Raw genomic sequence first — 57,671 nt, forward strand, 5'->3', positions numbered from 1 at the left:
GTACACGTACGAAAGGTTTGTTTTCATAATATTTGCGATACAAATCCACGATCTCCCGATCACTGTGTTCCCCAACGAGGCTTGCATACATCGTACTCATGATTCCACGTGTCATTGGCACTAGCTGTGTTGTAAAGGTAACCGTAACAGGCGTTCCTGTTATATCACCAAGCACTTGCTCGATCTCAGGAATATGTTGGTGTCTGTTGAGTTTATAGGCTTTGAAATTCTCATTCATCTCTGCATAATGGTTTGTCAGACTTGTTCCTCGTCCCGCTCCGGAAACACCTGATTTGGCATCAATAATAATAGTAGAAGGATCAATCCAGCCTGCCTCTACTGCAGGAATCAATCCGAGAAGAGTAGCCGTTGGATAACAGCCCGGGTTGGATATAAAATTCTGTCCCTTCACTTCTTCGCCATACACCTCAGCCATGCCATATACCGCTTGTTCCAGCAAATCCGCTGGAGGCGCCGGATGTTTGTACCACTCTTCGTACACCGCTCCATCCTTGAGTCTGAAATCGCCAGACAGATCAATGACCTTAAGCCCTGCTGCCAGCAGGCTTGGTACGAGCTTCGCACTTACGCCAGACGGGGTCGCTGTGAATACCAGATCTGCACGAATCGCAATTTCAGCCGCATCTACACCGTCGAGTGGCCTGCGAATCACGTCCGTCAAATGCGGGAATCCATCTGCAATGGACTCACCACTGCTCGATGATGAGATCACTGATGTGATCTCAACCAACGGATGGTTCTGGAAAAATCGAATCAGCTCCACCCCGCCGTAGCCGGTGGAACCGACGATTGCTACTTTTAATTTGTTATTCACTCTCGCTCCCCCAATCTCGATGTATGCGCTACTTGTGCTATGCCCTGGCCCTAATGAGGCCTGAACACAGCAATTCCGTCGCTTATATGCATATTTGTGTATTATTATACGACTCTGGTTATATAAATACAACACTCTATCATCAATTTCACATGGATTTCCTCCCAATCCGAACATATCTTTTTTTCTCATCCGGGACGAATAGATATACTTCTGTTAAAATACGTATTAGTAGGAAACATTACAATCAGGGTCTCATTCATAACTAACCTGCTAATCAAGGACATATGAATAGATTCATGATGGTCATTATGAGACGTGGGGGACTATAGTGCATATCGAATCCATTTTACTTATTGTGCTCCTGGGCCTGAATATTATTTTTGCGGCAGCAGTCGTCTTCTTTGAACGAAAGGATGCCAGCGCTTCCTGGGCTTGGCTGCTCGTCTTGAACTTTATTCCGGTCTTCGGGTTTTTACTTTATCTTTTAACCGGTCAGAACCTGACCCGATACCGGCTTTTCCAATGGAAAGAACGTAAGAAGCTCGGGCTGGAGGAACGTATTGAAGCTCAGCTCACGCAGTTGCACGATAACCGCACCCCTTTCCGCAACCAAGCAACCGAGAGTAGTCAGGACATGATTTATATGAACCTGAAGCAGAACGGCGCTCTGCTGACAGAGGACAATGCGGTTGAGATCATTACGGACGGAACAGACAAGTTCCAGCGACTCTTGGACGACATCGAAGCGGCTAAGGATCACGTGCACGTGCAATATTACATTTATAGAGGCGACCGTCTGGGTAAAAGAATCCGGGATGCACTTATCCGCAAAGCGCGGGAAGGCATTAAAGTCCGTTTACTGTATGACGCGCTCGGATCGCGGCGGGTATCAAAACGCTTTTTCAAAGAATTGCGCGAAGCAGGCGGTTTGGTTGAAGTCTTTTTCCCCTCCAAATTCAGTCTGATCAACTTACGTATGAACTACCGGAACCACCGGAAGATTGTCATCATCGATGGTAACCTTGGATACACGGGCGGGTTCAATGTTGGAGATGAGTATCTCGGCTTAAACTCGAAGTTCGGTTATTGGCGGGACACACATCTGCGTATTCAGGGAAATGCCGTTCATGCGCTGCAGACCCGTTTCCTTCTGGATTGGAATGAAGCGTCCAAACAACACGACACACCTTATGTTCCGGCGCATTTCCCTCATATCGAGGGTACAGGAAAGATTGCCATGCAGATTGTCTCCAGTGGACCGGATGCAGAGACTGAGCATATTAAGAACAGTTATCTCAAGATGATTAACGGGGCCAAACAATCGATTCTGATTCAAACGCCTTATTTTATCCCGGATGCCAGTGTATTCGAAGCTATTCGTCTCGCGTGTCTGTCCGGCATTGATGTTCGTATTATGATTCCAAATAAGCCCGACCATGCTTTCGTATATTGGGCTACGTTATCTTATATCGGTGAGTTGCTGAAGGTTGGCGCCAAAGTATTTATATATGATAATGGCTTCATTCACGCCAAGACTCTTATCATTGACAGTTTGGTTGCATCCGTGGGAACCGCCAATATTGACTACCGCAGTTTCCGGTTGAACTTTGAGGTTAATGCTTTTATGTATGATGAAACAATTGCCACAGCACTCGTACAAACCTTTGAGCACGACTTGCACGTATCTCGGGAGATGACGCTCGATGAATACCAAAAACGCAGTCTGATCATTCGCTTCAAAGAAGCCATTTCACGTCTGCTATCTCCCATTCTGTAGTGGTGGCACTCCGATGACCGAATCGGCTCCGTTCTCCTGCAGATGGTTGGTTGAACTTTTAATAAAAGAAAAGCAGGTACATCCCTCTCCGTCATCTCAGAGAAGGATGTACCTGCTTTTTTTTGAAATTCAAAACTAATGTGCCTATATGGCTCACTCGCTATATTTTACACCCGTTCACACATGTTCTCCCCGTTTAAAGCCTTCACCGAGCACTTCGTGCGCGTTACTGATAATGACAAAAGCTCCAGGGTCCACAGACCGAATCAACGCTTTGAGTCTCGGCACCTCATTTTGCCCAACCACGACCATCAGTACCGTTCGTTGATCATCGGTGTAACCACCTTTGGCTTCCAGCTTCGTTAATCCGCGATCCAAATCATCCAGAATCACTTTGCTAATCGCTTCCGTCTGGTTGGAGATAATATATGCCACCTTGGAGAAGCCCAGCCCCATCTCAACGGCATCGATCACTTTACCGGTAACATACAACCCAATCAGCGCATAGAGGGACTGCTCCAATGACAATACAAAAGCAGCCATGATAATAACGGTAGCATCCATAATAACAACACAGAGGGAGTAACTCAGGCCACTGTACTTCTGCACGATCCTGGCGAGAATGCTCATGCCACCTGTTGATCCTCTACCCCGGTATACAATTCCGATCCCGAGACCAACGCCTATTCCACCATACAGTGAACCAAGGAGTGGATTCGTTGTTGGAATTGCCCAATCCTTTGTAAGATAGACTAACAGTGGCAGGACAATACTGCCCAAGACTGAACGAATACCATACTGCTTACCAATAAGCAGAAAACCCGCGATCAGAAGTGGGATGTTAATCGCCCATTGGGTATATGCCGGCTCCCAATTAAGCCATTCCTTGCCCAGAATTGATAACCCGGACACCCCACCCGAAGCGATCTGATTCGGTAATAAAAATAAATTAAAGGCCACTGCAATTAAAAACGAACCTAAGATGATAGATACCGTGTCCACGACGTTTCTCCATGGACCATTGAGTGGAATGAGGCTAGTTATCCTCTTTTTGCGATTATTGTGAAGTTGTGATCGTTGTTGCATGTTCTCGTGCTCTCCTTTGTTGTGACTGATCAGTTGTTCGCTCATTTTTTCTATCCTATAAAATTATTCAAAAAAAGCTCCTGTACACACCAGCATACGCCTACACGTATGGGTCCATACAGGAACTTAGTTTAATCGGTTTCTACTTTAATCTGGCTACGCAAATAACCATCGATGAATGCATCGAGGTCGCCGTCCATTACTGCCCCTGTATTTCCAGTCTCTACGCTTGTACGGTGATCCTTTACCATACTATAGGGATGGAACACATAGGAGCGAATCTGGCTACCCCATGAAATATCCGACTGATCTCCTCGGATTTCATCCAGCTGTTGTTTTTGCTCTTCAATTTTACGCTCATACAATTTCGAACGAAGCATCGTCATCGCTCGCTCACGGTTCTTAATCTGTGAACGTTCATTCTGACACGTTACAACCACACCTGTTGGTAAGTGAGTAATCCGTACAGCAGAGTCGGTGGTATTGATATGCTGTCCACCCGCGCCACTTGCCCGGTACGTATCGATCTTGAGATCCTCTGTACGGATGTCCAATTCAATCGTATCATCAATCTCCGGTACCACATCACAGGATACGAAGGACGTATGTCTACGGCCCGATGAGTCAAAAGGAGAGATCCGCACCAGTCGGTGTACACCCTTCTCAGCTTTCAGATAACCATAAGCGTTATGTCCCTTGATCGACAACGTAACACTCTTGATCCCCGCCTCATCACCTGGCAGATAATCCAGCACCTCAACCTTGAATCCACGCTTCTCGGACCAACGAGTGTACATCCGGAGCAGCATCTGTCCCCAATCTTGGGACTCGGTACCACCCGCACCCGGGTGAAGCTCCAGAATCGCATTCATCTTGTCGTACGGCTGATTCAGGAGCAGTTGAAGTTCGAAGTCTGCGACCTTATTGACGATCGCTGTAATACTGTTACCAATCTCGGTAGCGAGGTCTTCATCGCCTTCTTCGTCCGCCAGCTCGATCATCATCACCGCATCATCATAGTCCTGCTGAAGTCTGGTGTATTGATCCACAGATCCCTTCACCGCATTTAGCTCAGCGATTACGGATTGTGCCTTGTCACTATCGTCCCAGAAATCTGGAGCAGACATCTTCACTTCGAAGTTGCCGATCATCTCTTGCTTCAGATCTAAGTCAAAGAGACCCCCTAAGGTTTGTTAGTTTCTTACCTATTTCACGCAGGTCATGCTTCACGTTTGGATCGATCATGTGCAATTCCTCTTTTCATTAAGATAAGCTCCCCGCATCCAGGGCATTCCTCCAGACCAAGCATCAGATGCGCCAACCTGGTGTTGAGATCACTGATATATCAGTATATCTCTTTCCCGTGATCATGGTCATATGATTATAACTATGCACCATTAATCAGTTTTGCATCCTTCACTTCATCCTATGGAATACCCGGCTGCGAGGAGCCGTTCATGTCATGCTATATAAGTTCACCTAGTTCATGTTACACCTGTTACTCCGATTACAGCAGCATCTTCCGATTGCTCTTATCCCCAGATTTTCTTGATTCCCTCTTACAAGGGAAAAATCCGGGGATAAAGGCGAACGCTCCGCTTCTTCAGATTGCTTCTGCACTCTCCGTTATGGTGTAAAATCGAGGTTCAACTTATTACACTAAAGTGTATAAAAAAACCATCGCTCTACTCTTGACCGTGACAGTGTTTGAACTTCTTGCCACTACCGCATGGGCATGGATCGTTACGTCCGATTTGGTCAGAAACCTTCACTGGACGTTTCTCAGCAGGCTCACCGCTTGTCGAGATCTGACTTTCCTCAACAACCGCTTGACGCTCCTGATTGCTCTCGATCTGTGCTCTCATAACGTAAGTCGCTACTTCTTCCTGAATCGAAGCGATCATCTGATGGAACATCTCGAAGCCTTCGAACTGGTACTCACGCAGTGGATCTGTACCGCCGTAGGCGCGAAGGTGGATACCTTGACGCAATTGATCCATTGCATCAATATGATCCATCCACTTGCTGTCTACTGCACGGAGCACAACCACTTTCTCGAACTCACGAACCATCTCTTCGCCAATTCGCTCTTCACGTGCATTGTACTTGTTCTGAACTTTCGTAAACAGGTATTCGATAATCTCTTCTGCTTCCTTGCCCCACAGGTCATCTTTCGTTACTGAACCATCATCCAGCAATTTGCTGTTCATGTAATCGGCAACTTCCTGCAGCTCCCAGTTTTCCGGAATATCGTCGCCACAATGTGCTTCAACGATACGTTCAATGGAAGGTTTGATCATATCCATAACTATCTGTTTGATGTTTTCGGACTCCAGTACCTCGCGGCGCTGTTTATATATAATTTCACGTTGTTGGTTCATTACATCATCATATTGGAGAACGACTTTACGCACGTCAAAGTTATTACCTTCAACACGCTTCTGCGCTGATTCTACTGCACGGGTAATCATCCGGCTCTCGATCGGTTGGTCTTCTTCAAAACCAAGACGCTCCATCATGTTCAGTACATTGTCTGCACCGAAACGTCTCATCAATTCATCACCCAGTGACAGGTAGAATTGTGTAGAACCCGGGTCACCTTGGCGTCCCGCACGACCACGCAGCTGATTATCAATCCGGCGTGATTCGTGACGCTCTGTACCGATGATATGAAGGCCACCTACTTCAGCTACACCTTCACCCAAGATTATATCCGTACCCCGTCCAGCCATGTTGGTTGCAATCGTTACTGCACCCGCTTGTCCAGCTCCTGTGATGATCTCTGCTTCTTCCGCGTGGTACTTGGCGTTCAGTACCTGGTGTTTGACACCACGGCGCTTAAGCATGTCAGACAGACGTTCAGAGTTCTCGATGGACACTGTACCTACCAGAATCGGTTGATTCTTGCTGTGACGTTCCACGATTTCTTCTACAACTGCTTTGAACTTGCCATCGATGCTCTTGTACACAACATCTGCCATGTCGTCCCGTTTGTTTGGACGGTTGGTTGGAATTTGCAGTACTTCGAGACCGTAGATTTTTTTAAACTCTTCTTCCTCGGTTTTCGCTGTACCCGTCATCCCCGCAAGTTTACGGTACATCCGGAAATAGTTCTGGAAGGTAATCGTAGCAAGCGTCATGCTCTCGTTTTGTACTTCAATGCCTTCTTTGGCTTCAATCGCCTGGTGCAATCCATCACTGTAACGACGTCCAGACATCAGACGACCTGTGAATTCATCGACGATCATGACTTCCTCATCACTGACAACATAATCCACGTCACGACGCATGATTACGTTGGCTTTCAAGCCCTGTACGATGTGATGGTTGAGAGTAACGTTGGCATGATCATACAAGTTCTCGATACCAAATGCTTTCTCTGCTTTTGCCACGCCCGCCTCAGTCAACGCTACGGATTTCACCTTAATGTCTACCGTAAAGTCTTCTTCTGGAACCAGACGTTTCACAAAACGATCTGCTGCGTAGTACATGTCCGTCGACTTCTGAGCTTGTCCAGAGATAATGAGTGGCGTACGCGCCTCATCGACCAGGATGGAGTCCACTTCATCAATGATACAGAAGAACAATGGACGTTGTACCATTTGCTCTTTGTAGAGCACCATGTTGTCACGCAGATAGTCAAAACCAAACTCGTTGTTCGTTCCGTACGTAATATCACATGCATATGCATGTTGTTTCAAAGCATGGTCCATACCGCTCAGGTTAACCCCTACCGTCATGCCCATGAATTCATAGATTTGTCCCATTTCCTGGCTATCCCGCTGTGCCAAATAGTCATTGACCGTGACCACGTGTACACCTTTGGACATCAACGCGTTCAGATATACTGGAAGTGTTCCTACCAGCGTTTTACCTTCACCCGTTTTCATCTCGGAAATACGGCCTTCATGCAGAGCGATACCGCCCAGCATCTGTACATCGTAGTGGCGTTTGCCCAATACACGGCGTGAAGCCTCACGTACGGTTGCAAATGCCTCTGGAAGAAGTTCATCTGTCGTTTCTCCCTTTTCAATACGAGCACGGTATTCGTCCGTTTTGCCTTTCAGTTGTTCATCAGACAACGCCTGAAGTTGTGGTTCCAGTTTATTGATCACATCGACCGTCTTCATCAGACGTTTAACATCACGTTCGTTCATGTCGCCGAAGATCTTTTTGACAAGTCCTAGCATGGTATACCCCTTTCGTGCAAAACAGAATAGACCCCCTGTTGCCGCCATGCGACACCATCGGATGGATGTTGCTCCACTTGCCCGGGGGTGACAAACAATATAAAAAGTAATATGGATGAATCAACTCCAGGCTTGCCAAGGGTTCCTCATGAAGCTGATTCGGTGTTCAAACGGATCCGGTTATTAGAAAACTAGCCGAAGCCCGAGCCTTGCGAATCATGTTCATGGTGCTGTGCCTGTCATTGATTATGATTAGCGATCATTCGTTGACAATTCCTCATCAGGACAATGATTCTCTTTGCATAAATTGTAACAGTTTGTAAGGGCCGCCGCAACACGCCACGGCACACTTCTTTGAACTTCTGAGACATATCAAATCGAGTTTTAGTGCAAAAAATCACAGTCGTTAGCGGAAGCCTTCGATTGTCATGTTTCGTTTTGCAGGATAGACGGTGCTACCAACGAATTTTGATGGTAAATTTGGATGGAAATCTCAATATCTAGTTCTCGAATGCATGTGTACGAATATTTTCGTAATCATGCGAATCTGGTGGTAAAGTTGTACAGATTGTGATTCTTCTTATTATCTATTAGACGCAGCAGCATAGGGAATAGTTTCACCATTTTATTTCCAAAGGTCATTTCCCAGCCCCTTTACGCACAAAAGAGCCCCATCCCCTGAGGGATGGAAGCTCTTGTTAAGTCTAATCCAGGAAACTACAGTTCCTGGATTCATTATTATTAGATATTCATATGCAAGTCCGATCCGATGATCTTGTACGTTAAGATTAACCTTGTTCGATCAATCCGTACTTACCATCGTTCCGTTTGTAAACAACACTTACTTCTTCACTGTCAATGTTGGAGAATACGAAGAAATTGTGACCAACCATGTTCATTTGGAGGATTGCCTCTTCCACGTCCATTGGTTTCAACATAAAGCGTTTCGTCCGTACGACTTCCAAATCATCGTCATCCGTGTCCGCATCCAGTTCAGCTGTAGCTACAGTACCTGTTGGATCTTCAACGAAGAGTGTTTTCAGGCTGCCTTCCTGGCGGAACTTACGGTTAATTTTTGTTTTGTGTTTGCGGATCTGACGTTCCAGCTTGTCCACCACAGAGTCAATGGATGCGTACATATCGTCGCTCTCATCCTCAGCGCGGAGCACAATGCCTTTCAAAGGGATCGTCACCTCTACCGTATGCAAACCTCTCGTCGTGCTCAATGTGACAGCACCGTCAGAGTTAAGGGGTGCATCGAAATACTTCTCGAGTCTACTCAACTTTTTGTCGACATAATCCTTCAAAGCATCAGTAACCTCGATTTGTTGACCTCGAATACTTAAATTCATAGGGCACTCCTCCTTTTTCCTTTGCCACTTCATTATAACACGAATGTAAGCGCCATGTAAAAACTCCCGGTGACCGAATAATGACATCTGTTCAAGCCACATCTGCCAACGTAGGCATAACGCCATATTTCGCGATATTTCATCATATTCAGCCATAATCGTATATTTGCATGGAATGTCTTATTAGGCGCTTGATGATGTATTTAACCGTTTTTGAGCTTGCTCAATCTATTATGTAAAATGAACTTCAATCTATCTCTTGAAACTACCAGATTTATAAGAATATCGATTCTCAACTGATCCTCAAATCTCGAATCTATTAGAACAAAAAAAGACCCCGGAAAGTACCGGAGTCTGATGCTAGCGATAATTCAATTTGGTAACCATCTAACCATATATGTAGGTCGGATTGTCCGGATGATTATAATTTGATTACGTTAGCTGCTTGCGGTCCACGTGCGCCTTCGACGATGTCGAATTCTACGGATTGACCTTCTTCCAAAGTTTTGAATCCTTCGGTTTGAATTGCGGAGAAATGTACGAATACGTCGCCGCCATCTTCAGTCTCAATGAAACCGTAACCTTTTTCTGCGTTGAACCATTTTACTTTACCTTGCATGCACTAACATTCCCTTCGTCATCAAATGAAGTGAAGCTTTCGGCCTTAACCTCTGCCCACAATTCAGATAATACCATCCAAAGTTATCCATTGTCAATTGGAAACGTAAATGTTTTCTTGGAATTTTTTGTAGATTAATTGGGGATTGTGTTGAAAGGTGGTATATCTTGAATATATCAGGAAATTGGCCGGTTGATAAGTCTATTTATGATGTATTAATGATAGCACGAAAAACCCCGCACTGAGTATTTGCCAGTACGGGGTTTCGTTATAATTATTGGATACATTTGTACTACTTTCGTTTGTCCATAAGGTAGCTTTCAGAAGCATATTTTGATTCATATACTGTACGCTGCGTTTTGGCCGTATTTCGTTGGAGCAACCATTCCTGCGCTTCATTTTTAAGTGAGGACATACGTTTCTCAATCATCGTATCATATGCCAAAACTTGCTTCAGCGCTTCTTTTTGCAGATCACTCATCTCTTGAACGTCCAAAACAGCATGCAATTGCTGCACTATAAGTTGGCGCTCTTCAACAAATTGTTCTACATGATCAGAATCTTGAGTTTCTAAATCTTTGATAAAATTCTGCGTAAGCTCAGATAGTTGACTGAGAACATTGTTTATCAAAGTCTTGTTGCTACTACTCATTGAGCTGAAGCTCCCATTGCTTGTTTGCTTGCTACAACCCAAGTCTCACGCAGTTCTTGAAAATACCCCAAAGCTTCTTCCCCATGCTTTATATCTTTTTTAATATTGGCTTGAATCAACAAATGGTTCATGTACTCGTACAGCGAGAACAAATCTTTAGAGACAGGATAAGATAAATTCAACGTAGACATTAGCTCGCTAACAATCGTTTGAGCTTTACCGAGGTTCACATTCGCTTTAGAATAATCCTTAGTTTTAATTCCTTCCAAGCCCATTTTCGTAAATCGAATTGCACCATCATACAACATAATAACCAGTTGCCCTGGAGTAGATGTTTGAACTGAAGACTGCTTATACTTGTCATAAGGAGATGTAATCATGCCAAACTATTCCCCCTTTTATTTTTATTGAAAATAACTTGATAAACTAGAGGACTGTGACTGGAATTGACTCATAGCTTTTTCCATTGCGGCAAACTGTTTGTAATATCGAGTCTCCCAAACAGTCATTTTTCTATCCAAGTCCGAAATCCTCTTGTTATAATTTTTCAACTGTTCGCCCATACTACTCTCCGTTTTCAGGGTCATACTTGCGTCGGTATCCGTCTTAGAGGTACCTACTTTTTTAACCAACATATCCAGAGTTGAGTTCAACTCTTTTCTCAATCCACTAAATATAGCAGGATTGTTAGCGTCGGTAGAAGGGCCCCTAAAAGCACTCAGGATTCTATCGGGATTACTATCCAACGCGTTTTTAAGTTTAACTTCATCAATCTGTAGCTTACCCTTTTCATAATATTGCCCTGTTGTTATTCCTGCCTCACTTAGCACTTTCAAGTTTCCTGTAATGACAGACCTCATGGAGGCTACGGCCGAGCTTAGAATGGTATCATTCTTCAAAAGCCCACTTTTGGCTCGCTCTTCCCAGTTTTTAATGTCATCTTCCTTCATATCCTTCTTTTGGTCTGCGGTCAAAGGTGCGTAATCACGATACTTTTCTTCTGATAATCTGGTGTTCATTAATCCCAACAATTCATTGTAGGTATCTACAAAAGACTTGATTGTCTCCATCGCTTTTGTAGGATCGGACTGTGTTGTAACCTTGCTTGGTGAATTAACGTTTGTTTCTAAAAGAGTCAAATTCACACCATTCACTAACAAAGTATCTCCAGTAGTTTCATATTTCCGGGTACCTGAAGAAGTGGTAATGTTTACTTCCCCTTTTTCCGCAGCATTCGCTGACAAACCTAGCATAACCGATAAGGAACTCGTTTGAGGCTGACCATTACTTCCCGTCCCTAAAATTTCTTTTCCATTTTCTCTTGAGGTAATCGTCAGCTTTCCACTGATTTCATCATAACTTGCGTTAGCTGTTGGGATTTCGGAATTAATACGAGATAATACGGTTGATAAAGAATCTGTATTTTTGAATTCCAACGATTTATTATTAATATGAAGTTCATATTTTTCTGGCGGGGAGCCTGATTTATCAAGTTGTACTAAAGTAGTGCTTAGGCTTGCTTTTACACTAGGTGTTCCCGTCGTTAGTTCCGTTGCATTTTGTAAATTGGCCTTTTTGGCAAGCGTCTTCACCTCGACACTCATTGTTACAGAAATCGCATCTGCATTTGCCTCGGCTCTAACCGCTGTTGTATTTCCGCTGACCGTTGATTTTTGAGTGTTTGTTGCTGCAGACAAATCCATTTGTTGTAATTTGTTGCTCAACTGCACAATTTTACTGTTTAATTGTCTGTAACTATCCCTGGTCCAATCTAGAATCTGTTTCTGTTGATTTAACTTATCCAGTGGAACTCTCTTCACTGTCATAAGAGATTTGACCATACTGTCAATATCCATACCCGAGAAGCCGTTAATTCTCATGTTCATTTATAGTAACCTCCTATACTTTTTCATCAATCAGGATACCGGCAATTTCCATCATCTTCGCTACCAAATCCAATGTTTTTTCAGGCGGAATTTCGCGAATTAATTCACCGGTTTCTTTATTCAGGACTTTCACTAAGATTTGATGAGTTTTTTCATGAACGCTCATCTCCAAAGTTGTTGTAGGCCCCTGAAGGGCTTTTACAGCTTTGTCGATCGCTTTAATAAGATGTTCGTCACCAGACGGAATGCTAATACCTTGCCGTTCGAGCTTAGACATATCCACGCCGTTTCTCACCGCTTGAATGAGTTGTGTATTTGGATGTACTGATGCTTCACTTACTTGACTTACAGAACTTGAAGTACTGTTGTTCACTGAATTCGTTGAAAGTGAGAACTGTAGATTCATCGTTCATCCCCCGATGGAATTATTTATTATATTTATCGGTTGAATTAAAGAGAGAATGAAGAGGTATGGTAAATTAAAGTATCTCTTGGCTTTAGATCCAAAACCAATAAATTGGGTCAGGTATAAAAAATTCACTTGATAAGACGATTCTGTACAGGGTAAAGCTCATGGACCCAGGAAACTGCAGGGAACTTCTCTATGATCTCATTACCAATTCTCATCATGTCTTGTTTTTCATTTTTTTTCTCATAAAGCCTGAAGTTCCGTTCATATACTTCATAGCTGGAATCTAAGTTTAACAATTTGGTATAAAACAATTCTGCATCTTCAAGATAACCATTACGGAAACATAAATCTCCTAACAGTCGGATGACCTCCAGATTATTAGGAGAACTTTTAAAGGTAACAATTAACATATCAATAGCTAGTTCATCAAATTTAAACTCACTAAGGAGTCTACATACTCCTAAATGATTTTTTGTATCGTTATTTATCAGCTTTTCAGTAAGATCCTGGAATAAATCAAATTCTTCTATTATTATTAATTGTCTACATAATGAGAATAATACCTGCTGTAGCGTAGAACTGATAGATCCAGTTAACGATTCTCCTGTAAGCAGTTGTTTAATAACTTTCATCTCTTTATTACCAAAATTCATTAACTTTTGAATTTTATTCACTAAACTTTCTTCCTTAAAGACGTATCCTAAAAGTATAATATCTTGCGCAATTTCTCTCTTTTCCATGTCATGGATCTCTTCTAATACAGTTCTCATTTGATTCTTATCTTTACCATAAATTTTGGATATAGCATGAATGTGAGGTTCAGTTGTAATCTTGAATTTTTCCAAATAAACCTTCAGTAATGGATGACGTAAACTGTATAATACGTTCATTAAGTTTTGCAGGTCATTAATATTATTCATTCTATAGTAATCTTCAATAATCTGTTTAATTTCGTCTAAAGGTTGATTTATTTTTAGGGTGAACTGCAAATAATCTTGTAGCACATGAGCGGAATCCCCTTTTACTTCCATAGCGTTAATTCTTGCATTGTAACTTTTATCTAACTGGTTGCTTTTCTCATAAACATCTGATAATTGAAGATGAGCCATATAACTTCCACTACCCTCAGTGATCATCGTCCCTTGATCTCCCAACTCTAGACAATCCAAGAAGCACTTCTCAGCATCTTTGTAATACCCATTGTTCACATATATAATGCCCAGAATATATTTCATTTCAGTTTCTAGCGGATAAAGAGCCGTAGCATCATTCAATATCGAGATAGCATCATTAACTTGGCGAGTCTCATTAAGCGCAAATGCTAACTTCGTGAGCAACTCAGGTATATATATCTTATCCTTACCTAAAGAATACGATTTTTGAAAATAAGGAATCGCTTTCTGAAACTCATTCATACCAAAATACGTTTTTCCCATATTAAATAAGTTATAGGCAGTGGGATGCTCTTTAACTTCCAATTTCATTAACGGCAAATTACGCTTATATTTTTTTTCTTCAAGTATTTCCTCATCCATGTATCCTACATGTTCGATCGTGCAAGCTGACACATCACCAACATACTTGCTGTTGCTCTCCAGTATATTGAGATGCTCATGCAATCTATTTTCATACTTAAGACCAACATGATTTCGGAACATTCTCACCGCAGTGTGTGTAAAGGATCTATTGAATTTCATGTGATTCTTAATATTAAAAACATAATAATCGTAGTCTTTAATCAAGTCTTTTTGTAAATCTACATCTTCTTCTAAATACTCATCAGCATCCATCACTAAAATATAATCAGATTTTGCATGATTTATAGCAAAATTCCTCGCTGCAGAGAAATCATTTACCCAGTCAAATGAATAGATATTTGTAGTATATTTTTTCGCTATATCAATAGTTGCATCAGTGGAGCCTGTGTCTATGATTACAATTTCATTAACCATATTTTTCACACTTTCCAAACAACGCGCTATATACTGTTCCTCATTTTTAACTATCATACAAAGTGAAACCGATTTGGTCATTATAGTCACTCGTCTCTATTTTAAATTGTGAAAAACACCTTTAGTTCAATTTATATTAATGAGCTTTGTGGTATGCATATTAGGGATCTTAGCAGACCATACCTCTATCGTTTTCAACTTAATCTTTGCACATTGACCAGTTAAATCAATTTACTTTTCGATTATACCATACGAAAATACCACTAAAATCGATCAGGTTATATGAACACTTCCAATTTTTAACTAATTAGGCATAGTAAAAAAGGTTGCCGATATAAACATCGACAACCTTTTCTTACCATTAAATACTGACTTAAAATTAACGAAGCAATTGCAGAACAGCTTGTGGCTGTTGGTTTGCTTGTGCCAACATTGCTTGGGAAGCTTGAGCCAAGATGTTGTTTTTCGTTTGGTTCATCATTTCTTTAGCCATGTCTACGTCACGAATACGGGATTCAGCAGCAGACAAGTTCTCGGAAGTTGTTCCCAAGTTGTTAATTGTGTGCTCCAAACGGTTTTGGTAAGCACCCAATTTTGCACGCTCTGTGGAAACTGTTTCAATTGCACTGTTGATTGTTGTGATTGCAGCATTCGCCGAAGTTGCGCTAGAAATGCTGATACCACCAGTTACAGCTGCTGCAGTTGCACCAGTTGCGGAAGTAGATCCTGTTGCTGCACCAACACCCAAGCTTGCAGCATCCATCGCTTTAATTGTGAGAGAGATGTTTTGGTCAGCATTCGCACCGATATGGAAGCTCAGGTTAGCTGCACTAGTTACTGTAGAATCGCTATCTGCGAAACCGTTAAGCAATTTTTTAGTGTTGAACTCAGTTGTGTTAGAGATACGAGTGATCTCTTTAGCCAACTCATTTACTTCATCTTGCAATGCAGTACGGTCTTTATCCGTGTTAGTATCATTGGCAGATTGAACAGCCAATTCACGCATACGTTGCAGGATGGAGTGAGTTTCGTTCAATGCACCCTCAGCTGTTTGGATCAAGGAAATGCTATCTTGACCGTTTTTAGTAGCCATATCCAAACCGCGGATTTGACCGCGCATTTTTTCGGAAATTGCCAAACCTGCAGCATCGTCACCAGCGCGGTTGATACGCAGACCGGAAGACAATTTTTCGATAGCCTTGTTTGTGTTAGTTGTGTTTGCACCCAATTGACGGTGAGTGTTCATTGCAGCGATATTGTGGTTGATAATCATTAGAAATTTCCTCCCTGAAAATAAGTTAGTTCCACATCCTTGTGGTAAACGCCGCGACATTAAGGTCGGCCGCCCTGCCGAAGCAGCGTCTAAACTATATATCGACAGGAAGAGAAGAACTGTTAATAGTAAATTGGAATATTTTTATTTTTTTTTGTTTTCAATGCCTTGGAGCAACTCCATAAAAGCAGCGACACTAGGAGCATCGGGTTTTGCAGACTCTCGATTGGCCTCCTGAATGGATGCATATACCTCTTTCCGAAAGATATCAATTTGCTTGGGGGCGGAGATACCAATCCGTACTGTATCACCTTCCACTGCCAATACAGTTACCTCAATATTATCTTGAATGATAATAGATTCTCCCTTTTTACGTGACAATACTAACATTTCAGAGCCCCTCCTTCGCCGAAGTCGATTCTTCTGTCCATATGAGATGTTTAGTCACATAGCCTGATTGTTGAAGAACAACTTGCTTGCCTACCCGATGTGCAGGATTAATTATAACAGGGGCCAAGAGATTCATCGTTGATTTTGTCACCTCTGGATGTATAGTGACTATGGAATATACGGCCACATCATCTTCAATTTTGAGTTCTTCTTTATCTTCTTCACTCAGTTCAAAACTATAATCCTGTTTAAACTCAAATGGACTGACTGCCAAGAAAGAAAGCTCTTTCTCCGTTAATGATTGTAAGTAACTAAATGGTGTGTCTTCCCAAGGGATTAGTGCAAAACTAGTTTCGTTTTCAAAACCAGGCAAACCTCTTGGAAATTGATATATGCTGTTTTCATCCACTTCAATTTTTCCCCATGTACTTGTCTCAATAAAAATAATAAACGCCTCCTTGGCGATGATTTTATAGAAAAAAGCTATAGCGGGGTATTATAACCGTCTATAGCTTTACATTATATCTTATAATCCCATATCAATCGTAGGCGGAGTGTATTGTATAGAAGCATATTGCTGCACATAAATATCCAACTTACCACGTTGATATTCAATCTCTGGTTTGTTCACAATTACATTCATCTCGGATTCCGCTGCTTCAAAGCGAATGTCTGGTGCTTGCGTAAACACACGTACATCCACATTATCAGAGGAAGCTGCCGTGCGTGTCTCTGGAAACAGTTTGGCTTGCCAATTCATTCCTACGATATTGGCAATGGTATTGCCTGGTTTGTGGATGGCTGCCATATCATTCCCCTGTTGCACACGCTCAGCCATATTCTGCATGAATAATTGCTGAATACCCGAATATATCCGGGCATTCATATCGATCATATTTCCGCCATGATAGGCAGAAAAAGCCTTGGACTGATCCACATTCAGCTCTATTGCATGGCTTTGCACCGTTAATTTACCAGGCTTGGTATGGAGCTGGACCTCTGCCTTCGGCTGCCGAATCGACTGCTGACCAATGTCTGCATCGATATGCAGTACCGTGGGTGTCGTCTGAATCTGCACAATTGGAAGAGTACTCACCAGATAATCTCCCCTTTTATCTCAGAAAATCAACCAATGACTGGGATATAATTTTAGCACCAGCAGAAAGTGAAGCATTATATATGTTTTCTTGGATTTTAGACTTAATGGATAGTTCAGCGTAATCTGCATCCTCAACCTTTGCTTGCAAATCCGTTAAGTTCACTTCAAGATCACTTAATCTACCTTGCATGAGTTCGACGCGATTGGTTTTCGCTCCAATCTCTGCACGAATTGCAAGCATCTTGTTTGTTCGAGTATCAATGTTTGTAAGCTGATCGGATAACTCCTTCTGATCCCCACTGGCCAGAGCCTGACTAATCGTATTAAAAATTACAAATAGATTATCAGCTTCCGTAGAATCACCAAATACTTCATTACCGGTTACGTTAATTGGTAATTGGATACTCTCACCCACGATAAAATTAATTTTACCGGAATCAGTAACAACGGAAGCAGCATTTGTTGTATCGAACGAACCGTCAGCACTGGTAGGAAAGTCATAAGGTTTCACATCGTAGGTTTCACCATTGAATACATACTTCCCGTTCAACGTGCTGTTTGAAATATCAACAAGTTGCGCTTTTAATTGTTTGACCTCTTCGTTGATGCTATCTAGTGCAGATTGCGGGTTAGTCCCCGTAGCTGCCTGCACCGTCAGTTCTCTCAATCGTTGAACTACACTGCCTGCTTGATCCATAACGGTATCATTAAAATCCAACCATGATACCGCGCTATCCACATTTTTTTGATACTGCTCATTGGAAGACAGTTCTGCACGATAACGAAGGGAGTACGTAATCCCTACCGGATCGTCAGAAGGTTTGTTAATCTTCCGTCCCGTTGCCAATTGAGTTTGTGTACTGTTCATCTGTTGTGCATTCCGGTTCAGGTTAAGAATCAATTGCGAACTCAACATATTATTTGTAATTCTCATTGTCTGTTATCTCAGTCCTTTCTATTATCTGCCTACTACGCCGGTAGAGTTAATTAATTTTTCAAGCAATTGGTCATATGTGGTCATAAAACGTGCAGAAGCACTATAGGCATGCTGGAATTTGATCATGTTAGCCATTTCTTCATCCAAGGAAACACCACTGACCGATTGACGGCGAGTGTCCACTTGTTCTACGAGAAACTCGGAATTGGATGTCTGACGTGCCGCCTCCTGAGATTGAACACCCAACTGTCCAACGATCGCACTAAACTGAGCACCAATCGTTGCATTCCGCAAACCATCAATGGATTTCATGGGAGTATCCTTCAAATTAGCCAGCAGATTAGCCAGTGTATTATTACCTTTAATTACCGTTTCTGCTCCTGAAGAATCCGTAGTGGTTCGCAGCGAGGTTGCAATTTTATTCGGATCAGCCAAGATTTCGGCATTCAATGAAATATTGCCAGCTGTAATGGCTGTTCCACCACCCGCTGCTGTAAAGAAAGGTAATCCTGGCGAATTGGTTCCGTCCATACTATATCCAAGCTGATGCAATCCATTTAGGCCTTTGACCGTAACCTTCAGATCTGTTGCCAGTGTCCGTGCTGCACCTGTATATGTAACTCCATCCAGTACAGTATTATCTGGCAAGATAGAACCCGCAGGAAGGGTGATCTCAATATCACCGTTGGCAAGCGTATTAGCTAAGTCATCCATTTGTTTCTGATAATCTGTCACCAAAGTATCTCTGGACTTGATCATGCCGTGGACCTCGCCGTTGGTGAGCGTGCCTGCTGTATACGCAGCATTCAGAAAAGCAGGGTCTATCGCAACTTGTACCGCGCCGCCCGTGACGAGTGCCTGTCCATTCATCTGTACCTGGTATCCTTGCGGAGAATCTGTAACTGTAATGTTCATGATTTTGGAAAGCTTGTCCGTCATCAGATCACGTTGGTCACGCAAATCATTGGCATTGTCGCCAAGAGACTCGACTTTTACAATAGCGCTATTAAGGTTCGCAATGTTACCAAGGTAGCCCTGGATCTCATTGCTTTTCACAGCGATGTTACTGTCCAGATCCTGACTGAGTGCATCGAGTTGGCGACTAATCTGATTCATCGCATCGGTCAGAGCCAACGTCGTTTCTTTTACGATCCGCCGTGCTGTAACATCCTCAGGATTTTTACTCAGGTCTGACCATGATTTGTAGAAATTATCCATAACGGTCCGAAAACCAGTGTTTGATGGTTCGTTTACAATAGCTTCAAGTTTCTCAAGTGTATCTCGTTGAATGGACCAACTCCCGAAGTTGGTATTCTCATTGCGATACTGGTCATCCAAAAATTTCTCACGTACACGTGTAATGGAGTCAAACTCTACCCCTGTACCGAGCTGCCCTGGTGTTGTGCTATGCAAAAATGCGAACGGCTCCATTGGAATAGATGCCTGCATGTTTACCTTTTGGCGTGAATAGCCTTCAGTGTTAGCATTGGCTATGTTATGGCCTGTTGTGCTAAGAGCTGTCGTCTGTGTGAACAAACTGCGTTTAGCCGTTTCGATTGAATGAAATGTAGATGTCACCTGGTTTCCCCCTAATTAATCAGGCACGCGTGTCAAACAGACCGATTCGCCCTGGATTACCGTTCTTATCAGCAGGATGCTGATATGTGGCATCCTGTTCTGGCCGAGAAGCAAAGATGTCCATTGAAAGATCAATAAACATCAACGATTGCTCGATCAGCTTTTGATTCAGTTGATTGATTTCTTTTAATTCATGCAGTGTTCCCGCCAGCTTCTTCTGGACTTCAAGCAATCGCAGTTTGTCAGCCGGATCAAAAATCAGCTTCGAGATCTCGGTAATATTCAGGTTCAGCATGGACTTGATGCCCCGCTCCTGTAGCAGTTCGTGAACTGCACTCTGCCGCTCGATCTCCAATGGCTCCTGTTGTTTCATGAAACGAGATTCTTTGTTGAGGAGGGCAATGAGTTCATCTACATCATTTTTAACAATGACCTGTCTCTTGACCTCGCTGAGTGCCAGCATATCGCGGTGACTTTGTTCCATTTGCTGCAAAACTGCAATTAATCTATCCAGTGCTGCCATTACGTGATCACCTATTCCTTATCAAAAGACTTAAAATACGGTAGCAACTTGTCAGCAAGCTTGCTACTATCTACCTGATACGTTCCGGAACTCACCTGTTCTTTCAGTTCTTGTATCCGTTGTACGCGTCCTGCATCCTGTGTACGACTTTGTTCCTCAAGCATCTTCATCGCCTCCGGAGAAATGGATACTTCGTCCTTACGGCGGCTCTTCTTGGCATCAGCCTGCTGATTGGATTCAACGTTCCTTTGATATGAATTGATGGCGCCAATTCTACTCGGTTCATTGATTTTCATTTAACTTGCACTTCCTTCCACATAAGGTTTTTACGACGATATACGTTTTTCTTACTTTATCTTTATGTTATCAAAATAATTAGGATAATAAAAAAAACCGATAATCTTTAATAAGTTTATCGGTACGTTTCAAAACATTTGTTATAGCAAAACATGTATTTGAGCCCTCGCTCCTATTAATCGCGTAGTTTGTCGACAGCATTGTAGGTTCGTCCGCCTACATTGTTGTTATCCTTCTGACCTACTTCACGAGCTGCCCCTGCCAAGTCTTTCGTTAAACGATTACGGCAAGAGTCACACATATGACCTTCACGAATCAATGTTCCGCACACTTCACAAGGATACATCATATTCGGAGCGTTCTCGATGGAAATTCGTCCCTCACGGATGAACTTGGTAATGTTCTTAATTGAAACTTCTGTTGCATCGGATAGTTCCTGTATGTTGGTGCCCTTGTTTTCGCGCAAATAATCTACACAGATCTGATATTCCTGCTCTATTTCCTTGATACAATTCGAGCATACATCTCGAAAATTCAACGCATATAATTTACCACAGCGAGGACAATTACCTAGATTCATCGCTAAAACGCCCCTCTCAAACTTCCATTTCCGAATAGATAATAACTATACATTACCTTATTTTCTCTGATGAAGCCATAGTCTATTTACAAAACAAAAGAGGGGAACAGGATGCATATATACGCAAGCCCGTTCCCCCACTTTAATTCATTAATTCAATGTTCTAATGTTTAGTACAGCAGACCACACGCTTGTGTTCTGCTCATTGAATGCTCTGATACGATATTTATGCAAACTGGACGGTAACAGATCAGAATGAATAAAAGTTGTATCACTAACCGTTGCCACGATTTGTCCATCGGCTTCAATTTCGTAAGATGAAGCTCCCACAACCGCGTCCCACGTCAGCATAACATTCGTTCTGTCCGAAGTTCCTTTCAGCACAGCTGTAGTTAATTGAGTCGTTCCCATTAAAATCTCACTCCAAGCTCCCGCACCAGAAGCATTTTTGGCACGAATTCGGAAGGTATGTTCCGTATTTGGTGCAAGTCCGCTCTTCGTATAAGCAACTCCACTGACGGCAACCACCGTACCATTAATCTCCAGATCATACCCTGTAGCTCCAGTTAAAGCAGTCCATCTCAGCGCGATCGCCGCTGTGGTTGCAGAGTTAATACTTAAACCTGAGACACTGGCAGGTAACATGGTTTGGGACAATATTGCTGTCCATGCACTCACATTAGTGTCGGTCAGGGCACGAATACGGTATTTATGCGCCGTCCCACCAAGTAATCCATTATGGACATACAAGGGATCACTCACCGTAGCAACTACTATGCCATCTGCCTCAATCTCATATTTTGTTGCACCAACAACTTCATTCCATGTCAGCGTAACTGCCGTTTCTTCAGGTACACCTTTCAGCGTTGTGGGTACATTCAACTGGGTCGAAGCAGTTACGATCTCACTCCAGCTACCAATGCCAGCAGCATTTTTGGCACGAATGCGGAAGGTATGATCTGTATTGGCTAGAAGACCACTTTTTGTATAAGCAGATCCACTCACAGAAATCACAACACCGTCAATTTCCAAATCGTAAGCGGTAGCGCCTGTAACAGGGCTCCATTTCAATGAGATGGCAACAGGTGTAGCGGTATTTAGCATGAAACCGTTAACTGTAGCAGGGATCGTGTTTTGCGTCAGCACTGCTGTCCATGCACTTGTGTTGGTATCTGTCATCGCACGAATACGATACTTATGCGCTGTTCCTGACAACTGTCCTATGTGACTATAGCTCGGCTCTTCTACCGTAGCAACTACTACTCCATCCGCCTCAATCTCATACTTCGTTGCATCAGTAACAGCTGCCCAAGTTAAGTTGATTGCATTTTCTTCCGACGTTGCTTTTAATACCGGTGTATTTAGAAGTGTCGTTGCATTGATAAGTTCGCTCCAAGCCCCTACACCGGCAGCATTTTTCGAGCGAATACGGAAGGTATGATCTGTATTGGCTGCAAGACCACTCTTTGTATAAGCTACTCCCGTTACTGGGACAACCGTTCCATCGATTTCTAGATCATATCCCGTTGCTCCCGTCACTGCTGTCCATTTCAAAGCAATGGCTACGTTCGTAGCCGAGCTAACGGTTAATCCTGTAACGGAGGCAGGGATCGTACTCTGCGTCAGGATTGCTGTCCATGCACTTGTATTCGTCTCCGTCAACGCACGAATGCGATACTTATGCGCCGTTCCTGGCAGCAATGCTGCATGGCTATAACTAGGTTCTTCTACCGTTGCAACCACTGCTCCATCAGCCTCAATCTCATACTTCGTTGCGTCTGCTATATCAGCCCATGTGAGGTTGACTGCAGTTTCTTCCGATGTTGCTTTTGGTACGGGTGTATTTAGGAGTGTCGTTCCCTGGATGAGTTCGCTCCAAGCCCCTACACCGGCAGCATTTTTCGAGCGAATACGGAATGTATGGTCTGTGTTCGCTGCAAGACTGCTCTTCGTATAAGCTACTCCCGTTACTGGTACAACGGTACCATCGATTTCCAGATCATATCCCGTTGCTCCCGTCACTGCTGTCCATTTCAAAGCAATGGCTACGTTCGTAGCCGAGTTAACGGTTAATCCTGTAACAGAGGCAGGGATCGTACTCTGCGTCAGGATTGCTGTCCATGCACTTGTATTCGTCTCCGCCAACGCACGAATGCGATACTTATGCGCCGTTCCTGGTAACAATGATGTATGGCTGTAGTTAGGTTCTTCTACTGTTGCTACTATTGCTCCATCAGCCTCAATCTCGTACTTCGTTGCGTCTGCTATATCAGCCCATGTAAGGTTGACTGCAGTTTCTTCCGATGTTGCTTTTAGTACGGGTGTATTTAGAAGGGTCGTTCCACTGATCAAGTCACTCCATGCCCCTACACCAGCGGCATTTTTCGAGCGAATACGGAAAGTGTGATCTGTGTTTGCTCCAAGACCACTCTTCGTATAAGCTACTCCCGTTACTGGTACAACGGTACCATCGATTTCCAGATCATAACCTGTGGCTCCCGTCACTGCTGTCCATTTCAATGCAATGGCTACGTTCGTAGCCGAGCTAACGGTTAATCCTGTAACGGAGGCAGGGATCGTGCTCTGCGTCAGGATTACTGTCCATCCACTTGTATTCGTCTCCGTCAACGCACGAATGCGATACTTATGCGCCGTTCCTGGTAACAATAATGTATGGCTGTAGTTAGGTTCCTCTACTGTTGCCACTACTACTCCGTCCGCTTCAATCTCATACTTCGTTGCGTCAGCTACATCAGCCCACGTCAGGTTGACTGCAGTCTCTTCTGATGCTGCTTTCAAGACAGGTGTGTTCAACTGCGTTATTCCGCTGATCAAATCACTCCATGCCCCTACACCAGCGGCATTTTTCGAGCGAATACGGAAAGTATGATCTGTATTGGCTGCGAGACCACTCTTCGTGTAGGTTACTCCTGTTACAGGGACAACTGTTCCATCGATCTCAAGGTCATAACCTGTGGCTCCGGTTACTGCTGTCCACTTCAGAGTAATAGCTGCGTTGGTTGATGCACTAATCACTAATCCATTAACGGAATCAGGTAACGTATTTTGTGATTTCACTGCCGACCATGCGCTAATGTTAGTGTCACTTATAGCACGTACACGATACTTATGTGCTGTTCCAGGTTTGAGCCCCGTGTGCGTATAGATTGAATCTGTTATATCCCCAACGACAACACCATCAGCCTCAACTTCATATGACGTTGCACCATCAACTGGTGACCAGATGAGAACAACTTCTTCTTGTGAAGGGTTGGACTGAATAATGGGTGTACTCATCTGGGTGATTCCTGTAGTTACATCACTCCAGCTTCCTGCACCACCAGCATTTTTAGGTCTGATTCTAAAGGTATACTCTGTATTGGCTTGAAGACCAGTTTTACTATATGTGGTGCCGGTTACAGCAACATTAGTGCCATCAATCTCCAAATCATATCCGGTAGCACCCTTTACTGCAGTCCAAGCTACTGTTAATTTATTGAATGTGGCATCAGTAACCGTCAACCCATCGGTACGGTCAGGTACTGTTAACTGGCTCACCATTTTACTCCACGCACTCTCATTGTTAGCCGAGAAGGCTTTTAGCACATAGGTATGCGTTGAATTCGCTTCAAGCCCTTCATGTACATAAGAAGTTACGCTTCCTAATTCAATCGGTGTACCACCATCAACCTGCAACTGGTAGCGATCTGCAAACTCAACCCCATTCCACTGAATCGTATTCTTTCCTTCCTCTGCCGTTACGGCCAAAACCGGTTTCTCAAGCAAGGTAGTTAATGCAACCGACTCACTCCACTCACTAGCTCCTAGTCGGTTAATTCCACGTACTCTATAGGTGTATGTAGTATTTGGTGTAAGCGACGAACTTGTATAATTGATTCCGTAAAAAGGCCCTTTGACTACGCCATTCTCTTCAATCTCATATTGGACAGCTTGTGGAGCAGCAGACCAATCGAGATTAATCGCTACATCACTGGCGTCAGCCGCTAAATTAGTTGGAACAGCTGGAACCGTAGTAATAGGCTGTGTTGTCCCCGGCTCTTTTACAAAACTGAATGATTCTGCTTTCCGTATGTAATACGGATTCAGGTTAGATACAAAATCTACTACCGCACCTGTATCTGCGTTAACCACAAGACTTAACTGTGTTGCCTCATAGCTTTGCACATATCTTGGCGTAGTCATTCCAAACTCATCAACGGTGGAATTATTCCATACCCCAACATTGGTTCCAGATTGTCTGTATTCCATAGTCGTGTAATACTCCCATACCTCACCAAAGTCGATGATAAAGGCATTGGTAACTTTGCCGGTATACGTAGATGTGTAGGAGCCAAATGAAATCTTGGTTATATCCTCAACTGCCCCATTGATCGATTGACTTCTCCTAAAAGAATATCCTGATGTTGAAATCTCGTATGATCTCGCCCAACTCAGTTTAACTGATTTTTGATTCACCTGTAGTTGGCCGTTGTTGTTAGTCAACACATATTGGTAATCATTACTTGATGAGACTATCCCGCTTCCTACCGCTGCATGTGCCCGGTTCCCCCCGTACACGCCAAACTGTCCGATTACCAGCATGAATACTAGTAGACGGACAGTCCATAAGTAAAATCCGTTTTTTCTTTTTCCTGCGACCACTTTTGCTCTCCCCTTCAAAAGATATGATGTGCCACTCCCTGTGGTGAACGGCAAAACTATCTATTCTGCGTGAGAAAACCAATCCCTCTTTTTTACATGTAAAATATTTCTTATAGCGCTTTCATTCATGATTTCTTCAAACAACTATACTTCAAACGGAATAAATGGATTGGAGACACACGTTAACATACCAATGATTAATAAAGGAACATACTTTCCTGTCTGCTATTAATAAGAATGTTTAGATTCCCCACCTAGAGTGGATAAGAATACTGGACCGGCATTTATTATTTAGATTCAGCTTCTAGGATCTTGCCAGTGTCAGGGTATAAATCTCGACGGGAATCTCCATTCTGAAGCAGGTATTTAGGATAACCCGTCCACAAGCGTCCAAGGTGCTGCCTGTTGTGTATATATCATCAATCAGCAGTATCTGTATGGGTCTGGCATGTGATATGCCCTTTTGTGTTGGCAGATGAGGTTCTCTGTATAGATCTTCTACTAAATGCATGCCATCCGGGTTGATGGAAAAAGCGTTCTTCATCGTTTCAATACGCTCACCGCGTGATTTGAAGCTTTGTTTGGTGGTGTTGATCTGGCGCTGCAACAGATCAACGATAGGTAGGTGGCAGGCGGTGGCGAGCCCAGCAGCTAGCCGCTCCGCCTGATTGAAGCCGCGCTCGGCCAGGCGCTCGCTGCTCACCGGAACATAGGTGACCACGTCAGGCCGCCATGGCGGCTTCTTTTGTTGAGCAGGCGTGGCGGGATGAGCCACGGGGGCTGGGGGTTCTTTTGCCAAAGCATAATTCCGTTCATCACTCATCGCTTGAAAAGCTTGAATCATCAGCGCGGTTAGGAGCGGCGCGTATCTTTCGTGGCCTCTGAACTTGTACATGCCAATCCATTCTTTCATAAGAGTGTTGTATTGTACGGCGCTGCGATTGGAGATAAAAGAACGGTTATGCATGTGTGGACGAACACAGTCCGGGCATCCGACACCCCGACCACAACGCAGACAGCGGATGGAACGAATCCATGGAATCTGCTTCACACAACGTGGGCATATGCCCGGATAGATTGAAGACAGAATCGCTCGAGTGCCGCATGTCAGACAAGTCGCTCCCGGTGGAGCGAGCAGGTGATGAAGACGCCCGGTCAGGTGCTGCGCATAATCGGTTATGTTACTGAGCCAGTTGAACATAGGGGAGTAAACCTCCAGTTTTAGGAATGTAATATGAAATGTGGAACCGAACTTGGCAGATGACAATTAGGTTTGGGATGGTGGATGCAGGTAGCCTTTGCGACGAGCGATGGTATTCATTTTCCGGATCTGTGCAACGGCCTTCACCTGAGAACGTGTCCGACGAGACGATGCAAAAACCACTCTACCCGCCGGATCATCCATGGAACGCCCTGCTCTGCCCGCCATCTGAACCAGTGAAGCTTCATCAAAGAGACCATTGTCTGCATCCAATATAAAAACATCACTGCGTGGAATGGTCACGCCACGCTCCAGAATCGTTGTCGTTACGAGCAAACGAATGGTACGTTCACGAAAGGCCGTAACTTTGCTAGCGCGATCAGGGTCCTGAGATGAAGTTCCTTCGATATGAATTTCGGGAAAGGTACGACGCATCAGATTCACAAACGCCTCAATCTGAGCAATGCGTGTCACAAACACAAATACTTGGGCGTCACGCTTCAATGAAATTTGGATGTTATTTTTAATTACAGCTGGTAATTGCCGTCTTTGAATACACTGGGCCACTGTAGCCACCTTGATCAGTCTTGGCACGGGCAAAGGATGACGGTGGAAACGTACCGGGACTTTGGCATGAGTGAGTTTACCTTGCGCTGCTTCCCTCTGTAGCCGAGCTGGCGGTGTAGCAGACAGATAGACGAAATTCCCCTCTGGTTTACAGGAAGATGCCGCCGCGTGAGCGAGCATGGGATCGTTATGATAGGGAAACGCGTCTAGTTCGTCGATGATGACGAGATCAAATCCCTGATAAAAACGCATCAGTTGATGTGTGGTCGCAAGCGTGAGCTGAGCGTCTTTCCAGCGTTCGTCACTGCCTCCGTAAAGGGTAGCGAGCGAGGTGTCCGGAAAAGCTTTGGCTAGACGCGGAGCCAGTTCCAGCACCACATCTCTGCGCGGTGTAGCGACCAGAGCTCGTCCGCCACGATCCAATGTATGTTGGAGCAGTGGGAAAATCATCTCGGTCTTGCCGGCCCCGGTCACGGCCCACAGCAAGAACCGCCCCGGCCCATCCCCTGCGGGTGGCCGGGCCAAAAACGCTAGCGCCGCGGCTGCTGCCGCGCTCTGCGCTGCGCTAAGCCCCCACCGGGCGAGCCCGCCGCCGGTGGGGGCCAAGGCCGTGCCACGCGGTGCTTCGCCGCGTCGTGGCACGGCCCCTTGCGCTGCACTGCGTAGCAGCAGCGCACAGGCACGGCTGCGCCCCAGCGCGAGGCAGGCCTCGCAGTAGGCGCACGCCGCCAGGCCGCAGGCAGCGCAGGGCACGCGCTGCCTGGCTTCGCTGCCACAACGGTGGCAGCGAGGCGCTCTCCGCGCGCGTCCAAGCCACGCGTGCCGACGGCGCGTGGCGGGCCCTTCGAGGGCGGCTGTGATACTCAGCCGCCCGTGCAAGCGCGCGAGCTGTGCAGCCGCGCGCCACTCCCTTGGCGGCTGGGCGGTATCCGCCAGCAACGCCTCCGTCTCGGCCGCCAGTAATTGGCGGCCGCTGATCCGCTCAGCCAGCAGGGCCGCGTCCCGCTCCAGCTGAGCCCACTGCACGGCGGGATACGGCTCTGGCATCCCGCCTACCAACGCACCACGCACAGCGGAACTCCCCGCTTTGCCCGCTATACCTTTTCTCGCCTCAACTTCCCCCGAAGCCAGTTCATATACATCCAGCTTCCGCGCAAGATAGCTCTGCCATTCGCGCTCACCCCAGTGATCCATGCCCCGCTCCATCTCAAAATGCTCAACCAACCAAGATGCCTGACTTAACGGCACCACCGCATCTAACAACAACCAGCGCAGCACATGTCGCCCATTTCCGCCCTCGAGCCACCAAGTTACATCCACTCGCATATCGAGAGACAAGGTCATGCTCCACCCTTCCCCTACACGGCACACATATAAGGCAACTTTCATTTACTCTCCTCCCCCCAACCTACTTTCTCCCGAACGCAAAAAAAGCACATGCCAACCCGGCTGTTCGCCGGAGCATGTGCTTCATGTCCATATTCAATCTTGCGTATAATTAATCTACTCATTACTATACCAATTGAATCTCTACATCACAAGGTTCGTCATGCATCATACAATTCTGATAATAACCAGAATCTTTCTTTAAAAAGCGAAACTTTTTCCAATCTGGTTCGTCTATACTTTTAAATTAAGAGTTCTGACTTCGAAAATCTTATTTCTGTGATCAAGAACTCATCGTACCCAGACAATAACCATAGATTGCATAAAAACCCATTTTTAATTTAAAAGCAGACTTGGCTACAATTACAAAAAAAGACTACAGCTTCTGCTGTAATCTTTTCACTGTAGATCTGCGAAATGCTAATCCCATTTCCGTTCACATGCTGATTTATGCTCTGACTCACGCAAATCAATCAGACGAAAAGTTTGATCGGTCTGCGCTACCCGTTCAATATCAGCAGGGACAACAGGTAGATAGGATGTCTCCAATCCTTGCCTTTGCATAAGCTTTTCAATAATCGTAATCGTTTCCGCTTCTGTACGATCAGCGACAACGGTTAATCTGAAGCTCTTTCCACGGTATAATAATTCCCGGCAAAGTTCTCTTACAATGCCTTCGATCCGCCCTGCCTGATTGGAAGGGATGAGCAGAATCTGCTCGAAACCTTCAGATTCCGGACGAGAAAGATGGCGCTGGTGCATGGCATGAACGGCCATTGCCGCCAGGAAGTATATGAGCAGAATCATAGTCAGATGAGCAACCATGGCAACTGCACCTCCTCGGAAGGTCATGCTCACCCATGGCGAACATCCCTGTATACAACAAGTATATGCTGTACTTCCTGAAGGGTTACACTTGCATTTCCCATCACTCATATTCCATTCTGATCGACACCGGACGAAGAAAGACAGGCCAGGTCATTCATTCACGCCTAAGCTTGAACATATGTTCCGCACAACCTTACACTTTGCTCATTTGCAGTGATAAAGTCCATTAACCCGCAGACCAATCCAACATTCTGGAAAGGGCGCGAGTGAACACCAATCTATACTTCATCAAGGTTGAACCAACCAATGGACTGACTTACGATATAAATACTGCTTTATAAAGAAATAAGGTATTAGAGCGTAACCCAACCATATTTGATCGAATTGATAACAGCTTGTGTACGGTCGTCTACTTCCATCTTCTGCAGAATACTGCTGACATGGTTTTTTACCGTTTTTTCACTGATGAACAGGAATTCACCAATCATCTTATTGCTCTTACCTTCTGCCATCAAACGCAATACTTCAGCCTCACGACGTGTAAGCGGGTTATTGTCGCCAGCGACAAATTTAACGCCTGCTTCCTTCGAAGCTCCTTCACTCATTGCCCCTGTTTCATTAAGATACGTCATACGACGCAACTGCATGATCAGTTTGCCGGTTACTTTCGGATGAATGAACGCATGTCCTTCATGCACGGAACGAATCGCATTGATCAGAGACTCGGCCTCCATATCTTTCAGCAAGTATCCGTTAGCGCCTTTACGAAGCGTCTCAAATACATAACTTTCATCATCATGAATGGACAGGATAATCACTTTGACATCAGGGAACAGCTCACGCAATTTCTCTGTTGCCTCAACCCCGTTTTCGATCGGCATGTTAATGTCCATCAACACGATATCAGGTTTATCCTGATTGCAGAATTCGAGCACTTGAATACCATCGCCGCATTCGCCGATGACCTCAATGTCGTCCTCCATATTTAAAATGCGTTTCAGTCCCTCACGGAACAGCTGATGATCATCAGCCAATAGAACTTTAATTGACGCTTTACCAGTATCACGGTTTTCCATCATCCTGCTACTCCTTTCCCTTATCCACGTTTGTCGGGATATGAATCACTATTTTGGTTCCTTGATTTTCTCCGGATTCAATCTCTATTCTTCCTTCTAACAGTTCAACCCGCTCTCTCATCCCAATCAGACCGAAGTGGCTATGATCCTTGCTTTTCTTCGCAAGAAGCTCCGGTTTGAACCCAAGCCCATTGTCCTGAACGACAATTTTGACGAGCTGAGCCTGGTATGTAATTTCCACTACAACATAAGTGGGATAAGCATGCTTTGCAGCATTCGACAGACCTTCCTGCACAAGGCGGTAAATCGCTGCCTCCATCGCAGAAGATAAACGGTGTTCTTTACCTCTTGTTTCAAAAAGCGACCGGATTTTCGTTTTTACCTCAAAATCCTGCACGTACTTCCGAAGCGTTGGAATCAGTCCCAGATCATCCAGTGCCATAGGACGCAGATTGAAAATAACTTTTCTCATTTCTTCAAGACTGGAACGAACCTGGCCTTTCAAATCTACTATTTCGGCCTGGACCATCTTAAAATCCTGCTTAATGAGCATTCTTTCTACAATTTCCGTCCTAAGCACTAGATTGGCGAGCATCTGCGCAGGCCCGTCATGAATCTCACGAGCAATACGTTTCCGCTCTTCTTCCTGGGCCAAAATTATTTTCAAACCAATCATTTGTCGATTTTTGGCAGATTCGATGATCCGGGTCACTTGACCCAGTTCACCTGACAGGTATTCGAGTACAACACCCATCTGCGAACCGATGGTCTCGGCACGCTCCACAGAAGCTTCCACATTTTTGGCACGCTTCTGCAGGTCATCCCGACGGGCCTTCAGATACATTTCCTTCTCACGATAAATCATCAGATCCAGCTGCAGCTGTGTTGCTTTCTCATACGCCTGCTTGATATCATGCTCGGAATAACGGACAAAGTCACGGCTAACCTCGGTCAGCCGGATCCGGGAACGGCGGTAGTTCAGCTCCAATTGATCTACTTTCTCGATCGTTTCCGCCGTCTCCTTCAGCACCGACTTTAACTCCTCGTTGAGTGTTTTCAGCTCATCGCGAGTCGCGTCCATGATCTCGAACATTTGATATTTGCTGTTTTCCATGACTTGTATGGCGTTTTTAATGACGCGGTCTATGGCATCGGCTTGTAAATCCACGTTTGTTCGACTCCATTTCTATCGTTTCCGGTATATATCATACCATATCACGATGAGATGGTAACGGTCTTCGTTTTCTGTTCCCATTTTACAGTCAGTCCAAGTTGCTCGGAAACGAGTCTAAGCGGGACTAAAGTCCTACCACCCGTTACGTATGGTGCAACTGTTGCGCTCTGTCTTTTACCATTCAGAATGAATTCTTTCTGTCCTACAACCAGATCAATCAGCTTGCCACCCCGTAATACCGTGATCCGCTGATTTTTGCTATCCCAACTCGCCTGACCACCAAAAGCATCCAAAACATGCTTGATTGGCACATACGTCGTACCATTTTTCAGTACCGGTGCTGCATCAATGGCTTTTTTCGTTCCATTCACCGTCATCGACTTCTGTCCAAGTACAAGCGAGGCTGTCCCCGTAGGCAATCCAACTTCACTGGACTTGGAAGGCATCGTGAATGCGATGTTGTCAAAAGCAACCGTACCTGATTTCGCACGCTCATCCTGACCTTCTTCCACGTTCACCACATAGACCCGCTTCAGCTTCGCCGGATAGGCGATGTTCAGTCCGTTCAGGTCCACGCTTAGCTTCTTCCACCCGCTCCAGTCAATCGCCTTGGCGAGATCGGCATATACCGTTTTGCCATTGGCATCCGTGAATTCGGCACGCAGCCAGTTCAGGCTCTTATCTCCCATAACATCCATGGACATTGATGTAGCTGCTGCAGATACCTCTCTACCAGTGGAACCATTCAGTTGTGCATAAGCGTACATTTTACCTGTTCCAGCTGTCATATCATAACCGAGTTGCAGTACATTGGATCCGGCTTTCTCACCAGTTCCTGAAGTAACGTTTGCCGAACCAGTTACACCCGCTGCGTTCGTCGTGAAGTTGATCGGATAATTCACATTTTCGAAGTTCTCCCAGATCGTTTCGCTGGCAGAAGCCGAGAGTACCACGACTGTGCTGTAACCATCGTAACGACCAATCGCATATCCCACTTGTGCACCAGAATTAACGGAAGATACCGTTAGTTGGTCAGCAGTGACTTTACCTTTGAACCCGATAAATTCCCATGTCAGCGAGTCCGCCGGAACCGTAACGCTTTGTCCGCTCTTCGTTGTTGCCGTTACCGGAATGGACATCGTTGTGCCCGCCTTGAGCGAACCTAGACCCGATCCTGCAGTCAGGGAAGCCAATTCACTTCCACCCAATACCGATACTTTAATGGAGGATGAAGCTCCATTGCTCGTTGCGGTCAAGGTTACTGTACCTGGCTTCACGCCTTTGATCGTGCCGTTGCTGACACTCACGATGCCGTTGTTGCTGGACTTCCAGGACATGCTGATATCGCCTGTTGCGATTGGGTTGTAGTAAGTGTCATATCCTTTGGCTGTGTACTTGCCCTCTTGCCCCACCAGCAACGTTTGGCTGCCACTCACGGCAAAGCCCTTCAGTTTACCTGCAGGAGCCGTAGAGAACACACCCAGCGTGTTTACAACCTGACGTTGCTCGGTGCCATACTCTGTGTTGAACGTCAGACCAGCGGTTTGTTCACCTAACGGACGTGTTACCATTGTTGTTGAGCCGCCTCCGTCCAGGTTCATGCCTTTCCAGACACCCACACTGGTCATAAAGGATTGCAGTTCCGTCAGCGACATCCCGCTGCTGTTACTGTTTTTCTCCGCTGCAATGATGTAGACATACCGCCCATCCTGGGAGTATCCTACTGCTGTTCTTGCACGAATACCACCAATGCCGGACGCAGCGATATCACGGGAAAAGGAAGCTGCCTTACCACCATTCACAAGAATGGTGTGACCGCCAATCATCATCTCCAGATTACTTGGATCGACCGATTGCCCGGTTGTTTTGGCTTTCAGCTTGTAATCCGCATCCAAGGTTTGCCCAACGGATAGATGGCTCATGATCCATGTCGCCGCTGTTCCATGCGCACGCAAAATGTACCCATCCTGCGGCACCGTCATGTTTAACGCTTTTTTATCCGAGATTTGGGTAATGACTCCATTCTGCACGAGAACCTCTGTCGGCGTTGTGGAAGGGTCATTTGGACGTTTGGTGGACGTCCAGGCAGGTGTATAAATATACATCGAGTTGGCATGACTATATTTCACCGCACCTGACTCTACCGTATAATCCTCTTTATTTATCCCACGCAAAGCAAAAGTTGAACCATCCTGCGCCTTCACTGTTCCGTCAAAAGAATACTCGTCGATCATCGGTTTGCCATCCTTGGTCACCGTGAGGGCATACATGCCTGAAAGTTCGGAAGGTGTGGAAACCAATACGCCATCGGAGACCTGTCCACCAATGGGCGCGAGTTCCCCGGATACATTGAAGTAATCACCGTTCACAGCGGCTACTGCACCATTTTCCTTAGCCATAGCACCTGTGCTCTGTTTGCTGTTCAGATTACCGCCCTTGCCTGTCATCACATCCAGCTTCACATACGGGTTCTGCAGATCCACCTGGATCACATCCGCCAGTACGTTGACTTTGGAACCGGAGCGTGTTGTTGTATATCTGTATTTCATGAGCTTCGCACCCGAAGTCAGAATTTCTTCACTCAACTTGCTTGTATTCGTAGATGCCGCTGCGGCCACCGATTGCCACGAAGTACCTGACCACATCTGTCCGCCTGTGCTCATCACCGGTGCAATCCAAATCACACCCGCCAGCGTTACAATCGCCCATTTCTTCACCTTACTGCCCTTAACGTCTTCCAGCTGTTTCCCATGTTTCCCCAGCATGTCTGAAACATCTCTCCCATCTTGTATATCAATCTTAGACATCACGAACACTACCAAGTAGGCAGCAGATAGCGAGATCTCTAGTATACTCTTCTATTAATAGACTGCTTTTTGTGGAAAAAGTTACGCCCACAGCTAACTTTGAGGGTATTCTTGGCAAAAAGAAACCCATGTATGGAATCAGCTACTCATACATGGGAATTTATCTGTATACTGATATTCGTTAGATTTTCAATTAAACTCTGGGAAATGAATTTCGGGTAACATTCGATTGGGGTCCTCTTCGTTTACACTAATGTCATGATCATAACTATAATTCCAGTGCCCGTTGGCGTAATCAAGGTAGATCAGCGCCTCATATATAGAATGGTTCTGCTCTATGTTCTCTGAGATGTAGCTCCATTCCAAGGTTGCATGAACAACAGCTTGCTTCTCCCCAAGAAACACGACTCGTTCATTAGACATATGATACGTAGTGTCTCCATACTCAAAGGAAGCTCTTGTAATGTGCTCCCATGTTCTCCATTCATCAACTGCATTTGCGTTCATTCGTTCAATATCAAATGGCGAAGTATATTTATACGTTAGATCAAAGTCTTTCTGATTAAACGCTCTATAATATTGCCTGAGGTCAGATAGGACATTTTGTTGCTTCTCATTAAAATTCTCTTTTATCGTATGTACAGATTTATCGATATCTTCTGGAAGCGTAGTATTACTGGAAAGATATCGATCCTGAAGTATTTTCCACTGATTGTTCTCCTTTATAATTCGAAATACGACCTCATGTTGGTCATTTATTACCTGATTATTATGAATATAAGTAACGTACAATAATGCCTGGTTCGCAGATTCGTATGTAATGCTTGTTATATCAACATTGTAGATTCGATCAGGGATTTCTCTTTCTTGGGGTGCAATCCAACTCTCAGTCAGATAAAATCTCTGCATATGGTTAGAAGCTAGTAGTTTTACAGTAAAAGCTCTATCATACGCCCTCACCAGATCGAGAATCGCTTGTTCTTGACCATAGCCGTACGCTACCATTCGCGCAGTGTTTGCTTTTCGATCATAAGCCACCGAATGTTTTGTATACCAAGCAGCAAATCGAATAGGAAGATAGAATTTCCCATCAATTAATATACCTGGTTTTTCCAGCTCGACATATCCTTCCTTATCATCAAAGTATCCTACATCAGGTACAAAATATGTTTCCGAATGATCCGTTCTAGCAAAAATTTCACGACTTTCTATTGAGTAATCTGCCCGGTACCCCATTAGTTGAATAAACTCTCGAAACGGAACATACACCGTTCCTGATTTTGTCATCAGATTAATGTCTGTAGGCTTTTCATTAACGTACAGTTGTATGGGTTCTTTATTATTTTGAGCATAAACCAATGATGGTATGGATAATAACCCTACAGCAAGGAAGAACACTGGTATTTTTTTGAGCAAATCTACACCCTCTATCCATGAAATTCATGACTTATGATATAAAAAAGCGAAATCAATCAGTTGAACTTATTCCCCTGATCGATTTCGCTTCACTAAGATAAAAGAGCTAATTACTATTATAGATATTCCAACTTGTCCAAAACCCGTTTCAACATGACTGCTGCCTGAGCGCGAGTTGCGTTCCCCTGGGGTTCGAATGTTCTCGCTGTCATGCCTTGAATAATTCCCTCTTGCACTGCTTTGGCAACAGAATCCTTGGACTGAATTTTATTGCTATCCTTGAACTTGGACAACGTCGAAGTAACGGAGGATTGAAGTGAGACTGCTTTACCACCGTAATTCATTGCCCGAACCATCATAATAGCCATTTGTTCCCGAGTGATTTCACTTTCCGGTTTGAATGTACCGTCCGTGTTGCCTGTAATAATCCCGGCTTCTGCCGCGGCACCAATGTAGGCACTGGTCAGATCACCACCACGAATATCACGGAAACGTCGTGCAGCAGTCTGATCTCCTTTCAAACCAAGGCCTTTGGCTACCAATTCGGCAAACTCGGCACGCGTTATTTTCTGATTAGGTCCGTAATAGGAGCCGTTCGTGGCCCCAATGATCCATTTGGACGACAATTCTTTAATGACTGCACCTGCCCAATGGCTGGAGGTATCCTGATAGCTCACAGCATGAGTGACAGGCACTATAGTCTGGTTACCGTTCAGTTGTCCTTTAACGACCACACCTCCTGTTGCACTCGCAAACGTATGTGGCACATTCGCCAGAATCAGTGTAGTCGGATCAATATACGTAAACCCGGAAGTCGCTGTAGGTGTGTTTACAGGCAACTGCATCGCGAGCTGGCTCTTAATATTTTGTTCTACCCGTTGATTCGTATTTCCACTAAACGCAGATAGGTAGATGTCTGTAACATTACCGAGTTTCTGTGCTCCTGCAACGGCCAGCATTCCATCTATCGTACCTGAACTGGAGACAGGAACCGTCTCCACCTGTACATAGAAGTAGGATGCATCCGTGTTGGTTGTGTTTCCCCCGACAGCTTGACTCATTGCGGATACATTCAGATTGGAAAGTGGGACCATCCACAGACGATCACCATATTTGACACCAATTGAACCTGTACGGTTACTCGATGCAACCTGAGCCAATGTATTCAGCGGGAACCCTACATAAGCCGACGATTCGCTGGCAGGGACTTCAAATACAACAGGTTGTGTTGTTTTGCCAGTCGTTGTTGCGTACTGGAAGGCCTGCAAAAGCTTGGCCCCGTCTACATTGAACTGACGAGTAGAGCGATTGTTGCGTGACATCATGGAAGCTGTAGCTGCCGTATCCGTACTCATCACAAGCAGAGCTTGTCCATAACTTGAAGAGTCTTGTTCTGTAAGCCAAGAAGGACGGCTGTTCGTCTGGTTGCCTGTCGAGCTGCTACCATTTTGTTGCAGGGGAAGCGGCCCAAAAGCAGCAATGGTGTTATTCAACGCATCACGTAGTGGAACTGCTCCCGGAGTATAGCTAACCGTACCTGTCTGTCCTGCTGTTGCCGAATTCGAAAGATTAAGTGTCACGATTGAACCCGATATCGAAGCGTTCAGAACATTCGTTGTTGTTCCTCCAAGCTGCACACTAAACTGCGAAGCAGTTAGAGCCGTCTGAGCCTGAAGCGCATCTCGGAAGTTAATATATACTTTGTCCCCTTGAAGAGTAGCCGACAATATTTTTCCGTTACCAAAGGTATATTTTACTGGAGCCAGATTAACGTATCCTGCAGGATTGTTGTTTAGATCGGTTAACCGCAGGGTACCCGGCACATAAGAAAAGGTTACGTTTTGAGTACTGGCAACTGTGTTGGCCAGCATCAATGTAATCATATCATCCTCAATCTCGGAATCATTCACAAATACGGCTTTACCATCTACCAATACGGAATATTGGCTCTTGAGTGGTTTGTTCGTCCGGCTCAGCGGCTCATTATATCTGATCCACATCGTCGTACCACTCACTTCTGCACTCTTGAACTCGGGTGGTTTCGTATCAATACTGTTTCGTACATAGAACCCGTTGAATCCAGCTAGAGCTTGACCACGACTGTCTTTCACTGGCCATGTTCCTGGCGCATAAGATACTTGTACCACTTCACCATTCTGGATGGAACGACTGAGATTGAGCGTTACCAACGAACTGTTATTGGTGGACATACTGCTGATGCCCACCGCTGATCCGTCTGCTGTAACACTGAATTGTCTCACCGCATCACTGGAGTTGATATAGACGGTCTCAGGATAATACAGACTGATTGTATTGTAATAAGCTGTACCTTCACGTGGTTTCGACATAATGGAATCGAGACTGTTCTCTACATCTCTCGCTCCGAATGCTGGAGCCGCGTTAAGAGACAAATCCTGAATTTTACGTGTTCCTGTTCCCGGTGCATAGGCAATGCGGACAACCTGTCCTACAGCTACACCTGTATCCAGAACAACATACACACTGTCTCCAGAAACATAGGAAGAACTTACATTCCGGTTCTCTCCGTTAATCGTCACTGTGAAGCTGGAAGCAAACGGATCAAGGCTGGAGAGCAACTCATCATACGTTAATCGAATGATCGTATTGCTGTACATTTTGGCTGTTTTCAGTACAGGTGCTGTTGTATCTACGGTCAACGTTCTAAAAGTCCACGATGTGGCTCCATTCAGACCAGTGAACAGATTTCCCGTCTGATCCCGGAACACATTCGCAGGAATATCAATCGTATACGTTGTGTTGCTTGTCAGAGTCGTTTGCGGGATGATGCGCAACTGTCTCGGGTTGGACGTACTAATTAATGTCGTCGAAGCCACAATCCCGCCGTTTGCATTCTTAACCGTAGCTGAACTTGCAAAATTCCGGTCCAGGTCTTTGTTGAATGTCAACGTAAACTCATTCGTGAGTGATACGCCTGTTGCTCCGTTTGCAGGAGACAGGGTGGATACGGTCAATGCAGTGGGATCGGATAACACATTGAACCCCCATGTCGTTCGCTGAATGGCCCCCGTATCATTGTTCAGGTCATCACGCAAAAACCCTTCCGGTACTGCTATGTAAATCGTGCTGTTATTCGCCCAATTGTTCACTGGATCAATCGTCACCGTTGTTCTCGCCGTGTTGAAACTAATTCGGGTTGAATTGGCATCGATTTCTTCCAATAATGTACTGCCACTATAGATCTGAAGCTTGCCTGCACCGACCTTCATTGCCCGATCATACGTAAGCTGGATATTGGCTGAAGGAGATACATTGGATGCCGCATTAAGAGGTGCCTGCGCTGTTAATCGAGCTGTGCTAACTCCTGCTGTACGGAATGTCCACTCTTTGTTCAATCCTTCAATCGGTTGACCGTCCCCATATACGAAAGACTGGCTGCCGATCCTAACATAGAATGAACCTCCAGGCAGAGATGCAGGAAGCTTGATTTCCACACGTTTCCCCAAAGCTGCATCAATAGCAGCATCATCTGCAACGACAGTCACAGCTGCATCCGTTACGGGAACTCTTGTTACAATGGAGTCATCCTGGACTCGGTGTACAGAGATTTCCTCTGTAGAAGTGTCGATTTTCTTTACTGGCTTAATAAAATCAATCGTCAGCGGTGCTGATCCACTTGCCTGTTGTTCGTTCACAGCAGGTGACGTTGCGCTAATCCCTTTCCCCGTCAACTCATCAGCGGCATACGAGGACTCTACTCCTACCCATCCGGCGAGTATCCCTTGAGTGACTAACATCAAAATCATAAGACTAGCCAATCCCTTGCGGGCCATTTTTTTCACAAACACCCAACCTTCCCCCTTATCTCAATATCCTAATTGTCTGATATACAGACCTCTATATTTATGTCGGTCAAAGGGAGATTTTCAATTAACAAAATGGAAATGTATGGTTCTTAATTTTGTAAAAAGATGCAAAAAGCCCCTGATTCCATAGCGGAATCAAGGGCTTCATTGGATGACCATATAGCGTTAACTAACTTACAGACCTGCTTGAGTTTTCAAAAGGTCTACTTTGTCCACTTGCTCCCAAGGTACATCCAGGTCTGTACGGCCGAAGTGACCATAAGCAGCAGTTTGTTTGTAAATTGGGCGACGCAGATCCAGCATACGAATGATGCCAGCCGGACGAAGATCGAAGTTGTTACGCACAAGCTCAACCAATTTCTCTTCGCTGACTTTGCCAGTTCCGTATGTATCCACGTTGATCGATACCGGGTTGGCTACACCAATCGCGTAAGCGAGCTGGATTTCCACTTTGTCTGCAAGTCCTGCAGCTACAAGGTTCTTCGCTACGTAACGAGCCGCATATGCTGCGGAGCGGTCTACTTTTGTTGGATCTTTACCAGAGAACGCACCACCGCCGTGACGTGCATAACCGCCGTAGGTATCTACGATGATTTTACGTCCAGTGAGGCCTGCATCTCCCTGAGGTCCGCCAATAACGAAACGTCCTGTTGGGTTAATGAAATATTTAGTCTGCTCATCCAGCAATTCAGCTGGAACGACAGGCAAGATGACATGTTCTTTGATATCTTTCTGGATCTGCGCAAGTGTAGTCTCTTCAGCGTGCTGAGTAGACACCACGATTGTATCCACACGTACCGGCTTGTCACCGTCGTATTCAATCGTTACTTGCGTTTTACCATCCGGACGAAGATATTCCAATGTACCGTTCTTCCGCACTTCCGCCAGACGGCGTGCGATACGGTGGGACAGAGCGATTGGCAATGGCATGAGTTCTGGTGTCTCGTTCGTTGCAAAACCGAACATCAGACCTTGGTCACCTGCACCAATGTTTTCTGTTTCACGAGCGACTTGTTCCGGGTCACGGTTCTCGAGCGCTGCGTTAACGCCTTGGGCAATATCAGCGGACTGCTCATTCAGAGAAGTCAGAACTGCACAAGTGTTATAATCAAAACCGAACTTGGCACGTGTATAGCCAATATCCTTAATTGTATTACGAACGATGGACGGAATGTCCACGTATTCAGAAGCTGAACTGATTTCACCGATGACAAGCACTAAGCCTGTGGCTACGGAAACTTCGCAAGCTACGCGAGCATTGGGGTCGTTTGCAAGAAACGCGTCCAATACGGCGTCTGAGATCTGATCGCAGATTTTATCCGGATGTCCTTCGGTTACAGACTCCGATGTAAATAGATGCCGGCCTTTAACAGACATGAAGTTTCAACCTCCCATAACTAGTAGTATGGCGATTGCCCGAACAAAACATGACAGCGATTCGTTCACTGTACCCTCGAAGCTTTCCATAATGGAATAAGGACGCGGGGTCCGCAGTACCGAAGATAAGGATTTTTCAGGTAATTGCCTCAAACGAAAATCAACCTTTCCCTAGTGGAAAAGGTTGCATACCTCAAATGCCATCTTAACGTATTTGTCAAGACGTGTCAAACGAAACGGGGTAAGGAAAATGCCCTATAAGTGCTGCTCTGCCTGACGAATTAGCCTTTTCGTAATCTCTCCACCAACCGATCCATTCTCACGGGAAGTCAGATGTCCCCACCCTTTGTATTGCCCATAAGAGTGATCACTCACTTCACCCAGTTCAGATCCAAATTCTGTATCCGCACCAGCCAAACCTCTTCCGCCATACCCAACATTGAGACCAAATTCAGCAGCAATCTCATACTTCATCTGATCCAGCATTTGACGACTTTCGGGTACCACTTTGCGATTGCTTCTAGCCATGGTTCCTGCACCTCCGTTAATTGATTGTCAACAGTTATAGAGTGAGCAGGAACAAGGCTGGCTAGCCGTATTAATGATTGTTAGAACTGGGTAATCTGAGCAAATGAAAAGCATAACGAATGAATAATTCCTTTAACAGCAACAAATCCTATTTCAAAGTATATCCACCACGAACCATTACAGTTAGGCTATATTTGTTTCCTTCCAATACCGCGATCCCCCGTCCATCCCTTGGAAAAGAGAGCAGGTGATTGGTCGGCGCTGCCTGTCCATTCGTCAGGTCAATCCCGTCCGTCAGATCAGCTACACCGTTCGTACCTTCACTGACGATCACAGCTTTACCGCTACGTACAATGAACTCCGCGCCAGACTTGCCGATCAGCTGTTGACCCGGCTTCACGGTTACAATCTCAACGGCATCAGTAGCGCCTGAGACCAGTGGAGGAAGTGATGTGTCTCCACCTGTGCTACCGGAGTTTCCGGTTCCAGTCGAGCCGTTATTGCTGCCAGATGAGTTACCAGAACCGGTGTTAGTGCCTCCACCCAATGCTTTTTGAATCTGTTGGTCTACATAACTCTTCGTTACAACCGGATCGTCTGCTGTTCCTGGCTGACTTGTACCTGCACCGATGGCCGTATTGCTATATACCGACCCAACCCACACGCCCACACCAATCGCGAGCGCAGCGAGGGATACTTTCATATAAGGTTTCATGTGAATCATTTTCCTCCTCTGGTAATCTATTAACTTTAACTATAGAGAAAAAGTAAGGATGCGACAAGCAAAACCTCGTTTCCGTTGAGTTGGAAACGAGGTTTTGTGGACAAATCTAACGATTATTCGAATCTATGCATCTATCTCAAATCGACAGGTTCTTCCTTCGGAAGCTTGGTCAGGTCATATCCGTAGCTTTGCTCTGCAAGACGAATACGTTGTCCCTGGAACTGATCATCTACGCTTAAGCGATACGAACCACCACGCAACTTCTCGAAGAAGCTGTCTTCTACGCTCCAGCTCAGTGTCTGGTTGGTCCCCACTTTCAGATCGGTTCCCAAAGTCAGCTCTTTCTCATATGATTTACCTGCTTGATCCGTCAGAGTGAGGATTAACTTGCGCTCGTTCTCACCCATCTCAATCTCTTCATTACGGGATAAGCTGTAATTCATCTCAATCTGTACTGACGAGCTGCCTGCCAGATATGCTCTCACACTGTTGGCAGTCCAAGAATAAGGATAGAGATCAATATTGGTTAACGAGCCTTGAACACTAATGGAGGTTGGCGGTACTTCGAATGCCAGAGCATTCACATAAGCAGTCGCTTCCCCTTCACCGGTTACAAACTTGCTGTCTGCAATACCTTCACCCACAATCAGACGCAGGTCTGAGAAGGTAACGGACTTCGGAATTTTGGCCCAGAACGTAACAATCGACTTCTGTCCCGGACCAGGCAGACGCTCTGCTTGCTTCGCAGTTGCTCTGTAATACTGGCCATCCGATGTTTTGAAGTAACCTACAAGTTTGCCAAGCCCACTTTGACGCAGTGATTTGTTCGTCATTTCAAATTCGGTATATACGATGTCCGATGATGTTCCCGGATAACGAATCGTTCTCCGCACACCCATTTCCGTCTCTTTATCAGCAGTACCCGATGTGTATGTCTTGCCACTTCCAACATATGATACCGGTGGAATTAATCCAGACGTATTTAACGTAATCCATTCATTCGTCTCTTCTTCACTAACTTTCTCGTTCAGACTAAGTTCCAGACGAGATATACGTAATTCAGAAGGAATCTTGGTCAACAGGTAAGCCTCGGTTGTCATACCCGCTCCAAGTAGCTTGCCACTTTGTGTGTAGATTAGCTTCTTGTCTCCCTCAATCTCAGCAGAATCAATCATAAACATCGCTTCAAGCTCAGGAAGTTGAACTGTTTTGTTACCTGCATTACGAATGGTCACTTTAGCCGCAATAATATCATTATCAAGCCACGGCAACCGCTGTAACGATCCAAAAGACACACCAAATGTACCTTTGTTATTCTTAATGACTGTTTCAGTTGTCAATCCATCTCCGCTGGATACCGACTCAGGGATTGCATAGACACCTACAGGATAGGAGAAGACAAATCCATTCGTTGGAGAAGAGGTCGTGGATTCTGTGCTTTCATTTTTGTCTACCGGACTCATCACGTACAGCTTGATTTTGCTTGTATCCCCATCACCCTGAAGGGTTGTACTGAGCTTTATCGTCTTGATATCGCCCGGATTCAATTTCAATGTATCCAATGCTTTGGTTTCAATCGGATAAACTGTTCCATCTGAATTCCGTACCTCGAAGGTATATGTCGGCACCTTAATGGCTTTCTTGCCTTCATTCTTGAGCTTCATTTGAAGGTTAAGACTGTACTCACCATCATCGATTCGGACTTTAGCGGATTCAAGCAATGTGGACAGTCGTTGTCCTTCAACTGAAATAATATTGGGCTGATTGGCAGCAACCTCTACATTCGTCTTGCTAGCCTCTGGCAATTGCAATGCAGCAACAGGCAGAACACTCTTCTCTTCACCCTGTTCTTCTACCAGCAACAACTCAGACTTTTGCAGCTTCACTGACGTAGGAAGAGATGCCATCAGGCTAAGTGCCTTATTGGCCTGTGCCTGGATGCTAACACTCGTGCTGTCTTTATCCGGGGTTAGCGGATAGTTCGTACCACTTGGCGTACGTAAGATCCATTTGATATTCGGATTTTCAAGCAATTTATAACTGATATTGTTTAAATTCACGCCAATTTTCACATACTGATTCTTATCCTCACCTGGGAACACTTTAATACCTGATACTTTCACCTTTACCGCAGAGTCGCTCAGACGAACCGTCTTTGGCTTACCTACAGGAGTGGTAATGCTATAGGATGAGGGCACATTAAACTTACCCAGCGTACGTTCATAGTTAGCTTGACTGAAATCCCATTTCACGATGAGGAAGTTCAGATCACTCAGTTTCACTTCGCGACCCACTTTCATGACATAGGTCAACTCAACGGTTGATCCAGGTGCGACTGTTTTCTTTTCCTGATCTTTGGCGATCAGTTTAGGTGAGAATAGCGTTCCACCTTTTGTCTTTACCTTGCTCCAGTAATCGAGCATCATCATTGGAGTGCTGTCATTGTTCTTGTAAGACAATGTATACGTAACCACATTACCATCGTCTTGAGCCAAAATATTTACATCTGTTAATCTTACGGAACTTCGTGCTGTCACTTTAACAGCTGACAGGTTACCCAGGGTATGTACAACCTTCTGCGTTGTCGTTTTCTTCGATGTACTGCTATTTGAACTGGTGGTAGCCGTTTTATTGGTTGTGCTCGCTGCCATGGCGATGCCCGCTGTTGAACTGATCAACATCACACTTGCGAGCAAGCTCACAAACATTTTCTTTTGATTCACTTCCAAACCTCCCATAAGTTGCTTGTTGCTATTATAGTATAAACGTTTGGGAAGGGGAGAAAGTTACGATGTTGTATAAAAAGATGTATTGATAACTAATGAATGTTTATAGATTTAAAGAATTATTACTTTCATTGGACTATAAAAATTCTATTACTGAGCTAAGAAAATTTTCAGTTCCTCATTTCAAGAAATTCACTCTGCAATCTTTTCGTAATTATAAATAAAAACATCCCCTGATCAAATTTTGATCAGGGGATGTTAGATAATATCTATTAGAACAATTTGTTATGGAGTTACAAGTGTTCCAGTTGATTCAACTTTGCCAGCGCTAGTTACAGTAACATAAACATCTGTACCAGCTGTTAAAGCTGCATTTACCACTGCAGAAGTATCACCAGTAGCTACAGTTTCTTCCCCCAGCTTAGTAGCCAATGCAGAGTCACTGTATACTTTAACAACATCACCAGCAACCAGACCAGTAACAGTTACAGTATCAGCTGCATCATCTGTAGAGATAGTTGAAGCTACAGGAGCTGCAGTACGATTACCAACAACTGCACTTTCACCGCTGAATGCTGCAACAGAGTTAGGAGTTGTTGCTTGGTCAGTAATCAGGTTGTTATCGATAACTGCAACTTTATAAGCTGTAGCTGCAGTACGAGTGCTTGCATCATTCAAGTTAATTACATAAGCGTCTTGATCAGTGTTGCGTGTAACAGTAAAGTCTGTTCCAGCTTGCAACGCTTTGTTGTCGCTAATGCGAGTTACTGTGAATGCACCTGCAGCAAGAGCATCGCTAGCAGATTTAACTTTTTCAGAGAACTGTACAGTGATCTGATTGTTGCTTACTGCAAGTTTGTCAGAAGCAGGAACTACTACTACTGGTTTAACGGAATCTTTGAATGTAGACAGTGCAGTATTACCTACGCCTGCGTTACCTGCGTTACTTACAAAGCTTTCGTAATTAACATTCAAGTTAAGGTTGCTACCATCAGTGTTCACATCAGAAGCAAATTTAACAGTAACTGTTGATGTACCATTTACTTCGATACTTGAAACTGCTGGACCATTTGTTACAGTGTTTTGAATAGCTGCACTTGAAGTGTAGTTATTAATACCTGCATCAAATTTCACTTTAACAGTTCTTCTGTCAACCAACTCAGCTTCGGAAGCTGCAAAAGCTGTAGAAGAAGATGTCAGAGTGATAACATTCGTTGGAGTTACTGTTGACTCAGTGAAATCTTTCAGAACAGTGCCGTTAGCGCTCTTAAGAGCCAACAATGTCAAAGTTTCAATCTTAGTTTCGTTAGCGAGAGCAGTAGATCCGAATACTACAGTTTTACCATTCAAGCTTTCTGCGAATCTGATAGATACAGCAGTTGCATCTTGAATAGGTGTAATTTCTGCAATAGCAGGAGTCAATGCTTGATTACGACCATCAATGCTCACCAAGTAGTTAGAGTAGTTAGTCAAGCTTTCAACGTCCATTGCTTTGTCAAATTTAACAACTACACGTTTTTCTTTAGCATTAACAGTTGCAGACTCTTTTACTGGAGCATCTTTGTCAGTACGGTTAATAGTTCCAGTGTAATCCAAAATTGTATTTTGCAATTTTGTATTATCTTTTACATTTTGAATTGTAAGTGTGTTGTTACCTACAGACAAATCAGTGTAAAGATTTACACGAACTACTTTGCTATCCAAAGCATCACGTACTGCACTTTGAACAGAGACAGTTTTACCATCTTTGTCTTTTACAGTGTAGTTAGAGCTCAATTGGGAGCTAGAAAGTTCTACTTCTTTAGTGAAAGTAACTTTAATTGTACGAGCATCATCAGTAGTTACAGAAGCAACTTCTGGACGCACTTGATCAATTACAGGAGTTACAACAACAGAAGTATTAGCTGCGATTTGGTTACCGGAGTAGTCTTTCACACCTTCAACGAAGATCGATACAGAACCTGTTGGAAGGGATTTGTTAACTCCGAAAGTGAACTGCCACTTGTTATCAGCCAATTGTTTTTTGCTTACAGCAGTGATTTTGCTGTCACCGGATTTCCAGTAAACTTTAGCAGCATCAACTGTTTCTACATCTACATCTTCAGAGAAAGTTACTGTTACACTTTCCAAAGTTGCAGTTGCTTCAGCAATTGTAGGAGCAGTAGTATCTTCTACAACTTTGATGTCATGAGTAGAAGCCAAAGATACGAAGTCAGCGAAGTCTTTAACACCGCTTACTGTAAGTTTGTGATCACCAACAGCCAATGCAGTTGTGCTGTACGGAGTCAATACAACTGTTCTGTAGTTGTTGCTTACAGTTACTTTACCGAAGTATTCTTTGCCATCCAATGTAAAGTTGGTTTGACCAACATTTTTAACTGGCTCGCTGAATACCACTTTAACAGATTTAGTTCCCAGAGATTGTACAGATGAAACTTCTGGAAGAACATTATCTACTGCTGTGAATTCAACATTAGTAGCGCTAACTGTAGCTGTTCCAGCTTTTACGTTGGAAACAGTTACTGCATCAACACGGTTGTTAGTCAATGCGCTGTCTTTCAAAAGCAATGTTGCAGAAGTTTGATCGTCGGAAAGTGTTACACTATCAACAACTTTACCAGATCTCAGAGTGTAGTTAACTACGTTCTCTGCGGAATCTTTATCAACTTTACCGTCAAATTTAACTACTACTTCTTTGAGGTTAGTTGCAGTTGCACTTTGAACTTTAGTAGCTGTAGTTACTACATAAGTAACTTTCTCAGTGAACTCTTTATCTTTGTAAGTGAATTTCACTTCAGTTTCTTTGTTAGCTTCAAGAGCTTTATCCAAAGTTACTTTTACAGTTTCGCCGTCGCTGATTTTGAACTCAACTACTTTACCAGCTTCAGTTACTGTGTAAGATTCTACTTTCAAGCTTTGAGCTTGATCGATAGAGTAAGCTGCACCTACCAACAATTCGCGGGAAGCATTGCCAGAGAAGTTAGCGTTAGCGTCGATCAGACCTGCGTTGATCGCTGCTTGAACATAACCTTTAGCCCATGCTGCTGCATTGTTGTTAGTTTCAGTTGGGATTTCAAGATCAAGTGCACGAGTCAAGATTGTAGCCATTTCAGCTACTGTCACTTTACCATTGAAGTCGAAGATTTTTTTCTCTACGTTTTTACCTTCCATGATACCCGCAGCAGTTACTGCTTCGATGTAAGGTACAGCCCAGTTTTTAGCTGTGTAGTTTTTGTCAGTGTAAGAAAGAGTTCCAGTGATCTCTTTCAGACCGAGCAATTTAGTGATAACTTTTGCGAACTCAGCGCGAGTCATCTCTTTGTCCAGACCAGCTGAACCATCTGGATAACCAGTGAAGATACCTTTTGCTTTCAATGCGTCAAACTGTTGTTGTGGTGTTACTGCTGTGTCACCGAATGCTACAGATGCAAACATTGAGAATGCCATTGCTGTAGACAATGCTACGGATAAAATTTTCTTCATAACCTTTTTGTCTCCTCCTTGGGCGTTCATAACATTGGAATTTTCTTTAATAGGGTCGCTCGTATTCCTCATTCTATTGTCGCACCCCCTTTCCAGAGTTATGAGCAAGTTAATATAAATGATGTCTGTGAGCATATCACAGAAACTTGTAAACAAGAATAAATGATAGAATCATACGTAAATAGAGTAGTTTCCTAATCCTACCTTACGTATTATACAATGGGTCTCTCGTGCCGTAAAGCAATTTTTTCTAATAAATAGACAAGATTCTTCACGAGGTCAATCTTGGTAAGTTCCCCAATGTTTTTGACTCTACATCTTAAACGCAGCAGATTTCAAAAAGTTGCGGATTCCTCAAAAAAAGTTTTGAACTTATTTATGTATTGATGCAGTGCGGGTCTATAGCGGGTTCAAAACCTTTGATGCAGCTGTATTCATGACCTTTCCTCCGAAATCAACCTGTGTAAGGAATGATGTGGACGTTTATTTATACCCGTTATGTTCCACGATGAAGCGACAAATTCTACATTATTGAAAATAAAAAAAGAGGGCCCTCAGGGCACCTCTTCTTGGATCAGTGACTATAACTTAGCGGATCTTCATCGCTAGCTCAATAATCTGAGCACGCATATTTGGATCACTATTCAATCTCAGATACATATCGTCAATTGGTTGTCTGTTCTCCCGGTATGTCTTCTCATGCTTCATCGTGGTGTGAGACCATTCAATCAATTCATTCTCGGCCAGAACCAGACTGTTATACGCATCATGGAAGCCGGTGGACTGTACAAGCCCTTCCATTACTTCCTGAGAGATCTCTTCGGTCTTACGTGTATCTTCCAACTTTTTCTCCAGAATGACTGCCTGCTTCTCAAACTGTGTCTTTGCCTTCATGTAACCCAATTGGGCTCTCGAATAAATCGGTTTCATTAGCTAACTTCACCCTCTAGATCATTGTGTATTTACCGTTATTGTATCTTAATCTCTAGCAAATTACAAAAATAGTTATTGGTAAAAAACAGTTTCCTTCTATTATAAATGAATTCTATACAAGCTATTCTAGAGTCATAAAAAGAACCCACCCCTTTTAGTAAAAGGGACAGGTCCTTCCTAAAATTATCTCAACAATGCTAGATTAGCTCAATGTTTTAGGGAATAACTTCGTGCTCTTTTTAAGCAGTTCTACTGCAATCTTAGCTGCTTCAGCACGTGTCATATTACCTTTTGGATTGAATTGGAATTGCGTTTTGGCTGCACCTGGAATGTTTACAGGGCTTCCTTCCATGATTTTCGCTTTGGTAACCGCCACAATGGCTGGTCGTGCATAGAAATCGATAGAAGTTGAATCCAGGAATGATTTGGCCAAAGTAGCCGTCAGCTTACTGTCATTGGCTGCAAGCTTGGCATTCATCGCCCGTGCGATCATAACCGCTGCTTGCTCCCGTGTAACAGGCTGATCTGGTCCAAAGAAGCCATCACTAAGCCCTTGAACAATACCTGCACGTGCTGCTGTTTCAATCGCTTCATACGTCCAACGATCCGATTTGGTGTTCTCGGAAACGTCTGTGAAGGTTGTTTTGCTTGGTTTAACCAATTGAATATCCATACCTTTGACAAGCAAAGTAGCAAATTCGCCACGTGTTGTCTGATCATCCGCACCGAACGCATTGGTTCTGAGCGGATTCATGATTCCTTTGGAATACATCGCATTCAGCAAGTTCCGTGCCCATGGATGATTTGTGATATCCGGGTAGCTTTGACTTTGCTTCATGACTTTGTAATATCCAAATTCATCAAACGGAACAGTGATAGTGTGACTCTTTGTATCCACTGCACCACCTATGGAAACCCATTTACCTACATTAGAGTCATCCGAGTAACGATATACCGTAATCGTAGACCCTACATCGTCAACAATGGATGGATCATAGCTCAGCGTTAACGTACCGCGCTGGGATGGGGTCAGAATACGCTCTTGTGCATATCTCGTAAACTCTCCATCAATGGAATAAGGCGTGATTCCATTCGTTCCTGCTTTGTAACCGTTCGTACCACGATCACCCAGTTCACCCAGACCACCGTTGATCCAGTAAATATCAGATACTTGAGTAAAGTTGGCTGTATTGATCACCGAGGCGAAGAAGCTCGACAATTCAGTAGGAATACGAATTACGCTGGCACCATTGGTACTTCTGTCATCTGCATTAACTCCGATAACATTACCGTAGTCATTCTTACGTTCTACAACACCGTCTTTTGGATCAGCGATACCAAACAACAGTTTGTTGTCTGGATAGAACTTCACCATGCCACTTGTTGTTGTCGATTGCAGTACCGTTCCTTTCGGGAATGAAAGCACCACATTTTTGTTGAACACGGTATATTTGTTGGCTACCTTAGGAGCCATGAACTGTGAATCAATCGCGATTGCACCTGTGTAATACACATTAACTGTATCGTTGATCGTGCCGCCCTCGCGTATAATCTGAATCTTGATTGCATTATTTTTATCTGCTTTGAGTCCTACATAATCCAATACAAAACGGTTATTCATATCGGTACGTTTAACTGCAGGCTCTTTACCGATCAATACTTGGGATGCTCCCTCAGCTTCAATATCGAAACGAACAAAGTTTTTGTTCACAACGATGTTGTTTCCTACCGTAGGTTGTGGAGACAAAATGCGGTAAGAAGAAGGTTCCCGTACAATCTCAAGACGTTGTGTCGTTCTCGCACCTGTGCTGTTGATGAGTTCGAGTGTGTACACATGTGTTCCTGGTACATCAAACTTAAGATTCTGAATCCGTGCGATAAACAGGTCACTATTACCTGTAATATCATAGCTAGGCAAGCCAGTTGTAGCTGGTTGATTCACTTCAAAAATCGTTGTACTTGTCAGTTCTTTAGTGAAAATTTTATCAGAACCGAAGTAGACGTTCACAATATCAGCACCACCGCCATTAATGACGAGGTCATAATTCTCTTCACTTGTTACATACTTGTCTTCTTTGAAAGCAAATTCAGGTGTAACGGAGAAAATGCGCTTCATCTCATCATCTTCATATTGCGTGATTGGTTTGTTGATAAATTGCTGACGTGAATCCTTAGGAATCAGCGTAGGCATGAAAGATGTCACTGTCGATTGATTCTGGTCAATGACATTGATCTTCAACGTAGTCGAAATGGTGATCGGAAGTTTATTCGCATCCTCATCTGTAGCACGGATTAGAATGGTGTTCTCACCATAGACAATCGGTCCTTCCTTTAACACAGGTAAGTCTACACTGAACGTTCCATCCTCTTTTTTCGGGAATGCTGTTGATGGTGTGAATTTTTTACCATTTACAAGTAATTCCGCGACAAAGTTATCCCCGTCTAGGGTTTTGAAACCAATGAAACGACCTTTTAACGTAAGCTTTTGCGAACTACTCTTAGAGTTAAAGGTGTAGGTTTGTCCGTTTTGAAGACTCTCCACATAAATAGAGCTCGCTGTTACATAAGAAATTTTTACAATCTTAGGCAAATTCGTCGGACTACCATAGTAAAAGCGTACTTGTTGATCTCCACCAAGGAAACCGGAGACTTTATAGATTTTTTGCTTATTAGATAATCCCTGTGGTGAAGCTACGTTAGCTATAGTTAGTTTGGTTGTGCCTGTTGGCAGATACTCACCTACAAGCGTACCCGAGATGGGTTCACTGGATTCTACCAAAATGAAGAACTCATCGCTTTGCAGCTTAGTGCCATCGAGCTTCGTCTGGGAATCAATGGCTTCACCCACTTTGTAGTCAGGCAAATAGTAGATCTCTGTGATATCCTGTGCCCCTGGTGAGAAGGTATAACTTGCGTTATATCCTGCACTGAAATTACCGTATGCGAGACGGAGACGAAGCGTTTGATCCTTCTTGGGAGATGTGCCATCTGCGGCAAGTTCCAAGTTATACGGTGTTGTAACCTCGAATTTCACCAATCGGTACTCAATGGTTACACCATCGGAACCCGTGATTAGTACTTCTTCAGCCGGGTCCGTTTCAAACACAAAATTAGTTGGTTGCGTCAAGTTGCCATTAGACAACGTGATTTCACCATTCGTTGGACTAAATGGATTAGGGCTCGCTGAATATGGAAGCAGAACCTGTCCAGTCAATGTTGCTGTAGTTTGACTTGTACCTGTAAAGGTTGGGTTGCTACTCAAAATGGATTTGTTCTGTCCACCCATTTGCACTTTCAAATCCGTAAAAGGTTGGTCTTTATCGAAATAGTAAATTGAACGTTCTGTTTCAATAGCATTGGATGCGCTTGAAATTTTGAACTTCAGATTATTCAGTCCTGCTTTTAATGCTAGCTGTGGCAAGAAGAACGATCCATCTTGCAGCATGGAAGCATTAATTTCATCCCCGCCATTAACTTTCACACTAACCAGGGTGGAATTCTGTACTTTACCTTGAATGGATACACGTTGTGTATCTACAACTGTGTTGGAACCCTCATTCAGATTATAAGACTTGTTACCGCCAGTAGCGGAACTGTCCGTAAATACTTGGAAGCTCTCAATAAATGGAGCCTGATCGTACAATACATAGAATGTATCTGACCGTTCAACTGACCCCTGGTTACCAGAGAAAGTAACTCGGTTGAATCCCGGGAACAGATTGAGGTTATTCGCTGTGAATTTGTTATTACCACTTGGATCAGCAGTAACTGCAGTTGTGATTGATTTAGTCGAGTCTGGAACCCATTTGCTATCTGAACCGGCTGTAACCAAGTTCAGTTGTTCAACTTTAACCTTCAAGCTCGTATTGGATACAAATGCATAAGAACCTGAAATTGTAATTGCTGAAGTTGAGGTTGTATATGCATTCGAACGTGTCAAGAAAGCCTTGGTCGCATCTTGAACTATAGATAGAGCAGCGGTCTCCCGCAATGTTCTAAGATCTGGCGTAAAATATGTGGTATAAGCATTAGATCCAACCGGATCACCGTCTGCAGCCGAAGCAACAGCCCCACCGAATAGACCCTGTGGGAACAATGAGAACACCATGGTGACCAACATGATCCAGACCAACGGCCGTTTCTTTTGTTGCATTACGTATCATCTCTCCTCTTTTTAAGTCAGTTACCTTTATATATCGGCAAAAGGTTCCAATTATTTAGTAAAAACCTCAAAATAAACAAAAAACCTTATCCACAAGGGATAAGGTTGGGTCTGGAATAATATTCAAGAATAGCTGTAACCATTACATTTATTTATCTATTTAAGATTTCGAACGAGTCTCCGGATTCAGCTTGACGCGCATGCGCATCAGGAAGTTGATAACCGGTCTTCTCGTCTTGCTAACAAGTCCGATGACTTCTGCTCCCACTTGGAGGAAGAACATCATGATACAGATGACCACGAACGTTACCCAGTTCGCTTCAAACATGGCAGCGGAAGATTGGATAATCGCCAGCACTCCGAAGAATGCAGCAATTCCGTATATGATCAGTACCGTCTGACGGTGACTGAATCCAAGTTCACGCAAGCAGTGATGCAGGTGACCTTTGTCCGGTGCGAAAATCGGTTTCCGTTGTACCGCACGACGGATAATCGCGAAGAAGGTATCCGAGAGCGGCACACCGATAATGATCAGCGGTGTAATAAAGGACACGATAGCAATTTGTTTGAATCCCAGCATGGACAGCATCGCCAGAGAGAAACCAAGGAATAGCGATCCGGTATCCCCCATAAAGATCTTCGCCGGGTGGAAGTTGAAGAACAGGAATCCAATGATGCTACCCAGCAGCACAAGACACATCAAGGCAATCATCATGTTACCCATCAGGAAGGACATCACGGCAATGGTACCAATTGCAATACCAGATACACCGGCAGCCAGACCATCTAGACCATCAATCAGGTTAATCGCATTCGTTACACCAACGATCCATAAGATCGTCAGGGGAATGGATACCCAAGCTTCGAGTGAAGAGTAGGAATCCTGAAACGGAATGTTAACGAAATCTACCCGGATATTAAATCCAAATACAACGACAGAAGCAGCAACGATCTGACCAAGCAGCTTCACTTTGGCCGATAGTTCAAACCGATCATCGAGTGCTCCGATCAGTACGATAATGGTTCCACCAATCAGAAACGCGCTGACAAAACTCATATCCCGAGTCGTGAACCATGCCGATACAAACGGAAGCAATGCAGCAACTGTGATAATAAAGGCCAAGAATATCCCTAGACCACCAAGACGTGGCATGATCCGTGTGTGTACTTTACGTGCATTCGGCGTATCCATTGCGCCAATGCGGACTGCGAACTTTTTGACAAGTGGTGTCAGGGCAAGAGCCAGTCCCATTGACACGATAAATCCAATGATAAAGATCGCTACCATTTGAACATTCGACCCCCAATTATAATACCTGTACGAAATTATAAATCCCCTGATCTCTTTTTATATATAAAATTATTTGTTAGTCACATTTGATGAAAAATCTTGTTACACGATAACGAAGAGTGCAAGGAGAACCTAGAGAAGTGTAACGTTCGCATTTATCACCGGATTTCATCCTTTGAAAAAGGATAAAAAGAAATCTGGGGATAACGGCGATCGACAGGTTGCCTTGCAATCGTAGTGCCAAGTGTAACGCTTCTGTTTTCATGGAGTGGCACACATGTAATCCGGAATGAATTATACGCTCATCACACCCGAAAAGCCATCCTCAATTTCTAGCAAAAACAAGCATTTATCTCGCAATTACCTGTTTTTAACGGAATTTCGTCACGTTTTCTTTGTCCCGCATCACCTTAACAGCGAATTTCGGAAGCGCAAGCATCCGGCCAGCCCGGCTCGGTTCACGCAACAAGCGATAGAACCATTCCAGTCTTAACTTTTGGAACAGGACAGGCGCACGTTTGGTTTTGCCCGAAATGACATCAAAGCTGCCGCCAACGCCCATAGTTACGGGAACCTGCAGTGCATCTTTGTGCTGGTGAATCCACGGTTCTTGTGTGTCGGCCCCACGTGCTACAAACAACAGATCAGGTGCTGCTTCCCGAATGGAGGCAATGACCTGCTCATCCTCAGCCGGACCAAAATAACCGTCGCGATAACCCACAATTCGAATCGCCGGATATTGCTGTTGTAACCGAACTGCCGTTTCTTGAATCACCTCAGGGGTGGAACCAAGCAGATATACGCCCCATCGATAGTTTTCTCCAACACGCAGCAATTCATGTAAAAGCTCAAATCCCGGCACTCGCTCAGCTACAGGATCTCCACAATAGTTAGCAGCCCATACGACACCTGTTCCATCAGGAACGATCAATTCCGCAGCTTGCATGACTTCCATGATTGCGGGATTTTCCAATGCGGCCATAACCATAATCGGGTTGGCTGTAATGACCTGATGTGGTGTCTGCTTGGACAGCACAGCTTCCTGGAGAACCTTCACCGTTTCTTTCATCGTCAGTTTGGAAAAAGGAATCCCGTAGATCGAAACGGTAGGTATTGATCCGGTCTGACTCATCTTTATCTCATCCTTTGCGGCCTAAATAGTTAATAATCTGCTGTGCAGGCACTTTGGCTTCCTGCTTCAATTCGGTGATGCCTTCTTCATGTTCCTTCAACCACTGTGAACGTTGATCCAACAGTCCAACGACCGTCTTGGCGAGCTTGTCGCCATCGAATGTATCCGTATTGCCTGCTGGTTCACTGTCCAGACGAAGGAGAAATTGATCGATTTTCGGATCATACGAGATGCCCACCGGAGGCACATATTGCGAAGCTGCATAGATCAGACTGTGCAGACGCATACCGATGACAAGATCACACTTGCTGACTTCCTCCAGCATAAGCTGAGGGTCGGTCAGATCTTGTGTGATGCTAATCTCACTGCCTTTGCTGGTCACATCACCAAGCATTTCCATAAGGAATCGTGATGCTTGTTCATCAACTGGCAAATGAAACGGCAGAAAACGCAAGTGCACGGCTCTTTTCGAGCATAGCTTTTTCAATCCGGCGGCAATAGCCGTAAGCTCTTTACGGTCTGACTCCCAGAACCGCACCGATACGCCGATTACGGGAAGCTTGGTATGTCCTCCAGATGAAGGTTCCACTCGGTTAGCTTGATTAGCAGCATTTGCTGAAATAGCATCTGTGCCACTATCAACTTTTGCTTCAGGTAATGGTAAGCCCATGACTGGGTCGGGTACTACATGGATCTGATTCCACTGTAGCCCGAGCCCACGCAGGTAGTCTGCAGATTGTTCATCCCGAACGGATACATAGGTGCAGGCCTTGAAAACCGATTTGATCATTGGATTGAAAATTTTACGCTTCACAGGGCCAATCCCCTGTGCATAGATAAACGTTGGTTTTTTCAACCACTGGGCTAGCTTGATGACACCCAGATAATAAGGAATGGACTTCAGTCCAGTTG

At 44.4% G+C, this 57,671-nt stretch carries 40 protein-coding genes (2 of these 40 cut by a window edge); 1 reads left to right on the plus strand and 39 read right to left on the minus strand.

The window, feature by feature from the left end; translation table 11 throughout:
* Positions 1-835: the 5' portion of an N-acetyl-gamma-glutamyl-phosphate reductase gene (gene argC / locus OM416_RS28115; RefSeq protein ID WP_264935013.1), read on the minus strand. Its footprint begins 215 nt before the window's first position; the window shows 835 of its 1,050 coding nt (coding positions 1-835); the start codon lies at positions 833-835; its stop codon lies off the left edge, out of view.
* 331 nt (positions 836-1,166) lie between these two features.
* Between argC and cls the strand changes: the two genes are divergently transcribed.
* Positions 1,167-2,615, plus strand: coding sequence for a cardiolipin synthase (gene cls, locus OM416_RS28120; RefSeq protein ID WP_062837020.1), 1,449 nt, complete (start codon positions 1,167-1,169; stop codon positions 2,613-2,615).
* 177 nt (positions 2,616-2,792) lie between these two features.
* Here the strand turns inward: cls and OM416_RS28125 are convergent, their stop codons facing one another.
* The 38 genes from OM416_RS28125 to csaB form a co-directional block, all read right to left on the minus strand.
* Positions 2,793-3,701 carry a YitT family protein gene (locus tag OM416_RS28125; RefSeq protein WP_264935014.1) on the minus strand — a complete coding sequence of 303 codons (909 nt, stop codon included), beginning with the start codon at positions 3,699-3,701 and terminating at the stop codon, positions 2,793-2,795.
* 131 nt (positions 3,702-3,832) lie between these two features.
* Positions 3,833-4,946 (minus strand): peptide chain release factor 2 gene (prfB, locus tag OM416_RS28130; RefSeq protein ID WP_264935015.1). Its coding sequence is split into 2 segments (ribosomal slippage): positions 3,833-4,873 and positions 4,875-4,946, totalling 1,113 coding nucleotides; the frame shifts between segments, so codons are not numbered across the junction.
* Between the two features lie 440 nt (positions 4,947-5,386).
* Positions 5,387-7,891, minus strand: a complete 2,505-nt coding sequence (secA, locus tag OM416_RS28135) for a preprotein translocase subunit SecA (protein WP_264935018.1) — start codon at positions 7,889-7,891, stop codon at positions 5,387-5,389.
* Positions 7,892-8,679: 788 nt separating this feature from the next.
* Positions 8,680-9,243 carry a ribosome hibernation-promoting factor, HPF/YfiA family gene (gene hpf, locus OM416_RS28140; RefSeq protein ID WP_047840659.1) on the minus strand — a complete coding sequence of 188 codons (564 nt, stop codon included), beginning with the start codon at positions 9,241-9,243 and terminating at the stop codon, positions 8,680-8,682.
* A gap of 421 nt (positions 9,244-9,664) precedes the next feature.
* Positions 9,665-9,862: a cold shock domain-containing protein gene (locus OM416_RS28145; protein ID WP_017691992.1), complete on the minus strand. Its 198-nt coding sequence runs from the start codon at positions 9,860-9,862 to the stop codon at positions 9,665-9,667.
* 292 nt (positions 9,863-10,154) lie between these two features.
* Entirely contained in the window at positions 10,155-10,514 is a 360-nt protein-coding gene (locus tag OM416_RS28150) for a hypothetical protein (protein WP_264935025.1), read from the minus strand.
* Positions 10,511-10,894: a flagellar export chaperone FliS gene (gene fliS / locus OM416_RS28155; RefSeq protein WP_145149327.1), complete on the minus strand. Its 384-nt coding sequence runs from the start codon at positions 10,892-10,894 to the stop codon at positions 10,511-10,513. Before fliS ends, OM416_RS28150 begins: the two co-directional genes overlap by 4 nt.
* A gap of 24 nt (positions 10,895-10,918) precedes the next feature.
* Positions 10,919-12,400, minus strand: a complete 1,482-nt coding sequence (gene fliD, locus OM416_RS28160; RefSeq protein WP_264935028.1) for a flagellar filament capping protein FliD — start codon at positions 12,398-12,400, stop codon at positions 10,919-10,921.
* A 13-nt stretch (positions 12,401-12,413) separates the two neighbouring features.
* Positions 12,414-12,806 carry a flagellar protein FlaG gene (locus OM416_RS28165; protein ID WP_264935031.1) on the minus strand — a complete coding sequence of 131 codons (393 nt, stop codon included), beginning with the start codon at positions 12,804-12,806 and terminating at the stop codon, positions 12,414-12,416.
* Between the two features lie 131 nt (positions 12,807-12,937).
* Positions 12,938-14,845, minus strand: coding sequence for a TPR domain-containing glycosyltransferase (locus OM416_RS28170; RefSeq protein WP_264935033.1), 1,908 nt, complete (start codon positions 14,843-14,845; stop codon positions 12,938-12,940).
* Between the two features lie 298 nt (positions 14,846-15,143).
* Positions 15,144-16,037, minus strand: coding sequence for a flagellin Hag (gene hag, locus OM416_RS28175; RefSeq protein WP_264935035.1), 894 nt, complete (start codon positions 16,035-16,037; stop codon positions 15,144-15,146).
* A gap of 144 nt (positions 16,038-16,181) precedes the next feature.
* Complete coding sequence (csrA, locus tag OM416_RS28180; protein WP_090922943.1) at positions 16,182-16,427, minus strand: carbon storage regulator CsrA; 246 nt, start codon at positions 16,425-16,427, stop codon at positions 16,182-16,184.
* A gap of 1 nt (position 16,428) precedes the next feature.
* A complete protein-coding gene (gene fliW, locus OM416_RS28185; protein WP_264935040.1) occupies positions 16,429-16,836 on the minus strand; it encodes a flagellar assembly protein FliW in 408 nt (135 codons plus the stop codon).
* A 117-nt stretch (positions 16,837-16,953) separates the two neighbouring features.
* Complete coding sequence (locus OM416_RS28190; RefSeq protein WP_264935042.1) at positions 16,954-17,523, minus strand: DUF6470 family protein; 570 nt, start codon at positions 17,521-17,523, stop codon at positions 16,954-16,956.
* 16 nt (positions 17,524-17,539) lie between these two features.
* Positions 17,540-18,460, minus strand: a complete 921-nt coding sequence (gene flgL, locus OM416_RS28195) for a flagellar hook-associated protein FlgL (protein WP_145149338.1) — start codon at positions 18,458-18,460, stop codon at positions 17,540-17,542.
* Positions 18,461-18,484: 24 nt separating this feature from the next.
* Positions 18,485-20,041, minus strand: a complete 1,557-nt coding sequence (gene flgK / locus OM416_RS28200) for a flagellar hook-associated protein FlgK (RefSeq protein ID WP_264935045.1) — start codon at positions 20,039-20,041, stop codon at positions 18,485-18,487.
* A 19-nt stretch (positions 20,042-20,060) separates the two neighbouring features.
* A complete protein-coding gene (locus OM416_RS28205; protein ID WP_145149342.1) occupies positions 20,061-20,564 on the minus strand; it encodes a flagellar protein FlgN in 504 nt (167 codons plus the stop codon).
* Between the two features lie 11 nt (positions 20,565-20,575).
* Complete coding sequence (gene flgM, locus OM416_RS28210) at positions 20,576-20,860, minus strand: flagellar biosynthesis anti-sigma factor FlgM (RefSeq protein ID WP_062836994.1); 285 nt, start codon at positions 20,858-20,860, stop codon at positions 20,576-20,578.
* A 176-nt stretch (positions 20,861-21,036) separates the two neighbouring features.
* On the minus strand, positions 21,037-21,441 hold the full coding sequence (locus tag OM416_RS28215) for a TIGR03826 family flagellar region protein (RefSeq protein ID WP_062836993.1): 405 nt from the start codon (positions 21,439-21,441) through the stop codon (positions 21,037-21,039).
* A 150-nt stretch (positions 21,442-21,591) separates the two neighbouring features.
* A complete protein-coding gene (locus OM416_RS28220) occupies positions 21,592-26,103 on the minus strand; it encodes a fibronectin type III domain-containing protein (protein WP_264935049.1) in 4,512 nt (1,503 codons plus the stop codon).
* 304 nt (positions 26,104-26,407) lie between these two features.
* On the minus strand, positions 26,408-27,304 hold the full coding sequence (locus tag OM416_RS28225) for a ComF family protein (RefSeq protein ID WP_264935051.1): 897 nt from the start codon (positions 27,302-27,304) through the stop codon (positions 26,408-26,410).
* 66 nt (positions 27,305-27,370) lie between these two features.
* The gene (locus OM416_RS31985) at positions 27,371-29,260 is read right to left on the minus strand and encodes a helicase-related protein (protein WP_264935053.1); all 1,890 of its coding nucleotides are present in this window, start codon (positions 29,258-29,260) and stop codon (positions 27,371-27,373) included.
* 417 nt (positions 29,261-29,677) lie between these two features.
* Positions 29,678-30,082 (minus strand): hypothetical protein, encoded by a 405-nt coding sequence (locus OM416_RS28235; protein ID WP_264935055.1) that lies wholly within the window; start codon positions 30,080-30,082, stop codon positions 29,678-29,680.
* Between the two features lie 356 nt (positions 30,083-30,438).
* Positions 30,439-31,161, minus strand: coding sequence for a response regulator transcription factor (locus OM416_RS28240; protein WP_026081439.1), 723 nt, complete (start codon positions 31,159-31,161; stop codon positions 30,439-30,441).
* Between the two features lie 7 nt (positions 31,162-31,168).
* The gene (locus OM416_RS28245; protein WP_062836988.1) at positions 31,169-32,329 is read right to left on the minus strand and encodes a sensor histidine kinase; all 1,161 of its coding nucleotides are present in this window, start codon (positions 32,327-32,329) and stop codon (positions 31,169-31,171) included.
* A 47-nt stretch (positions 32,330-32,376) separates the two neighbouring features.
* Positions 32,377-35,100 (minus strand): stalk domain-containing protein, encoded by a 2,724-nt coding sequence (locus OM416_RS28250; protein ID WP_264935058.1) that lies wholly within the window; start codon positions 35,098-35,100, stop codon positions 32,377-32,379.
* Positions 35,101-35,331: 231 nt separating this feature from the next.
* Positions 35,332-36,558 carry a copper amine oxidase N-terminal domain-containing protein gene (locus OM416_RS28255; protein ID WP_264935061.1) on the minus strand — a complete coding sequence of 409 codons (1,227 nt, stop codon included), beginning with the start codon at positions 36,556-36,558 and terminating at the stop codon, positions 35,332-35,334.
* A gap of 116 nt (positions 36,559-36,674) precedes the next feature.
* On the minus strand, positions 36,675-40,385 hold the full coding sequence (locus OM416_RS28260; protein WP_264935063.1) for a SwmB domain-containing protein: 3,711 nt from the start codon (positions 40,383-40,385) through the stop codon (positions 36,675-36,677).
* A gap of 192 nt (positions 40,386-40,577) precedes the next feature.
* A complete protein-coding gene (metK, locus tag OM416_RS28265; protein ID WP_062836985.1) occupies positions 40,578-41,780 on the minus strand; it encodes a methionine adenosyltransferase in 1,203 nt (400 codons plus the stop codon).
* 255 nt (positions 41,781-42,035) lie between these two features.
* Positions 42,036-42,308, minus strand: a complete 273-nt coding sequence (locus tag OM416_RS28270; protein WP_017691962.1) for an alpha/beta-type small acid-soluble spore protein — start codon at positions 42,306-42,308, stop codon at positions 42,036-42,038.
* A 148-nt stretch (positions 42,309-42,456) separates the two neighbouring features.
* Complete coding sequence (locus OM416_RS28275) at positions 42,457-43,023, minus strand: hypothetical protein (protein WP_264935067.1); 567 nt, start codon at positions 43,021-43,023, stop codon at positions 42,457-42,459.
* Positions 43,024-43,163: 140 nt separating this feature from the next.
* Positions 43,164-45,755 carry a hypothetical protein gene (locus OM416_RS28280; protein WP_264935069.1) on the minus strand — a complete coding sequence of 864 codons (2,592 nt, stop codon included), beginning with the start codon at positions 45,753-45,755 and terminating at the stop codon, positions 43,164-43,166.
* A gap of 288 nt (positions 45,756-46,043) precedes the next feature.
* Positions 46,044-49,241, minus strand: coding sequence for an S-layer homology domain-containing protein (locus tag OM416_RS28285; protein WP_319951943.1), 3,198 nt, complete (start codon positions 49,239-49,241; stop codon positions 46,044-46,046).
* Between the two features lie 588 nt (positions 49,242-49,829).
* Positions 49,830-50,171 (minus strand): hypothetical protein, encoded by a 342-nt coding sequence (locus tag OM416_RS28295; protein WP_076332560.1) that lies wholly within the window; start codon positions 50,169-50,171, stop codon positions 49,830-49,832.
* A 205-nt stretch (positions 50,172-50,376) separates the two neighbouring features.
* Positions 50,377-54,327 (minus strand): S-layer homology domain-containing protein, encoded by a 3,951-nt coding sequence (locus OM416_RS28300; RefSeq protein ID WP_264935072.1) that lies wholly within the window; start codon positions 54,325-54,327, stop codon positions 50,377-50,379.
* A 169-nt stretch (positions 54,328-54,496) separates the two neighbouring features.
* Positions 54,497-55,624 carry a glycosyltransferase family 4 protein gene (locus OM416_RS28305; protein WP_036612523.1) on the minus strand — a complete coding sequence of 376 codons (1,128 nt, stop codon included), beginning with the start codon at positions 55,622-55,624 and terminating at the stop codon, positions 54,497-54,499.
* Between the two features lie 373 nt (positions 55,625-55,997).
* The gene (locus tag OM416_RS28310; RefSeq protein WP_264935075.1) at positions 55,998-56,759 is read right to left on the minus strand and encodes a WecB/TagA/CpsF family glycosyltransferase; all 762 of its coding nucleotides are present in this window, start codon (positions 56,757-56,759) and stop codon (positions 55,998-56,000) included.
* A 7-nt stretch (positions 56,760-56,766) separates the two neighbouring features.
* Positions 56,767-57,671 carry the 3' portion of a polysaccharide pyruvyl transferase CsaB gene (gene csaB / locus OM416_RS28315; protein ID WP_264935077.1) on the minus strand. The gene runs 277 nt beyond the window's last position, so the window shows 905 of its 1,182 coding nt (coding positions 278-1,182); the start codon falls outside the window, past its right edge — the gene reads right to left on this strand; it ends in the stop codon at positions 56,767-56,769.

Source organism: Paenibacillus sp. LS1 (genome assembly GCF_026013365.1).
In the GTDB taxonomy this organism is placed as follows: domain Bacteria; phylum Bacillota; class Bacilli; order Paenibacillales; family Paenibacillaceae; genus Paenibacillus.

What these genes read in the sequence shown, in the direction of transcription:
- OM416_RS28125 (WP_264935014.1), bottom strand. Translation starts at nt 3,701, where the DNA reads ATGCAACAACGATCACAACTTCACAATAATCGCAAAAAGAGGATAACT.
- secA (WP_264935018.1), bottom strand. Translation starts at nt 7,891, where the DNA reads ATGCTAGGACTTGTCAAAAAGATCTTCGGCGACATGAACGAACGTGAT.
- hpf (WP_047840659.1), bottom strand. Translation starts at nt 9,243, where the DNA reads ATGAATTTAAGTATTCGAGGTCAACAAATCGAGGTTACTGATGCTTTG.
- OM416_RS28145 (WP_017691992.1), bottom strand. Translation starts at nt 9,862, where the DNA reads ATGCAAGGTAAAGTAAAATGGTTCAACGCAGAAAAAGGTTACGGTTTC.
- OM416_RS28150 (WP_264935025.1), bottom strand. Translation starts at nt 10,514, where the DNA reads ATGAGTAGTAGCAACAAGACTTTGATAAACAATGTTCTCAGTCAACTA.
- fliS (WP_145149327.1), bottom strand. Translation starts at nt 10,894, where the DNA reads ATGATTACATCTCCTTATGACAAGTATAAGCAGTCTTCAGTTCAAACA.
- fliD (WP_264935028.1), bottom strand. Translation starts at nt 12,400, where the DNA reads ATGAACATGAGAATTAACGGCTTCTCGGGTATGGATATTGACAGTATG.
- OM416_RS28165 (WP_264935031.1), bottom strand. Translation starts at nt 12,806, where the DNA reads ATGAATCTACAGTTCTCACTTTCAACGAATTCAGTGAACAACAGTACT.
- OM416_RS28170 (WP_264935033.1), bottom strand. Translation starts at nt 14,845, where the DNA reads ATGACCAAATCGGTTTCACTTTGTATGATAGTTAAAAATGAGGAACAG.
- hag (WP_264935035.1), bottom strand. Translation starts at nt 16,037, where the DNA reads ATGATTATCAACCACAATATCGCTGCAATGAACACTCACCGTCAATTG.
- csrA (WP_090922943.1), bottom strand. Translation starts at nt 16,427, where the DNA reads ATGTTAGTATTGTCACGTAAAAAGGGAGAATCTATTATCATTCAAGAT.
- flgL (WP_145149338.1), bottom strand. Translation starts at nt 18,460, where the DNA reads ATGAGAATTACAAATAATATGTTGAGTTCGCAATTGATTCTTAACCTG.
- OM416_RS28205 (WP_145149342.1), bottom strand. Translation starts at nt 20,564, where the DNA reads ATGGCAGCACTGGATAGATTAATTGCAGTTTTGCAGCAAATGGAACAA.
- flgM (WP_062836994.1), bottom strand. Translation starts at nt 20,860, where the DNA reads ATGAAAATCAATGAACCGAGTAGAATTGGCGCCATCAATTCATATCAA.
- OM416_RS28215 (WP_062836993.1), bottom strand. Translation starts at nt 21,441, where the DNA reads ATGAATCTAGGTAATTGTCCTCGCTGTGGTAAATTATATGCGTTGAAT.
- OM416_RS28225 (WP_264935051.1), bottom strand. Translation starts at nt 27,304, where the DNA reads ATGTTCAACTGGCTCAGTAACATAACCGATTATGCGCAGCACCTGACC.
- OM416_RS31985 (WP_264935053.1), bottom strand. Translation starts at nt 29,260, where the DNA reads ATGAAAGTTGCCTTATATGTGTGCCGTGTAGGGGAAGGGTGGAGCATG.
- OM416_RS28235 (WP_264935055.1), bottom strand. Translation starts at nt 30,082, where the DNA reads ATGGTTGCTCATCTGACTATGATTCTGCTCATATACTTCCTGGCGGCA.
- OM416_RS28240 (WP_026081439.1), bottom strand. Translation starts at nt 31,161, where the DNA reads ATGGAAAACCGTGATACTGGTAAAGCGTCAATTAAAGTTCTATTGGCT.
- OM416_RS28250 (WP_264935058.1), bottom strand. Translation starts at nt 35,100, where the DNA reads ATGCTGGGGAAACATGGGAAACAGCTGGAAGACGTTAAGGGCAGTAAG.
- metK (WP_062836985.1), bottom strand. Translation starts at nt 41,780, where the DNA reads ATGTCTGTTAAAGGCCGGCATCTATTTACATCGGAGTCTGTAACCGAA.
- OM416_RS28270 (WP_017691962.1), bottom strand. Translation starts at nt 42,308, where the DNA reads ATGGCTAGAAGCAATCGCAAAGTGGTACCCGAAAGTCGTCAAATGCTG.
- OM416_RS28275 (WP_264935067.1), bottom strand. Translation starts at nt 43,023, where the DNA reads ATGAAACCTTATATGAAAGTATCCCTCGCTGCGCTCGCGATTGGTGTG.
- OM416_RS28285 (WP_319951943.1), bottom strand. Translation starts at nt 49,241, where the DNA reads ATGAAGAAAATTTTATCCGTAGCATTGTCTACAGCAATGGCATTCTCA.
- OM416_RS28295 (WP_076332560.1), bottom strand. Translation starts at nt 50,171, where the DNA reads ATGAAACCGATTTATTCGAGAGCCCAATTGGGTTACATGAAGGCAAAG.
- OM416_RS28300 (WP_264935072.1), bottom strand. Translation starts at nt 54,327, where the DNA reads ATGCAACAAAAGAAACGGCCGTTGGTCTGGATCATGTTGGTCACCATG.
- OM416_RS28305 (WP_036612523.1), bottom strand. Translation starts at nt 55,624, where the DNA reads ATGGTAGCGATCTTTATCATTGGATTTATCGTGTCAATGGGACTGGCT.
- OM416_RS28310 (WP_264935075.1), bottom strand. Translation starts at nt 56,759, where the DNA reads ATGAGTCAGACCGGATCAATACCTACCGTTTCGATCTACGGGATTCCT.